The organism is Agromyces indicus (assembly GCF_031432295.1).
GTDB classification, from domain to species: domain Bacteria; phylum Actinomycetota; class Actinomycetes; order Actinomycetales; family Microbacteriaceae; genus Agromyces; species Agromyces indicus.
This window is the reverse complement of sequence record NZ_JAVKGS010000001.1, coordinates 1,183,180-1,240,850: the sequence shown is the minus strand read 5'-3', so window position 1 is coordinate 1,240,850 and position 57,671 is coordinate 1,183,180. Positions and strand designations below refer to the sequence as shown.

General features: G+C 70.7%; 52 protein-coding genes, 1 tRNA gene and 1 other RNA gene (1 of these 54 running past the window's edge). 9 read left to right on the top strand and 45 right to left on the bottom strand.

Annotated features, from left to right (window positions below; translation table 11 throughout):
* The 8 genes from prpB to RH861_RS05895 all read right to left on the bottom strand — a co-directional run.
* Nucleotides 1–305 carry the start of a methylisocitrate lyase gene (prpB, locus tag RH861_RS05930; RefSeq protein ID WP_067948782.1) on the bottom strand. It extends 595 nt beyond the left edge of the window, so 305 of the gene's 900 nt are visible here — the first part of the coding sequence; the start codon lies at nt 303–305; its stop codon lies beyond the left edge, outside the window.
* Nucleotides 306–313: 8 nt separating this feature from the next.
* Nucleotides 314–1,852 (bottom strand): MmgE/PrpD family protein, encoded by a 1,539-nt coding sequence (locus RH861_RS05925; protein WP_310520206.1) that lies wholly within the window; start codon nt 1,850–1,852, stop codon nt 314–316.
* Between the two features lie 41 nt (nt 1,853–1,893).
* Nucleotides 1,894–2,556 carry a GntR family transcriptional regulator gene (locus RH861_RS05920; protein ID WP_310520205.1) on the bottom strand — a complete coding sequence of 221 codons (663 nt, stop codon included), beginning with the start codon at nt 2,554–2,556 and terminating at the stop codon, nt 1,894–1,896.
* A 122-nt stretch (nt 2,557–2,678) separates the two neighbouring features.
* On the bottom strand, nt 2,679–3,032 hold the full coding sequence (locus RH861_RS05915) for an Rv3654c family TadE-like protein (protein WP_310520204.1): 354 nt from the start codon (nt 3,030–3,032) through the stop codon (nt 2,679–2,681).
* A gap of 47 nt (nt 3,033–3,079) precedes the next feature.
* Nucleotides 3,080–3,388 carry a TadE family type IV pilus minor pilin gene (locus RH861_RS05910; protein ID WP_310520203.1) on the bottom strand — a complete coding sequence of 103 codons (309 nt, stop codon included), beginning with the start codon at nt 3,386–3,388 and terminating at the stop codon, nt 3,080–3,082.
* A gap of 16 nt (nt 3,389–3,404) precedes the next feature.
* Nucleotides 3,405–3,659 carry a DUF4244 domain-containing protein gene (locus RH861_RS05905; protein WP_310520202.1) on the bottom strand — a complete coding sequence of 85 codons (255 nt, stop codon included), beginning with the start codon at nt 3,657–3,659 and terminating at the stop codon, nt 3,405–3,407.
* Nucleotides 3,660–3,714: 55 nt separating this feature from the next.
* The gene (locus RH861_RS05900) at nt 3,715–4,728 is read right to left on the bottom strand and encodes a type II secretion system F family protein (protein WP_310520201.1); all 1,014 of its coding nucleotides are present in this window, start codon (nt 4,726–4,728) and stop codon (nt 3,715–3,717) included.
* A complete protein-coding gene (locus RH861_RS05895; RefSeq protein WP_310520200.1) occupies nt 4,722–5,852 on the bottom strand; it encodes a TadA family conjugal transfer-associated ATPase in 1,131 nt (376 codons plus the stop codon). The genes RH861_RS05900 and RH861_RS05895 overlap by 7 nt, the downstream gene beginning before the upstream one ends.
* 541 nt (nt 5,853–6,393) lie before the next feature.
* Between RH861_RS05895 and acs the strand changes: the two genes are divergently transcribed.
* Entirely contained in the window at nt 6,394–8,349 is a 1,956-nt protein-coding gene (acs, locus tag RH861_RS05890) for an acetate--CoA ligase (protein ID WP_310520199.1), read from the top strand.
* Between the two features lie 216 nt (nt 8,350–8,565).
* On the opposite strand, the gene RH861_RS05885 is transcribed toward acs, so the two are convergent.
* Nucleotides 8,566–9,042: a RidA family protein gene (locus tag RH861_RS05885; RefSeq protein ID WP_310520198.1), complete on the bottom strand. Its 477-nt coding sequence runs from the start codon at nt 9,040–9,042 to the stop codon at nt 8,566–8,568.
* Nucleotides 9,042–9,269, bottom strand: a complete 228-nt coding sequence (sp36, locus tag RH861_RS05880) for a Sp36 family protein (protein WP_248598033.1) — start codon at nt 9,267–9,269, stop codon at nt 9,042–9,044. Before sp36 ends, RH861_RS05885 begins: the two co-directional genes overlap by 1 nt.
* 131 nt (nt 9,270–9,400) lie before the next feature.
* On the opposite strand from sp36, the gene RH861_RS05875 reads away from it, so the two are divergent.
* From RH861_RS05875 to RH861_RS05865, 3 genes are all read left to right on the top strand, one after another.
* Nucleotides 9,401–11,977: a transglycosylase domain-containing protein gene (locus RH861_RS05875; protein ID WP_310520197.1), complete on the top strand. Its 2,577-nt coding sequence runs from the start codon at nt 9,401–9,403 to the stop codon at nt 11,975–11,977.
* The gene (locus tag RH861_RS05870; protein WP_310520196.1) at nt 11,977–12,951 is read left to right on the top strand and encodes a metallophosphoesterase; all 975 of its coding nucleotides are present in this window, start codon (nt 11,977–11,979) and stop codon (nt 12,949–12,951) included. The genes RH861_RS05875 and RH861_RS05870 overlap by 1 nt, the downstream gene beginning before the upstream one ends.
* A gap of 97 nt (nt 12,952–13,048) precedes the next feature.
* A tRNA-Pro gene (locus RH861_RS05865) sits at nt 13,049–13,122 on the top strand.
* Nucleotides 13,123–13,186: 64 nt separating this feature from the next.
* Here the strand turns inward: RH861_RS05865 and RH861_RS05860 are convergent.
* Genes RH861_RS05860 through RH861_RS05850 form a run of 3 tightly spaced genes read right to left on the bottom strand, consistent with a single transcriptional unit; the run spans nt 13,187 to nt 16,724 of the window.
* Entirely contained in the window at nt 13,187–14,392 is a 1,206-nt protein-coding gene (locus RH861_RS05860) for a DUF418 domain-containing protein (protein ID WP_310520195.1), read from the bottom strand.
* Nucleotides 14,389–15,963: a hypothetical protein gene (locus RH861_RS05855; protein ID WP_310520194.1), complete on the bottom strand. Its 1,575-nt coding sequence runs from the start codon at nt 15,961–15,963 to the stop codon at nt 14,389–14,391. Before RH861_RS05855 ends, RH861_RS05860 begins: the two co-directional genes overlap by 4 nt.
* A complete protein-coding gene (locus tag RH861_RS05850; protein WP_310520193.1) occupies nt 15,960–16,724 on the bottom strand; it encodes a glycosyltransferase family 2 protein in 765 nt (254 codons plus the stop codon). The genes RH861_RS05855 and RH861_RS05850 overlap by 4 nt, the downstream gene beginning before the upstream one ends.
* Before the next feature lie 63 nt (nt 16,725–16,787).
* Between RH861_RS05850 and RH861_RS05845 the strand changes: the two genes are divergently transcribed.
* Nucleotides 16,788–17,264, top strand: coding sequence for a GtrA family protein (locus RH861_RS05845; protein WP_310520192.1), 477 nt, complete (start codon nt 16,788–16,790; stop codon nt 17,262–17,264).
* An 8-nt stretch (nt 17,265–17,272) separates the two neighbouring features.
* Here the strand turns inward: RH861_RS05845 and RH861_RS05840 are convergent, their stop codons facing one another.
* From RH861_RS05840 to RH861_RS05780, 14 genes are all read right to left on the bottom strand, one after another.
* Complete coding sequence (locus RH861_RS05840) at nt 17,273–18,574, bottom strand: UDP-glucose dehydrogenase family protein (protein ID WP_310520191.1); 1,302 nt, start codon at nt 18,572–18,574, stop codon at nt 17,273–17,275.
* 52 nt (nt 18,575–18,626) lie between these two features.
* Nucleotides 18,627–19,508, bottom strand: coding sequence for a UTP--glucose-1-phosphate uridylyltransferase GalU (gene galU, locus RH861_RS05835; protein WP_310520190.1), 882 nt, complete (start codon nt 19,506–19,508; stop codon nt 18,627–18,629).
* 173 nt (nt 19,509–19,681) lie between these two features.
* Nucleotides 19,682–20,188 (bottom strand): hypothetical protein, encoded by a 507-nt coding sequence (locus RH861_RS05830; protein ID WP_310520189.1) that lies wholly within the window; start codon nt 20,186–20,188, stop codon nt 19,682–19,684.
* 94 nt (nt 20,189–20,282) lie between these two features.
* On the bottom strand, nt 20,283–22,121 hold the full coding sequence (locus RH861_RS05825) for a DUF4012 domain-containing protein (protein WP_310520188.1): 1,839 nt from the start codon (nt 22,119–22,121) through the stop codon (nt 20,283–20,285).
* A complete protein-coding gene (locus RH861_RS05820; RefSeq protein ID WP_310520187.1) occupies nt 22,118–23,488 on the bottom strand; it encodes an O-antigen ligase family protein in 1,371 nt (456 codons plus the stop codon). The genes RH861_RS05825 and RH861_RS05820 overlap by 4 nt, the downstream gene beginning before the upstream one ends.
* The gene (locus RH861_RS05815; RefSeq protein WP_310520186.1) at nt 23,485–24,477 is read right to left on the bottom strand and encodes a glycosyltransferase family protein; all 993 of its coding nucleotides are present in this window, start codon (nt 24,475–24,477) and stop codon (nt 23,485–23,487) included. The genes RH861_RS05820 and RH861_RS05815 overlap by 4 nt, the downstream gene beginning before the upstream one ends.
* Before the next feature lie 89 nt (nt 24,478–24,566).
* A complete protein-coding gene (locus RH861_RS05810; protein ID WP_310520185.1) occupies nt 24,567–25,400 on the bottom strand; it encodes a polysaccharide pyruvyl transferase family protein in 834 nt (277 codons plus the stop codon).
* Nucleotides 25,397–26,857, bottom strand: a complete 1,461-nt coding sequence (locus RH861_RS05805) for a lipopolysaccharide biosynthesis protein (protein ID WP_310520184.1) — start codon at nt 26,855–26,857, stop codon at nt 25,397–25,399. The genes RH861_RS05810 and RH861_RS05805 overlap by 4 nt, the downstream gene beginning before the upstream one ends.
* Nucleotides 26,854–27,579, bottom strand: a complete 726-nt coding sequence (locus RH861_RS16345; protein ID WP_425549097.1) for a WecB/TagA/CpsF family glycosyltransferase — start codon at nt 27,577–27,579, stop codon at nt 26,854–26,856. Before RH861_RS16345 ends, RH861_RS05805 begins: the two co-directional genes overlap by 4 nt.
* The gene (locus RH861_RS05800; protein ID WP_310520183.1) at nt 27,572–28,822 is read right to left on the bottom strand and encodes a glycosyltransferase; all 1,251 of its coding nucleotides are present in this window, start codon (nt 28,820–28,822) and stop codon (nt 27,572–27,574) included. Before RH861_RS05800 ends, RH861_RS16345 begins: the two co-directional genes overlap by 8 nt.
* On the bottom strand, nt 28,822–30,303 hold the full coding sequence (locus RH861_RS05795; RefSeq protein ID WP_310520182.1) for a sugar transferase: 1,482 nt from the start codon (nt 30,301–30,303) through the stop codon (nt 28,822–28,824). Before RH861_RS05795 ends, RH861_RS05800 begins: the two co-directional genes overlap by 1 nt.
* Nucleotides 30,297–31,196: a hypothetical protein gene (locus tag RH861_RS05790; RefSeq protein ID WP_310520181.1), complete on the bottom strand. Its 900-nt coding sequence runs from the start codon at nt 31,194–31,196 to the stop codon at nt 30,297–30,299. The genes RH861_RS05795 and RH861_RS05790 overlap by 7 nt, the downstream gene beginning before the upstream one ends.
* A 55-nt stretch (nt 31,197–31,251) precedes the next feature.
* Nucleotides 31,252–31,854, bottom strand: coding sequence for an arsenate reductase/protein-tyrosine-phosphatase family protein (locus tag RH861_RS05785; protein ID WP_310520180.1), 603 nt, complete (start codon nt 31,852–31,854; stop codon nt 31,252–31,254).
* Complete coding sequence (locus tag RH861_RS05780; protein ID WP_310520179.1) at nt 31,851–33,254, bottom strand: tyrosine-protein kinase domain-containing protein; 1,404 nt, start codon at nt 33,252–33,254, stop codon at nt 31,851–31,853. The genes RH861_RS05785 and RH861_RS05780 overlap by 4 nt, the downstream gene beginning before the upstream one ends.
* A 336-nt stretch (nt 33,255–33,590) precedes the next feature.
* On the opposite strand from RH861_RS05780, the gene RH861_RS05775 reads away from it, so the two are divergent.
* Entirely contained in the window at nt 33,591–34,295 is a 705-nt protein-coding gene (locus RH861_RS05775) for a CPBP family glutamic-type intramembrane protease (protein ID WP_310520178.1), read from the top strand.
* A 35-nt stretch (nt 34,296–34,330) separates the two neighbouring features.
* Here the strand turns inward: RH861_RS05775 and RH861_RS05770 are convergent, their stop codons facing one another.
* The 11 genes from RH861_RS05770 to RH861_RS05720 form a co-directional block, all read right to left on the bottom strand.
* Nucleotides 34,331–34,945, bottom strand: coding sequence for a thymidine kinase (locus RH861_RS05770; protein WP_310520177.1), 615 nt, complete (start codon nt 34,943–34,945; stop codon nt 34,331–34,333).
* Complete coding sequence (locus tag RH861_RS05765; protein WP_310520176.1) at nt 34,946–35,656, bottom strand: response regulator transcription factor; 711 nt, start codon at nt 35,654–35,656, stop codon at nt 34,946–34,948.
* Nucleotides 35,646–36,788: a hypothetical protein gene (locus RH861_RS05760; protein ID WP_310520175.1), complete on the bottom strand. Its 1,143-nt coding sequence runs from the start codon at nt 36,786–36,788 to the stop codon at nt 35,646–35,648. The genes RH861_RS05765 and RH861_RS05760 overlap by 11 nt, the downstream gene beginning before the upstream one ends.
* Nucleotides 36,785–38,155, bottom strand: coding sequence for a sensor histidine kinase (locus RH861_RS05755; RefSeq protein WP_310520173.1), 1,371 nt, complete (start codon nt 38,153–38,155; stop codon nt 36,785–36,787). The genes RH861_RS05760 and RH861_RS05755 overlap by 4 nt, the downstream gene beginning before the upstream one ends.
* 57 nt (nt 38,156–38,212) lie before the next feature.
* The gene (locus tag RH861_RS05750) at nt 38,213–39,268 is read right to left on the bottom strand and encodes an Rv2578c family radical SAM protein (RefSeq protein ID WP_310520172.1); all 1,056 of its coding nucleotides are present in this window, start codon (nt 39,266–39,268) and stop codon (nt 38,213–38,215) included.
* A gap of 163 nt (nt 39,269–39,431) precedes the next feature.
* A complete protein-coding gene (locus RH861_RS05745; protein WP_310520171.1) occupies nt 39,432–41,189 on the bottom strand; it encodes an ATP-binding cassette domain-containing protein in 1,758 nt (585 codons plus the stop codon).
* Nucleotides 41,190–41,548: 359 nt separating this feature from the next.
* Nucleotides 41,549–43,048, bottom strand: coding sequence for a malate:quinone oxidoreductase (locus RH861_RS05740; protein WP_310520170.1), 1,500 nt, complete (start codon nt 43,046–43,048; stop codon nt 41,549–41,551).
* A 133-nt stretch (nt 43,049–43,181) separates the two neighbouring features.
* A complete protein-coding gene (locus tag RH861_RS05735; protein ID WP_310520169.1) occupies nt 43,182–43,724 on the bottom strand; it encodes an LPXTG cell wall anchor domain-containing protein in 543 nt (180 codons plus the stop codon).
* Between the two features lie 224 nt (nt 43,725–43,948).
* Entirely contained in the window at nt 43,949–44,608 is a 660-nt protein-coding gene (locus RH861_RS05730) for a hypothetical protein (RefSeq protein WP_310520168.1), read from the bottom strand.
* A gap of 251 nt (nt 44,609–44,859) precedes the next feature.
* The gene (locus tag RH861_RS05725) at nt 44,860–45,915 is read right to left on the bottom strand and encodes an aspartate-semialdehyde dehydrogenase (protein ID WP_310520167.1); all 1,056 of its coding nucleotides are present in this window, start codon (nt 45,913–45,915) and stop codon (nt 44,860–44,862) included.
* A 154-nt stretch (nt 45,916–46,069) separates the two neighbouring features.
* On the bottom strand, nt 46,070–47,344 hold the full coding sequence (locus RH861_RS05720) for an aspartate kinase (RefSeq protein WP_310520166.1): 1,275 nt from the start codon (nt 47,342–47,344) through the stop codon (nt 46,070–46,072).
* 140 nt (nt 47,345–47,484) lie between these two features.
* On the opposite strand from RH861_RS05720, the gene RH861_RS05715 reads away from it, so the two are divergent.
* A complete protein-coding gene (locus RH861_RS05715) occupies nt 47,485–47,979 on the top strand; it encodes a hypothetical protein (protein ID WP_310520165.1) in 495 nt (164 codons plus the stop codon).
* Between the two features lie 36 nt (nt 47,980–48,015).
* Here RH861_RS05715 and RH861_RS05710 read toward each other — a convergent pair whose 3' ends face one another.
* Genes RH861_RS05710 through RH861_RS05700 form a run of 3 tightly spaced genes read right to left on the bottom strand, consistent with a single transcriptional unit; the run spans nt 48,016 to nt 51,384 of the window.
* On the bottom strand, nt 48,016–48,369 hold the full coding sequence (locus tag RH861_RS05710) for a nuclear transport factor 2 family protein (protein ID WP_067948854.1): 354 nt from the start codon (nt 48,367–48,369) through the stop codon (nt 48,016–48,018).
* A 51-nt stretch (nt 48,370–48,420) separates the two neighbouring features.
* On the bottom strand, nt 48,421–49,017 hold the full coding sequence (recR, locus tag RH861_RS05705) for a recombination mediator RecR (RefSeq protein ID WP_067948856.1): 597 nt from the start codon (nt 49,015–49,017) through the stop codon (nt 48,421–48,423).
* A 3-nt stretch (nt 49,018–49,020) separates the two neighbouring features.
* Nucleotides 49,021–51,384 carry a DNA polymerase III subunit gamma and tau gene (locus RH861_RS05700; RefSeq protein WP_310520164.1) on the bottom strand — a complete coding sequence of 788 codons (2,364 nt, stop codon included), beginning with the start codon at nt 51,382–51,384 and terminating at the stop codon, nt 49,021–49,023.
* 118 nt (nt 51,385–51,502) lie between these two features.
* On the opposite strand from RH861_RS05700, the gene RH861_RS05695 reads away from it, so the two are divergent.
* A complete protein-coding gene (locus tag RH861_RS05695; RefSeq protein WP_310520163.1) occupies nt 51,503–51,898 on the top strand; it encodes a TraR/DksA family transcriptional regulator in 396 nt (131 codons plus the stop codon).
* A gap of 28 nt (nt 51,899–51,926) precedes the next feature.
* Here RH861_RS05695 and RH861_RS05690 read toward each other — a convergent pair whose 3' ends face one another.
* The 4 genes from RH861_RS05690 to pta form a co-directional block, all read right to left on the bottom strand.
* A complete protein-coding gene (locus RH861_RS05690) occupies nt 51,927–53,291 on the bottom strand; it encodes an MFS transporter (RefSeq protein WP_310520162.1) in 1,365 nt (454 codons plus the stop codon).
* Nucleotides 53,288–53,875 carry a helix-turn-helix domain-containing protein gene (locus tag RH861_RS05685; protein WP_310520161.1) on the bottom strand — a complete coding sequence of 196 codons (588 nt, stop codon included), beginning with the start codon at nt 53,873–53,875 and terminating at the stop codon, nt 53,288–53,290. Before RH861_RS05685 ends, RH861_RS05690 begins: the two co-directional genes overlap by 4 nt.
* A gap of 72 nt (nt 53,876–53,947) precedes the next feature.
* Complete coding sequence (locus tag RH861_RS05680) at nt 53,948–55,138, bottom strand: acetate/propionate family kinase (RefSeq protein WP_310520160.1); 1,191 nt, start codon at nt 55,136–55,138, stop codon at nt 53,948–53,950.
* Between the two features lie 58 nt (nt 55,139–55,196).
* Nucleotides 55,197–57,362 carry a phosphate acetyltransferase gene (gene pta, locus RH861_RS05675; protein WP_310520159.1) on the bottom strand — a complete coding sequence of 722 codons (2,166 nt, stop codon included), beginning with the start codon at nt 57,360–57,362 and terminating at the stop codon, nt 55,197–55,199.
* 140 nt (nt 57,363–57,502) lie between these two features.
* Here pta and ffs point away from each other — a divergent pair.
* Nucleotides 57,503–57,599, top strand: an RNA gene (gene ffs, locus RH861_RS05670) — signal recognition particle sRNA small type.
* The last annotated feature ends 72 nt before the right edge of the window (nt 57,600–57,671 follow it).

Here is a 57,671-nt window from a genome sequence, read left to right as displayed (position 1 = left end):
CGGGCGACGTTCATGGGCTCGCCGAAGCCCGTGTCGGCGTCGACGATGGCGGGCAGTTCCGTCATCCGCGCGATCTGCTTCGCGCGGCCGGCGACCTCGGTCAGCGTCGTCAGCCCGATGTCGGGCAGCCCGAGGTCGGCCGACAGGACCGCTCCCGAGATGTAGACCCCCTCGAAGCCCTTGCGCTCGATGAGCCGGGCGGAGAGCGGGTTGAACGCGCCGGGGAAGCGGAGCAGTTCGCCGCCGGCGAGGCGCTCGCGGAAGGCGGCGCGCTTGTCGGCGGGCGTGGTCTGGGCGTACAGCATGGGTCCTCCTAGAAGAGGCCGCGCGGGCTCTCGACGTGCGCGAGCACGCCGGGCGCGGCGACGATGGTCAGTCGGCCGAGCTCGTCCGGGCCGAGATCGGGCAGTCGCTGGGCGAGGTCGAGGAAGCGGTCGATCTCGGTCGGCTCGAGCACGTCGGCGGCGAGGGTGCGGAACTTCTGCACGTACTGCTCGCGCTCGAACGGTCGGGCGCCGAGCGGGTGGGCGTCGGCCACCGCGATCTCGTCGGTGATCGTGTCGCCGTCGTCGAGCGTGATGACGACGCGACCGCCGAACGCCTTCTCGGCGGTGTCGAGCGAGTGGTAGCGCCGGGTCCACTCCGGGTCCTCGACCGTCGTGACCTTGCGCCAGAGCTCGACGGTGTCGGGGCGACCGGCGCGGTCGGGGGCGTAGGAGTCGGCGTGGTGCCAGGCGCCGTCCTGCAGCGCGACCGTGAAGATGTACGGGATCGAGTGGTCGAGCGTCTCGCGGGAGGCGGTGGGGTCGTACTTCTGCGGGTCGTTCGCACCCGAGCCGATGACGTAGTGCGTGTGGTGCGAGGTGTGGATGACGACGCTCGTGATGCGCGACGGGTCGGCGACCAGGTCGGGGTGCGCATGGTGCAGCTTCCGTGCGAGGTCGATCCACGCCTGCGCCTGATACTCCGCCGAGTGCTCCTTGGTGTAGGTGTCGAGGATGGCGCGCTTCGCCTCGCCGCGCTCCGGGAGGGGCACCTCGTAGGCGGCGTCGGGCCCGTCGAGCAGCCACGCGATGACGCCGTCCTCGCCCTCGTAGATCGGGGTGGGGCTGGTCTCGCCGCGCAGGGCCCGGTCCACCGCTTCGACCGCCATCTTGCCGGCGAAGGCCGGCGCGTGCGCCTTCCAGCTCGAGATCTCGCCCTTGCGCGACTGGCGGGTGGCGGTCGTCGTGTGGAGCGCCTGGCCGATCGCCTGGAAGATCGTCGGGACGTCCAGCCCGAGCAGCGTGCCGATGCCGGCCGCGGCCGCCGGACCGAGGTGGGCGACGTGGTCGATCTTGTGCTTGTGCAGCGAGATGGCCTTCACCAGGTCCACCTGGATCTCGTAGCCCGTTGCCAGGCCGCGGACGAGGTCGCGTCCGGTGAGCCCTCGGGACGCCGCGAGGTGCTGGGCGACGGCGACGATCGGCGGGATGTTGTCGCCCGGGTGGGAGTAGTCGGCGGCGAGGAAGGTGTCGTGGAAGTCGAGTTCGCGCACGGCGACGCCGTTGGCCCAGGCGGCCCACTCCGGGCTGGTGCGACGCGCGGGGTCCATTCCGAACACGGTGGCGCCGTCGCCGCCGATCGACACGGGGTGCGCGAGCGCCTGGCTGCGCGCCGCCACGACCGGGCGACGCGTGAGGGATGCCGCGGCGACGGCCGCGTTGTCGATCACCCGGTTCACGACCATCTCGGCCACGTCCTCGGTCACCTCGACGGGGTCGGCCGCCACCTCGGCGATCTTCCAGGCGAGCTGGTCCGCTCGGGCGAGGTTCTCGTCGCTGCGGTGGACACGCACGTGATGGAGCTGCACGGTGGGCCTTTCTGGTCGGGGATGGGGAGGGGACGGTCAGGTCAGGCGACGTCACTCGCGTCCGGCTCGGCCTCCGGCGCCGTGGCGAGCGCGTTCCCGAGGCTGCGGTGGAGGTGGACGTGGGTGGCGTGGGCCGCCAGCTCGGCGTCGCGCGCGAGGATCGCGTCGACGATGAGCAGGTGCTCGCGGGCCGCCTCGAGGAGGCGGTCGGGGTTGTGCCGCGAGAGCCTTCGGATGCGCGCCGAGTGCAGCTGCACGCTGCGCAGGGCCGCCCCGAGGAAGCGGTTGGCGGCCGCCTGCTCGATCGCCGCATCGAGGTCGTCGACGATCGCGAAGTACTCCGCCAGTCCCGACTCCCCCTCGGACAGGAGTCGCGGCGCGTCGAGCAGCCGGTCACGGATGGCCCGGAACGGAGTCTCCTCGGCGCGCTTGGCCGCGAGGCCGGCCGCGCGCGATTCGAGCGCCTCGCGGAGTTCGTAGAGGGCGGCGATGTCCTGCCGCGAGACGGCAGTGACCACGGTCCCGCGACCGGATGCCACCACGAGGCCGTCGGCGGCGAGCTGCCGCAGCGCCTCGCGCACCGGCGTCCGGCTGACGCCGAGGCGCGTGGACTGCTCGACCTCCTGCAGCAGGCTTCCGGGCGGGACGGTGCCGTCGAGGATCTCCGACCGCAGGGTCCGGTACGCCCGATCACTGGCTCGCATCCGACCCCCTCTCGCCCGTTCGCCGCCTTATGTATACACGAGGGCCGCCTCGGCGGCAACGCATCCGCAAGCCGCCGCACCAAGACCACCTGGCGTGTATACAACCGGTCAGCCGTGCTCGCTCATCCCTCCCACCCGGGAGGACCGGCGCGAGACTCCGCCGTGACCTCGGCGAACGGGGCCGCGACCGCGACGGCGACGGATGCCGCGGGACCCGCCAGTTCGCAGCGGACGAGCCGCGCGCCGTTCCGCTCCGCGGCGGTCCTCGCGATGCCGCACGGGTCAGCCGGCACGACGCCGGACAGCGCATCCGCTGCGGCGAGCGCTGCCGCATCGGCCGCGTTCGCCGCGACCTGCGAGGCGACGAGCCCGCCGAGGACGGCGATGGACGCGGCGGCGAGCGCCACGACCGCGCCGATGATGGCGAGCGCGAGCACCGACGCCGCGCCGCCTTCGGAACCGAGCGGCCCGGGCACCCGGACCCTCGCCCGGCCGGGCGCGACGCCCGGTTGCCGCGCCGCGCTCACAGGCCACCCCGGAGCGCGCACGACGATGCGCGGAGCTCGAGGGCGCCGAGCAGGCCGCCGGCGCTGCCCGTCAGCGTTGCGCAGACGAACCGGTCGTCCGCACTCGTGGACAACCGGGCGCCGCCGGCGTTCCGCGCGGCGATCGCGGCGGCGTCGCCCGCGGACTCGCCACGGCCGAGTGCGCGAGCGGCATCGGCCGCGGCATCCGTCAACCGCACCTGCACCGCGGCGACGTGCACCGATGCCATGGCGAGCGCGAGCACCAGCGCGATCGCGGGCAGCGCGACGGCGAATTCCGCCGTCACGCTGCCGCGCTCCGCGTCAGCCCACCGAGAGCGCATTCCGCACGAGATCGGTGAGGATGCCGCGCACCTCGTCGCCCCGCAGGATGACGACGAGGAGGCCGGCGAATCCGACGGCGGCCATCGTCGCGACGGCGTACTCGGCGGTCGCGGCGCCGCGTTCGCCCGTGAGTCGACGTGCGAGCCGGCGCAGCCCCGTGGGCATCGTCGGACGCGGCGAGGGCTCGCCGCCGGATCGGTTCGCGCGGCCGGCGTGGGTCGGGTCGGGGTGCATGTGGTTCCTCTCTTCTGGCCGCGGTCGCGGCGGGATGGCACGAGTCGACGCGCCGTCACGCGGCACCGCCGAGGGTGCCCGTGACGACGGAGATCAGGAGCGGCGCGACGCCGAGGAGCACGAACGCCGGCAGGACGCAGCAGCCGAGCGGGATCATGAGGCGCACGCCGAGCGCTGCAGCGCGCATCGCGCCCTCGGCCCGCGCCGTGCCGCGCAGCCGGGCCGCCTCGGCGCGAAGCAGGTCGGCCACGGGCGCTCCGGCGCGTTCGGCGAGCGCGAGCACGGGCGCGGCAGCCCGGGTGCCGTCGATCTCGGAGAGGTGCCGGCGCAGGGCGGCGCCGACGATCTGCTGCGCCCGGTCGAGGGAGGCGCCGCTCGACATCGCGACGGCGAGGAGTTCGAGCTCGAGTCCCGGTGCCGGACGGGCGACCGCGGCACGCGCGATGAGCGCGGCGTTCCATCGCGCGCCGGCCCAGAGCAGCGCCGAACCCGCAAGGAGGCACGCGATGCCGACCGGGTTGCCGAACAGGACTCCCGCCGTGTCGAAGCCGAGCACCGCGCCGAAGCCGAGCGCGATGAGCGGGAGCGCGGCGACGAGCCGGCTGCTCGCGGCCGGGCCCGCGAGGGCGGCCCGGGCCTCGCGTCGCAGCTGCGCCTCGTCGCGGAGCGCCCCGGCGAGCACCGTGAGGCACAGCGCGAGCGGAGATCCGGCCGCCTCGGCGACCGCCCAGGCCGCGGCCAGGACCGACCACGCCGGGCTGGCACTCGGCTGGTCGCGCATCGCCTCCTCGACGCCCGCGGCAACGTCCGCTCCATCGGCCGCCGCCGCGGCCGCGGCCGTGAGCACCGCACGATCGCCGGCCGACACGGTCCGGTCGGCCCATCGGAGACGCCGTCCCGTCGTCTCCGGATCATCGAGGCGCACGTTGCCCCACGCCGCCGCCGGCGCGAGGCCGGCGGCGAGCAGGGAGGCGAGACGTTCGGCGACCGCGGCGATGCGATCGATGGCCGCGGCCGGATCGCTGCGCCGGGCGAGCGACTCCGCCAGACGCGCGGCAGCCCTCAGCACGGCTCGACCGCCAGTCGGCCGCCGTCGAGCGCGAACCGACCCACCTGCGCCACGCGACGGCGCCCGTCGACCCGCTCGAGGTGCACCACCAGGTCGAACGCGCTCACCGCCTGGCGGGCGACTGCCTCGGGCGTCATGCCCGCCGTCGTCCCGAGCGCCTCGAGTCGCGAGGGCACGTCGTCGAGGGAGTTGGCGTGGAGCGTGCCGGCCCCGCCGTCGTGCCCCGTGTTCAGCGCCGCCAGCAGCTCGCGCAGTTCGGGGCCGCGGCACTCCCCCACGACGAGTCGGTCGGGGCGCATGCGCAGCGCCTCGCGCAGGAGCACGTCGAGCGCGATGCGCCCGCTCCCCTCGAGGTTCGCCTGCCGGGCCTCGAGCGCGACGACGTGCGGATGATCGAGTCGAAGCTCGGCCACGTCCTCGAGCAGCACGATCCGCTCACGATGCGGGGCCTCCGCGAGGAGGGCGCCGAGGAGCGTCGTCTTGCCCGTGCCACCCGCTCCCGAGACGAGCAGGTTCTTCCGCTCGAGCACGGCGCGACGCAGCGCCTGCTCGCGTTCGGCGTCGAGCATGCCCGCCCTCGCCAGTGCGGCGAGCGAGAAGCCGGCCACCCGCGGGATCCGGATCGACAGGAGCGTGCCGCTCGAGGACAGGGGCGGCAGCACGGCGTGCACGCGGATGCCGCGGGCCAGGCGCACGTCGACCGCCGGCGTCGCCTCGTCGACGTGACGACCACCCCGCGCGATGAGCCGCACCGCGAGCGCGCGGACCTCGGCCTCGGTGGCCGTCCAGCGCGGATCGCGTTCCGCCCCGCCGCCCCGGTCGACCCAGAGGCCCGCCTCGCCGTTCACGAAGAGGTCGGTGACGGGCCCGTCGGTCGCGAACTCGGCGAGCGGGCCGAGGGCGTCGAGTTCGTGCGCGGCGACCCCCGCGTCGACCCCCACGGAGGGGCGTCCGCCAGCCGCCGAGCCCGACGACGCCCGAGAGGCGTCGGATGCCGCGTCGGGTTCCGGTTCGACGGCGTGATTCGCCCGGCGCGGGGACACGGGATCGGGCTGCTCCACGATCCGGGAGGCCTCGCCGGCCTCGAGCTCCCACGACGGGACGGCGACGAACGGTGTTGGCATGCCGCCGACGCTAGGCGTCGAGGTGGGCTCGCCGACCGTCGAGACCCCCGAAGACGGATCGAGCCCTCCGCCACGTCGTTGTGGAGGAGGGCTCGACCAGGGGCATCTGGCGATGCCCGTTAAACGAAGGGGGCGGCACCCATTGGGGGGAACAGGTGCCGCCTCGGCAGCACAACGATTGGGGGGAATCGCATGTGCCGCAGGCCACGAAACGACGTTCGGGCGGTACCCAGTGTATGGGTTGGCGGTTCATGCGCAAGTACTTTTTGTCCTCATTTGTGCGGACACACAGAAATCTCTGCGTGTTCCTCCACCTACGTCGTTGGAAACCCATGAAATCGAACGTGGAGCACCGAGAACTGCACTGATTCCGCAGCCGTCGCGGACCCGAGCATGGCCGTGCGCGCCGCACGACCCGTCATAGGGTACGCCGTCAGACGGCGTCACGGCGACACGACACCCGTCGTGCGGGCGGTATGGTGCTGTGTGGGGCAGGCGACCCACCTTGAAGATCCATTCGCGAAGGAGCGATCGCACCACTATGAACGCGCAGATCGATCACGCGCTCGAGGAGATCCGGCGCTTCCGCCCGAGCCCCGAGTTCGCCGCCCAGGCCGTCGCCGACGAGAGCCTCTACGAATCCGCCCGCGCCGACCGGCTCGGATTCTGGGCCGACCAGGCCCGCACGCTTCTCCAGTGGGAGAAGCCCTTCACCCGCACGCTCGACTGGTCGAACCCGCCCTTCGCGAAGTGGTTCGACGACGGCGAGCTGAACGTCGCCGTCAACTGCCTCGACCGTCACGTCGAGGCCGGCCTCGGCGACCGGGTCGCCTTCTACTGGGAGGGCGAACCCGGCGATTCCCGGATCATCACCTACGCCCAGCTCACCGACGAGGTGAAGCGCGCCGCCAACGCCCTGGCCGACCTCGGCGTGCGCGAGGGCGACCGTGTCGCCATCTACCTGCCGATGATCCCCGAGGCGGTCGTGTCGATGCTGGCCGTGGCCCGGCTCGGTGCCATCCACTCGGTCGTCTTCGGCGGGTTCAGCGCCGACAGCCTCGCCTCGCGCATCGACGACGCCGAGGCATCCGTCGTCATCACCGCCGACGGCGGCTACCGCAAGGGGCGGGTGTTCCCCCTCAAGCCGGTGGTCGACGAGGCGCTCGGCAAGGCCGAGGGCGGCACGGTGCGCAAGGTGCTCGTCGTCAAGCGCGGCGAGAACGAGGTCGACTGGAACGCCGACCGCGACCTGTGGTGGCACGAGACGGTCGCGACCGCCTCGAACGAGCACGAGGCGCAGGCGTTCGGCGCCGAGCACCCGCTGTTCATCCTCTACACGTCGGGCACGACCGGGAAGCCCAAGGGCATCCTCCACACCTCGGGCGGCTACCTCACCCAGGCCGCGTTCACGCACAGGAACGTGTTCGACCTGCACCCCGAGCGCGACGTCTACTGGTGCACGGCCGACGTCGGCTGGATCACCGGCCACTCCTACGTCGTCTACGGTCCGCTCGCCAACGGCGCGACGCAGGTCATCTACGAGGGCACGCCCGACACGCCGCACCCCGGCCGCTGGTGGGAGATCGTCGAGAAGTACGGCGTCACCATCCTCTACACGGCACCGACCGCCATCCGCTCGTTCATGAAGCTCGGCCGGCAGATCCCGCACGAGTTCAACCTCCGCACGCTGCGCCTGCTCGGCTCGGTGGGCGAGCCGATCAACCCCGAGGCGTGGATCTGGTACCGCCACGTCATCGGCGGCGGCTCGATCCCCGTGGTCGACACGTGGTGGCAGACCGAGACCGGCGCGATCATGATCTCGGCGCTGCCGGGCATCACGGACCTGAAGCCCGGCGCGGCGCAGGTGCCGGTCCCGGGCATCGAGGTCGCGATCCTCGACGACGACGGCACGCCCGTGCACGGCGAGGGCGGCGGCCTGCTGGTCATCACCGAACCGTGGCCGTCGATGCTGCGCGGCATCTGGGGCGACCCGGAGCGGTTCAAGGAGACGTACTGGGAGAAGTTCGGCGACAAGTACTTCGCCGGCGACGGCGCCCGCCGCGACGAGGACGGCGACTTCTGGCTGCTCGGCCGGGTCGACGACGTCATGAACGTCTCGGGACACCGCCTCTCCACCGCCGAGATCGAGTCGTCGCTCGTCGCCCACCCGTGGACGGCCGAGGCCGCCGTGGTCGGCGCGGCCGACGAGACGACGGGTCAGGCGGTCGTCGCGTTCGTCATCCTCAAGCAGAGCCAGGCCGAGGCGGCCTCGACCCTTGAGGACGTCAGCGAGGTGCTCCGCAAGCACGTCGCCTCGCAGATCGGCGCGATCGCGCGTCCGCGGCAGGTGTTCATCGTGAACGAGCTGCCGAAGACGCGCTCGGGCAAGATCATGCGCCGCCTCCTCCGCGACCTGGCCGAGGGGCGCGAGGTCGGCGACACCACCACGCTCGCCGACACCTCGATCATGCAGGTCATCAGCGCCCAGGTGCGCTAGCCCACGAGCAGAGCGGATCCGCGGCCGGGACGCCCCGCCGCGGCATCCGCTCTGCTGCGACTGTGCCCGGCCTCGCACGAATGAGGACACGTGCCGCGCGCGCAGAGACCGGACGAAGCCCGCAGTGTCGGACGATCGCCGTGCGGCGTCGTCCTGCATCGCGGGCTTCGTCCTTCTTCCCCTCGTCAGGAGACGAGGAGGCCGGGGGCGGGGCGACTAGGCGAACTCGACGACGAGCTCCACCTCGACCGGCGCGTCGAGCGGGAGCACCGCGACGCCGACGGCCGAGCGGGCGTGGCGCCCGGCCTCGCCGAACACCTCGCCCAGCAGCTCGGACGCACCGTTCACGACGCCCGGCTGCCCGGTGAAGTCGGGGGCGGATGCCACGAAGCCGACGAGCTTGACGACCCGGGTGATGCGGTCGAGCGAGCCGAGCTCGGCGCGCACGGCCGCGAGCGCGTTGAGCGCGCAGTGGCGTGCGTACTCCTTCGCGTCGGCCGCGGCGACGAGCCCCTCGCCCTCGCCGACCTTGCCCGACGCGGGCAGCGCGCCGTCGACGAACGGCAGCTGGCCGGAGGTGTACACGTACGACCCCGTGACGACGGCCGGCACGTACGCGGCGACGGGCGCGGCCACGCCGGGCAGCTCGATGCCGAGCTCGGCGAGGCGTGCCTCAGCGGATGCCGCGGCCATCAGGCGTCGCCCTCGAACTGCTTGGCGGCCTGGGCGGCGGCGGCCTGGCCGGCCGATGCCGCGGCGGAGGACTCGCCGCCGACGGGACGCTTGAGGTAGGCCACGAGGCCGCCCTCGGGCCCCTGCACGACCTGCACGAGCTCCCAGCCCTCGGCGCCCCAGTTGTTGAGGATCGCAGCGGTGTTGTGGATCAGCAACGGGGTGGTGATGTACTCCCATGCGGGCATGGCGTCTCCTCGGTGTCGGAACGAGCGGCTATTCTGAGGTTCGAGCCGACGGCGCAGCGGCCGTTCGGCATGCCGGATTTTGCCAGCCTTCCTCAGTTAGGCTCCACTCTATGTCTGCCCAAAAACGAACGATGAGCGATGCCGCCGGGGGAATCCTCGGCTTCGTCGGCATGAGCGCGCTGGCGGGCGTGCTGGTCACGGCCGCCGTCACCCCGGCGCTCGCCGTCACGGGCATGGCCGCCAACAACAGCATCACGATGTTCGAGAACCTCCCGGGGTACCTCGAGATCGACGAGCTCGCCGAGAAGTCCACGGTCTACGCGATGGTCGACGGCCGTCCCTCGGCCATGGCGAGCTTCTTCGACGAGAACCGCGAGGAGGTGGCGTGGGACTACATCTCGCAGTACCTCAAGGACGCGGCGATCGCGGGTGAGGACCCGCGCTTCTACGACCACGGCGGCGTCGACATCCAGGGCACCGTGCGTGGTGCGCTGAAGACCGTGATCGGCGGCGACACCCAGGGCGGATCGTCGATCACGCAGCAGTACGTCAAGAACGTGCTCATCAACAACGGCGTCTCCGAGGCGACGACCGAGGAGGAGAAGCAGGCCGCGTACGAGGCCGCGACCGAGGTCAGCGCCGAGCGCAAGCTCAAGGAGATCCGCTACGCGATCACCCTCGAGAAGAAGTACTCGAAGGACGAGATCCTCCTCGGCTACCTCAACATCGCGCACTTCGGTGGCCGCGTGTACGGCGTGCAGGCCGCCGCACAGTACTACTTCGGCACGAACGCGCGCGACCTGACGCTCGCGCAGGCCGCGAGCCTCATTGCGATCGTGAACCACCCCGAGAAGTTCCGCCTCGACTATCCGAACAGCGAGGCCAACGGGGCCGCGTCGGTCGACGCCGCGGGCAACCCGGTGCCGTACGCCGCGAACAAGGACCGGCGCGACTACATCCTCGGCGAGATGCTGAAGGAGAAGAAGATCACGCAGGAGGAGCACGACGCGGCGATCGCCGAGCCGGTCACGCCGGCGATCACCGAGCCGAGCACCGGCTGCGTGTCGGCCAAGGGCCACGCCTTCTTCTGCGACTACGTCGCGTGGGAGATCAAGAACAAGTTCGACGACGAGTCCACGCCGGATGTCAATGAGGGCCGCGAGATGCTGCAGAAGGGCGGCCTCGACATCTACACGACGCTCGACCTCGGTCTGCAGAACGAGGCGATCAACGCGCTGAACGACAACGTGCCGAAGGTGGCCGAGGGTGTCGACATCGGCGGCACCGTCGTGAGCGTCGAGGTCGGTACGGGCCGCATCCTCGCAATGGCGCAGAACAAGGACTACTCGAACGACCCGGCGGTCCTCGAGTCCGGCCGCAACTACACGGCCGTGAACTACAACTCCGACATCGACTACGGCGGTTCGAGCGGGTTCCAGCCGGGATCGACGTACAAGGTGTTCACGCTCGCCGAGTGGCTGAAGGAGGGTCACGCCCTCAACGAGGCCGTGGACTCGCGCCGTCGCGACAACTGGGGCCAGTTCACCAACTCGTGCGAGGGCAACATGTCCGGCGACGGCTGGAACCCCCGTAACGACGGCGGCGAGGGCGGCGGCTACTGGTCGGCCGTGCAGAACACCGTGAACTCGTACAACACCGGCTTCGTGGCCATGGCCAAGGAGCTCGACCTGTGCGGCATCGCGAAGACCGCGGAGTCGCTCGGCGTGCACCGTGCCGACTACCAGCCGCTGTCGCAGTTCCCGTCGGCCGTGCTCGGCACGAACGAGGTCGCACCGCTCTCGATGGCCACGGCCTTCGCGGGCATCGCCGGCAACGGCGTCGCCTGCACGCCCATCGCGATCGACAAGATCACCAACGCGAAGGGCGAGGAGGTCGCGCCGCCGAAGTCGGAGTGCACCCAGGCGCTCACTCCCGATGTGGCCGCCGGCACCGCATACGCCATGCAGCGGGTGATGAGCGAGGGCACCGGTCAGAGTTCGGCCTACCGCACCGAGCCGTGGGTCCCCATGATCGGCAAGACCGGTACCACCGACAACGCCGAGGCGACGTGGATGAGCGGCGCATCGACGAAGGTCTCCACCGTCGTCGGCGTGTTCAACGTCACGGGTCACGTGAACCTGCGCGACACCTACTTCGACGCCGGCCAGGCGGCGCAGTTGCGCCACCAGATCTGGCCTCGGGTGATGTCGTACGCGAACGCCAGGTACGGCGGCGACCCCTTCCCCGAGCCGAAGGGCTCGCTGCTGAACGCCCCGCAGGTGTCGGTTCCCGACGTGATCGGCCTCTCCCCCGAGGCGGCGCAGCAGGCACTCGAGTCCGCTGGATTCGGCTGGCGGATGGACGGCGAGGTCGACTCCAGCCAGCCGGCCGGCACCATCGGCGCCCAGTCGCCGTCGGGCACGGCGGGTCGCGGCGCGATCATCTCGCTGCAGGTCAGCCGCGGCAACGTGGCGGGTGTCCCGAACGTGGTGGGCATGTCCGCCGACGAGGCCGAGGCCACGCTGTCCGGTGCGGGCTTCCGCGTCGAACGCAAGCAGCAGGATGTCACCGACCAGGCACAGGACGGCATCGTCCTCTCGCAGGACCCGAGCGGGAACGCGAAGCCGGGTGACAAGGTGCAGATCGTGATCGGTCGACTGCAGGGCGGCGGGAACGTCGAGCTTCCCGGCAACGGCAACGACGACTGATGAGTGGTTCCCTGGCGCCCGCCGCCCGCATCGCCCTGGCGATCGGCGCGGCGGGCGCCGCCGCGTTCGCGTGGGGATCGCTCGTCGAGCGTCGGCGGTTCACCCTGCGCCAGGTGCAGGTTCCGGTGCTCCCGGAGGGCGCCGAGCCCATCCGGGTGCTCCACATCTCCGACCTGCACATGGCGCCGTGGCAGCGCGACAAGCAGGAGTGGGTGCGCTCGCTCGCGAACCTGCGTCCCGATCTCGTCGTCGACACGGGCGACAACCTGGGTCACCGGCGCGGCATCGATGGCGTCAGGCACGCCCTCGCGCCGTTCCGGGGTGTGCCGGGCGTCTTCGTGAACGGGTCGAACGACTACTTCGGTCCGGTGATCAAGAATCCGTTCACGTACTTCGGCGGTCCGTCTGGGCCGGCGTCGAAGGCCGAGCGGCTCGACATCGGCGAACTCCACGACTTCTTCGCCGACCTCGGTTGGACCGACCTCGACAACACGGCGGCCGCCCTCGAGGTGCGTGGCACGCACCTGGAGTTCTTCGGCGTGGACGACCCGCACCGCGGGTACGACCGGCTCGACCGGGTCGCGGCGGCGATCGACGACCTCCGCGCCGGCGACCCGTTCGCCGATGACGAGTGGCCCGACCGCGAGGGCGGCGTCGAGCGCCGTCCGGCGGTCACGATCGGCGTGGCGCACGCCCCGTACCGGCGCGTGCTCAACTCGTTCGTGAACCACGGCGCCCAGCTGCTGCTCGCCGGTCACACGCACGGCGGCCAGGTGTGCGTGCCCGGCGTCGGCGCGCTCGTCACGAACTGCGACATCCCCCGCGAGCAGGTGAGCGGTCTCAGCGTGTGGCGCCACGGGCTCCGCTCGGCGTACCTGAACGTGTCGGCGGGCCTGGGCACGTCGATCTATGCGCCGGTGCGGTTCGCGTGCCCGCCCGAGGCCACGCTGCTCACGCTCGTCCCGGCGGCCTGAGGCGGCCGAGCCGCCTGCCCTGCCCGAGTTCTCCGCATCGGCGGGTGGTCAGGAGCATCCGTTTTCTCGGCTATGCTTGTTGAGGCCTTCGGGCCCCCGGGGTGTGGCGCAGCTTGGTAGCGCGCTTCGTTCGGGACGAAGAGGTCGCAGGTTCAAATCCTGTCACCCCGACCGGGTGGTCGATGCGAGAGCATCGACCGAGAGGCCCCCTCCATGCGAGGGGGCCTTCGTCGTGTCAGGTCGTGCCGTCGATGCGCGGGGCGGCATCCGTCGGCGTTCCGGCGGGCGTGCCGCGGCGACGGCCTCCGCGACCGCTCGCCCAGCGCAGCACCTGTTCGAGCGGGCCACGGCCGACGTAGCGACGCCACAGCCACGCGAACACCATCGATCCGATCGTCAGCCCGATGAGCAGCGGCCACGAGTCGTCGCTGATGAGCCCGTCGGGTCGGCGGTACTTGCCGAACGAGATGATGACGAGGTGCGCCGTGTAGACGGTGAGCGGCATGGCGCCCATGGCGACGATCGGCGAGAGCAGCGCGCCGGCGACGCGTCGCACCCGCGGCTGGGCGAGCGTCGTCAGGGTGACGGCGGCGGCGACGATCACGAGGCCGACGGCGGTGTTGCCGAGGGTCTCGAGCGAGGCCCGCACGGGAGCGGCCCATGCGGCCGTCGAGGGGTCGAGCGCGGGGTTCCGCGGGTCGGGCAGCGCGTGCGAGAGCGGCAGGGCGACGGATGCCACGAGCGTGCCGGCGAGCGCGGTCGCGGCGACGACGCGGGGCGCGGCGACGTCCAGCCGGGCGAGGCCGAGCCCGAGGAGCATGACGGGCACCCAGATGATGACCGGGTACGCGCCGACGAGGAACCACTCGACGAGCAGGCCGAGCGGCTGGTCGGCGAGCGCGACGGTCTCGGGGTCGCGTTCGGCGATCGTCGCGATGGCGGGCGTCATCGTGAGCAGCACGGCGCCGAGCGCGACGGCGATGCGCCCGGGGAGGAAGAGCAGGGGCAGCATGAGGAGGAACGCGACGCCGTACACGTCGAGGATGACGAACACGAGCGGGGCGAACACCGCGACGACGATGAGTCCCAGCGCGATGAGCAGCAGCGCGCGGATGGCGATCTGCCGGCGCAGCGCCCACCGGGCGGCGCGTTCCACGACCGGCCGGGTGGCGCCGGTGAGCAGGCCGAGGCCGATGCCGGCGGTGAGCGCGAACAGCAGTCGGGGGCGCTCGTCGGCGAGCGCGATGAGCGCCGCGGCGTCGACGGGGACGTCGGCGGGGGCGAGGTGCGCGACGAACATGCCGATGAGGGCGATGCCGCGGGCGGCGTCGACGCCGTCGACCCGGTCGGGCAGGCCGGCGCGTCCCTCCGTGCGGGTGCCTCCGCGGGCGGGCGGCGCGGGCGGCGACGGCGGGGTCGTGGGCGGCGTGGACGGGCTCATTCGGGGAGGCAGACGGTGTAGAGGCCGCTCTGCAGCCGGATGTCGCACCGGGGCGGCGGCTCGCCGAACCAGATGCGGGGCAGGTCGGCGGTGACGCCGACGGCGTCGGTGAGCCCCACTCGGGCGCCGGCGAGCACGCCGACGCTCACGGCCGGACCCCACACCGTCGCGACGCGGTCGTAGCCGAGTTCGGCGATGTCACTCGCGGCGGCGCGCTGGTCGGCGAGCGTCTCCCCCGTCGGTCGCGACTGCGTGCCGACGCCGGCGACGCGGCCGCCGATCGACCAGGCGAGCACGACGACGGCGATGACGGATGCCGCGGCGGCGGCGATCCGCGCGGGGTGGACCCGCCGCGGGGCGGGCTCATCGGGGGCCGACCGATCGCGCGCGCCGAGCAGCACCCGGACGGCGGGCACGACGGCGGCCGCGAGCACCGGGAGGAACGCCAGCACCGCGGGAGCCGGATGCCGCACCCAAGCCGGGGTGTGCCGGGAGACGAGCCACCAGGCGAGGAAGGTCGCGAGCGCGAGCCCCGCGGCGAGCACGATCGTGGTGTACTCGGCGGCGGGCTGCGGCATCCGCCTGCGGGCGCGCACGATGACCACGGCGCCGGCGACGACCGCGACGACGGCGAGGAGGGCGACGAGCAGGGCGGGCAGGTTCCACGAGCCGGCGAGACTCGCGACCTTGTCGAGCGGCGACGTGGCGTACCCCTGCTGGCCGCCGGAACGGAGGAACCAGCTGAACTCGCGCAGCAGTTGCCAGTACGCGGCCGGGCCGAGCGCGACGAGCTTCGCGAGCTCGAACAGCACGGTGGGGACGGCGGCCGCGCCGGCGGCGGCGAGCACCCTCGGGATGGTGCGGCGCAGGCGCGCGCCCCACGGTCCGGGCGCGTCGAGCAGGACGGCGAGCGCGAACGCGGGCGCGGCGAGCAGGGCGATGAACTTCACCTGGATCGCGAGTCCCAGGAGGAGCCCGGCAAGCCAGGGGCGGCGGTGCACGAACAGCAGGGCGGCGGCGAGGAACGCGGCCGCGGTGACCTCGCCGAGGATGTCGGCGAGTGTCTGGATGGGCGAGGGCATCGCGCCGGTCTCGAACGCGAGCGGCACGGCGACCGCGACGAGCGCCGCCCAGCGTCCGCCGAGGCGGTGCCCGACGAGGGCGAGCGCGGCGAGGAGCCCGGCGTAGCCGAGGGTGGCGACGGCGCGGCCCGCGAGGACCGGGTCGACGCCGAGCGCGATGAGCCCGGCGATGGGCAGGAGCATGACGGGCCCGGTGGAGATGCGCACGTCGAACGGCGCCAGTTCGCTGCCCGACAGGGTGCCGTCGCTCGTGTACCCGAGCCCCTGCACGAGGTTGATGGGCACGGTGAGGTTGAAGGCCTCGTCCTCCCAGAGCCGTACGGTTCCGATGCCGTTCGCGAGCACGACCACGTTCGCCGCGGCGAGGAGGCCCACGGCGACCCAGAAGGCGATGTCGACGGCGAGGCGGCGTCCGCCGGCAGGGCGCCCGCCGCCGCGTCCGCCGCGGTCACCGCGTCCGACGTCGGTCCCGGCGGGCGCCGCCGTCATCCGGCCGCCCGGGGACGCAGGGAGACCCGCCACAGCTCGGCGGCGGCCTCGAGTGCGAAGCGGCGCAGCCGCTGCGGCGGCAGCAGCGGCGGCCGGTCGACGCCCCACATCGTGCCCGTCGGGTTGGATCCGCGGCGGGGCAGGCTCGCGACCTCGAGGTAGCGCACGCGGAACCCGCGGCGGGCCTCGGCGAGCGAGAAGTGCACGTGGGGCACCAGCGCGTTCTCCGGCACGAGCTCGAGCAGCTCGGCGAGGGGCCCCGGCCGGTAGACGCGCAGCGGGGTGTTCACGTCGGGCACGCGGCGGCCGGCGGCGAAGCCGACGACCACGCCGACGATGCCGGTGAGCACGCGGCGGAACCACGGGTCCTCGCGGCCGCGGCGGACGCCGTGGACGACGTCGGCGCGCGTCGCGACCGCGGCGCGCACGGCGCGGGCCAGGTCGATTCCGTGGAACTGCCCGTCGCCGTCGACGTGCACGATCAGGTCGGGGCGGAGCGCGAGTCCGGCGCGGTAGGCGGCGAGGGCGGTGGGACCGTGTCCGCGGTTCGCCTCGGCCTCGATCACGGTGAGGCCCGGGAGGTCATCGGCGAGTTCGCGCAGCACCGGCACCGTGGCATCCGTCGACCGGTCGTCGACCACGACGAGGTCGAGACGGCCCGCCGACGGCGACAGGGCCGCATGGAGCTCGCGCAGGAACTCCGGCAGACCCTCCGCCTCGTTGTAGGCGGGCATCACGACGGCGAGATGGTCCAGGTCCACGCGGCCTCCCCTGCGGCTGGGCTGCGCGGAAGGGGCGCAGGCTCGTGGAGTAGCGTAGTCGAGGTGTCCCAGCATGCTCGATGGCGTCGTCTCGCCGGTCTCGGCGCACGCTTCCTGACGGTCGGCGCGGTGAGCACCCTCATCGAGATCCTCGTGTTCAACCTGCTGTACCTGGTGGCGGGGGTCGACGTGGTGACGTCGAAGATCGTCGCGTCGCTGGTCGCGCTCGTGAACGCGTACCTCGGCAACCGCGAGTGGACCTTCCGCGACCGCGGCGGCCACACCCGCACGGTCGAGATCGTCCTGTTCGTGGTGGTGAACGCGGTGTGCACGGCGCTCGGCGCGCTCATCGTGTGGGGCGGCGTGATCGTCGCCTCCGAGCTGCTCGGCCGTGAGGCGGGCCCGTTCGCCGTCAACCTCGTGAACCTCGGCAGCATCGTCGTGGTCGTCGTGGTGCGGTTCCTGCTGTACCACTACGTCGTCTTCCGCGGGGTGCGGCGCCCGCGGGCCGAGCGCGTCGAGCGGCTCGACGCCCGCTGACGGCCCGGTCAGGGCCGCCCGAGCCCGTGGTAGCGCCATCCGGCCGCTCGCCAGGCTGCCGCGTCGAGCACGTTGCGCCCGTCGATGAGCACGGGCGCGTCGACGAGCGCCGCGGTGGCGGCCGGGTCCAGGTTGCGGTACTCGCGCCATTCGGTGACGAGCACGACGAGCTCGGCGCCGCGCAGCGCCTCGGTGGTGTCGTCGACGTAGTCGAGCTGCGGATGCCGCAGCCGGGCGTTCTCGATGCCCTCGGGGTCGGTCGCCACGACGTGCGCGCCGAGGCCCTTGAGCTGCACGGCCACGTCGAGCGCCGGTGAGTCGCGCACGTCGTCGGACTCGGGCTTGAACGTGACGCCGAGCACGGCGATGCGCCGCCGGTTGACGGTGCCGCCGAGCAGCTCGTGGGCGAGATCGACGACCCGCTGACGACGTCGCAGGTTGATCGCGTCGACCTCGCGGAGGAACGCGACGGATTCGGCGAGGCCGAGCTCCTCGGCGCGTGCGGTGAACGCGCGGATGTCCTTGGGGAGGCATCCGCCGCCGAAGCCGACGCCGGCGTTGAGGAACCGGCGGCCGATGCGGGCGTCGTGGCCGAGCGCGTCGGCCAGCTGCGTGACATCCGCCCCGGTGACCTCGGCGATCTCGGCCATGGCGTTGATGAAGCTGATCTTCGTGGCGAGGAACGCGTTCGCTGCGACCTTCACGAGCTCGGACGTGGCGTAGTCGGTGACCACGCGGGGCGTGCCGGCGGTGATGGCCGTGCGGTAGACGTCGTCGAGCACGAATGCCGCGCGCTCGTCGGCCACGCCGTACACGAGGCGGTCGGGCTCGATGGTGTCCTTCACGGCGTAGCCCTCGCGGAGGAACTCGGGGTTCCAGGCGAGGCTCGCGTGCGGGGCCGCCTCGGCGAGGCGGTCGGCGAGACGGGCCGCGGTGCCGACGGGGACGGTGGACTTGCCGACGACGAGCGAGCCCTCCCGGAGGTGCGGGATGAGCGCCTCGAACGCCGCGTCGACGAACGTGAGGTCGGCGGCGTCGCGACCGTGCGCCTGCGGCGTGCCGACGGCGATGAAGTGCACGTCGGCGTCCGCGGCATCCGCGATGTCGGTGCTGAACCGCAGACGGCCGCTGTCGGTCGCGGACCGGAGGATCTCGGGCAGGCCCGGTTCGAAGAACGGCGGCCGCGCCGCGGACAGGTCGGCGATCTTGCGCTCGTCGACGTCGATGCCGACGACGTCGTGGCCGAGTTCGGCCATCGCGGAGGCGTGCACGGCCCCCAGGTAGCCGCATCCGATGACGGAGATCCTCATGCGACGCGTCCTTCCGGGTCGGGGTCGAGCGGGTTCCGGATCACGTCGACGGTCACGCGTCGATCCCGGCGGCGAGCTGCTTGATCCACGGCCGCAGCTCGGCGCCGAGGTCGTCGCGGTCAAGCGCCAGCTGGACTGTGGACTTGATGTAGTCGAGCCGGTCGCCGGTGTCGTAGCGGCGGCCGCGGAAGACGACGCCGAGCACCTTGCCCTCCTGGGCGAGCACCTGCAGCGCGTCGGTGAGCTGGATCTCGCCGCCCTTGCCGGGCGGGGTCTCCTCGAGGATGTCGAAGATCTCGGGCTGCAGCACGTAGCGACCGATGATGGCGAGGTTCGACGGGGCGTCGGCCGCCGCGGGCTTCTCGACGAGCTGGGTCACCTTCACCACGTCGGGGGTGCCGGTCGGCTCGACGGCGGCGCAGCCGTAGAGGTGGATCTGCGAGGAGTCGACCTCCATGAGGGCGATGACGGTGAGGCCGTGGCCGACGCACTCGTCGAGCATCGGGGTCAGCAGGTCGTCGCGCGCGTCGATGAGGTCGTCGCCGAGGAGCACGGCGAACGGTTCGTCGCCGATGTGCTTGCGGGCGCGGAGCACGGCGTGGCCGAGTCCCTTGGGGTCGCCCTGCCGCACGAAGTGGATGTCGGCGAGGCTGGACGAGTGCATGACGCGCTCGAGCTTGGCGGCGTCGCCCTTCTGCTCGAGGGTGTGCTCGAGTTCGGTGACGCGGTCGAAGTGGTTGGCGAGCGCGTTCTTGTTGCGGCCGATGATGACGAGGACGTCGTCGAGTCCGGCCTCGACGGCTTCCTCGACGACGTACTGGATGGCCGGCTTGTCGACGACGGGCAGCATCTCCTTGGGCATCGCCTTGGTGGCGGGCAGGAAGCGGGTGCCGAGGCCGGCGGCCGGGATGACGGCCTTGGTGATGACGCTCATGTGTGGTGTGGTGCTCCCCCGGGTGGCGGCCCCTGAATGCGGCCGCGCGTTCTGCTTCTGATGCGCGCTGGAGTGTGTTGGGCGGGTGCGCGGCCCGCAGACGTGCGAAGGGCCCGCATCCCTGCGGATGTCGGGCCCTTCGTCGGGTCAGCGCCTGGGGCGCGTTCCCGTGATCAGGCGTTGCCGCGGTTGCGACGAACCGTGGTCATCACCGCGATGAGCGCGGCGCCGAGCGCGAGCGCTCCGCCGCCGACCCAGAGGGCGAGCACGGGAAGGTCGAAACCGGTGCTGGCGAGGTCGTCGCCGCTACCGCTCCCAGCGGTGTCGGACGGCGCCACGGTGAGGGTCGCGGTCGCAACCACACCACCGGCGGTGACCGTGATCGTGTAGGTGCCGGGCTGGGTGGCGGAAGCCTGGTAGGTGACCGAGCCGGAGGCGTCGGTCGGCTTCGAGGCCGTGGTGGCCTTCAGCGCAGCGAGCGTCACGGCGTCGGGCGCGGTGGCCGTCGACGGCGTGTTGGCCGGCAGGCCCGTGAAGGTGAGGCTGACGGCCTCACCGGGCGCTGCGGTGACAGCCGGCCCCTGGGTGGTGTAGCCCGCCTCTTCGGCGTGGGCGGCGGCGGGTACTGCGAAAAGCGCCACAGCGGCGAGCGCAGCGGTCGCGAGTGCCTTGCGAATCATGTGTAGGGTCCCCCTGGTTCGGTCGACTCGGTCACGCGCATGTGCGCGCTGGCATAAATAGGTGCCGTATCTTCCCCCCTGAAACGGCACTGTTTCACCATAGGGCGTTCTCACAGGTAAGCGCTAGTTGTGACGTTGCGTTCGTGTGAATCGTAGGTGTCGATTCGATAACGGTGTCCCCCATTCCGAGGACATCGGCGAGGAACCCGAACGTGTACGTCGCGCTCTGGCCCGGGGCAAGTTCCACATCCACACCACTCAGCGTGTACCCCGAATCAGACGTCGGGTGATACGGAACGAGCTCTCCGCCTGACTCGACGCCCAAGTTGTAGGCGCCCGGCGGGCCGTAGACATGAATCGACGTGCGTATGTTGCCTGGACTCACCCCGAACGTGCCTCCACCAGTGACATACGCCGGCAGTGATGATGCAGCGTCTGGAGGGGCGGCGTTGGTGAGCGTCACCGAGACCGCCGCGTTACGTCGCCCATCGTTTCGGCACATGACGCTCCCCGCGCCGAGCTCGACGTCGAGATACGCGCTCATCTTGGAACCGGTCATGTCGTTGAGGTAGACCCCCAGCCGCATCTCATCCTCGGTGGAGACTGGGCGCAGGCCAGCGAGCGTCGTCGCCTGGAGGATCTCCTGCTCTTCCGGGACCGCCGACCAGATCAGCACACGCCGTTCGGATCCCGCTTGGGCGAGCGCCGAGATGAGTGCCCCAGGATCCGCCCCCTGCTTCACAGCGTCCATCACGGCGACCGTCGCCCCCGCGAAGAACGCGTCCTGATCCTTCGGGTCTGGGTACCGCGCGTACACGTCGGAGAGCAGCAGACGAACAGCATTCTCCGCGTCGAGGACATCGCCGGTCGGCAAGGTGATCGGTCCCGTGGCGCGCAAGAGATAGCTGAGTGTGACTGGGTCGAGCGCGACAACAGCGGAAGTGGTCTGCCCCGTTTCCCGGCGCCACATCTCGGAGGCGATGGACGCGGCGGTCGGGAAGTCGGGCGTGAACGTCACATCCTGGACATATCGAGCGGTGTTGTCGCCCCAGAGCGCGCGCGTCTCGACGGGCAGCTCGACAACCGGGGGGTCATATCGCGGGAAGTCTCGCGACGATCGCTGGGCAAGCAAGGCGAACGCCCCGCCGTCGGTTCGTACCACGGCAAGGGCACCAGGAATTCCTCCCAGCGAACGAAGCTCGGCGTTGTTCTGGAACAGCAGCAACACGTCTCGCTGTCCTTCGGCACCGAGAAGTGCGGGGCCGATGGTCAGCGAGCGCGAAAGAGCGTCGAGCGACTGGTCGGTCTCCCGCAAGAGCTCGGTCAACTCGGTTCGAGCCGCCGCCAGCGGACCGATCACGTCAGCATCGGCAACCCTCGGGTCCGTCATGGTCTCGTGCGCAGAAGCGACCTGCTCCGCGGCGCCCGCGACGACCGGCTGCGCATCGATCAGCGGCTGCAGCTCAACGCGTCCACCGGCCGGCGAGAACATCGACGGGTCGAGCCCGGCCGCCTGCTTCGCGAGGGGCACAACCGCGCCAGAGGCAACACTGTCGACGGATGCCGCAGCCTCCCGCAACACCAGGAGGTTGGAGCCGACGCCAGGCAACAACTCGACAGCGCGCCACACGGGATCACTCGTGAGCCCTGCAGCGGAGGCCGCATGTTCAGCCAGCGCTTCGGCATCCCGCTGCGCTGTCTCGAAGTCCTGAGCGGTCATCGCAGCCTTGGCGGACTCGGCAAGCGGGACTGCTCGAAGCAACTCACCCGAGGCCTGCAGGCCGCGTACGCCGATCCACACACTGGCCGCAACCGCCGCGAGCAGTAGGGCGAAAATGACCGAGGCGATGTAGGGTCCCGGCCGGCGTCGGTGGCGCCTGATGTGGAGGCGCTCTTCGGGCACAGCCCGCATCAGGTTCTCTAGATCACTCACGGCTTCCCATCCTCATCGACCTGCTCACTGCTGCTGTGCGACGGCACTCGAACCGCTACGGTTGCGCTACCTGCCGACCCCGTGCCGCATTGATCCCCGGTCCAGGACACCAACGCACCAAGAGCCGCCCAGAATGCCACTGGGAAACCGTGATTAGTCAGCGCAGGCGACAACATCGAAGCGACGATTGTGGCAATCACGAGAGCCCGAAACACCGCTCGCGCCTGTTGAGGCATGTTCGTCTTGTGCGGAGACAGCCGGACTAGAACCGCGACATACAGCGCGAGAACGAGCACAGCTGCCGGTATGCCAGACTGGACGCTGCTTGCCAGCCACTGGGATTCCGCGGATCCCCAAACCAGATTCCGTGGATAAAGTCGTCCGGGATCAGAGAAAGAATACAGCCCGCTTCCCCAGCCCGTCACGGGTCGCTCGCTGATGGCAGGAAGCGTCTGTTCGGCCCAGATCTTGATGCGGTAAGCGATTGTGTTCGGAGTCCAGCTCGGAATCCCCTCGATCCTGACTTGGCCGACGCCCTGCTCAGCCCAGCGCCCAAAGAAGATGTCACCGAAGACCCAGATCACAACCGCGGCCGCGATACCTGCGGCCAGAACCACGTCGAGCCGAACGCCGTTCAGGACCACCGTGAGGGCCACGAGAACAAGTGAGACCCCGATTGTAGTGAATGTCGTTGTGGCGAACGCCCCGGCAAGTAGCACGCCCAGCCCGATGAACGTTCGGAAACTGGCGCGCGCGTTCGCGCCCCTGGTCAAGAGAAGTATGCAAGCGACGGCAATGCAAACCGTGATGTAGTGCCCGAATCCGGTCCAGTGCCCCGTCAGTCCGGTAGCGCGGATCAGGATCGTAGTATCGAAACGCGCCTCAAGCGCCTCCGAAGGCGCAAGCACCGTTACGAATCGGAACTGGTCGGGCAGCAGTGCCTGCCCAATCGCCAAAAGCGCGACGAAGTACCCCGGGGCTACAAATGACCGCAAGAAGGGCGCTACGTCACTTGTTCCCGCTAAAGCAATCCGAGACGCCCAGTACGCGAGTAGCAGGAACACCGGTAGCGTCGCGCTGACGGGCTCTGCACCGAAGCGTAACTCATGAGAGTTTGCGAGCTCGGCGAAGAACAGCCATCCGGATAGTAGGACGGCAAGGATCTCTATACCGCCGAGTCGCAGGCGGGCGAGTCCCGTCGGGTTATTGCAGGAGGCCAACGTCAAGGCAAGGATCACGAGCAGATGCCACGGTCGCACGCCGCCGACGACGGCTGGCACCGCAGTCGCGGCCGCCGCGCACCCTAGTAGCAGTGCCACGACGACAGGAGCGCGTTGGCTGGCGATGCCCCCGACGTAGCCGCTCACTCGGCAGGTCCCCGCGATCGAGCTTTGCTCTGATCCAACGCGCATCTGAAGACGTCGGAGTACTGATCTCCGATTCGCGTCCATTGGAACTGGCTGAGGTCTGGCGCACTCGGCCTTTCGCTCCGCGCCCATGCCAATGCACTGTCGAGAATGGCGTGGTTGAGCACGCCGTCATACAAGTAGATGAACTCGGTTCCAACACATGCCTGTAGCCACTCAGTAGTGGGCGACCGCGGGGCGAGCACCGGCCGGTTCAGCCCCAGCGCGAAGAACAAGACACCCGAGTTGCCCATTCGCCTGTAGGGAAGCACAACAATCTCGCTCTCGAGCACCTCAACCACGAGCTGCGCGTCTGGCAAGAATCGCAGGCTGCACGATGCTCTAGCGTCTTGGTTGCATAGACTCGCAATGGCGCGACCATACTCGGGAGTATGCGGTTTACCTACCAAGCGCAGCGACACGTCTACAGTGGTTAGCCCACCGAAGGCCGCTATCAACTCCTCGACGCCCTTGTAGGGCCTGATGAGTCCGGCAAAGAGAATCCGACCAGTGACAATGGTCGGCGGTTCGGACGGGATCGACTGTTCGTACACGCCATGAGGAATGACGGAATGCTCGGATGAACGTGCGGCATCGGGAGCCATATAAACGCGCTTATCGACGAAGCCCGCCAGAAGCGCTAAGAATCGTCGCTCGAGGAGCCCACCGGACTCGTGGGGCTCGTTGTTGTGTACCGTCCATACGATTGCTGGCCTCGTCCACCAGATTCGCAGAAGGAATAGCCATGCAAATGCGTACTTCACAGGCACCGACAGCCCGCGCCGTGAGGGTCGAAAAATCTGCTCGGGCCAGTGCAAGTGGAGCAGGTTCCAGTTGCCCAGTAACGCCGTCTTCCAGTCGAACCACTTCACGTCGAACTGGCCCGAGAGCGATCGGTAAAGTAGCCGCAAAAACGGATTCTCGAAGGATGCGCGCTCTCGGGAAGACACCAGAACGACTGCAGGGGCTGCAGGGACCGTTATCCCTCGCAGCTCTTGGGGACGGCGAGATCTCTCTCGGCTCGGGAATCGCGAGTTTCTCATGCCGCGGCGCCACGCTTAGAATTCGATTTTGAGGACGCTGTTCGCGACCAGAGGTGACGCGGAAATGCAGCCAGGAGCGGTTCTGGGTCGAACGTGACCGGATCCTGGGGACCCAGGTCAAGGGCATGCATGGGATTGTGGGCGGATGGCGGCATTCGCCGACCTGTGCCCTCGAAGTAGTCCTCGTATTTGAAGCGCGGTTCATGGTCGGATCGCATATGCCGCACTGGCACACCGAACGACTCGGCGATTATCAGACCGTGTAGTGACGACGTTACCAAATACTCGCAGTCAAGGATCGCCCTAACCACTTGATCAACAGGGGCGGTGGGCTCGATGACGGAGAAAGTATCGCCAGGTTCGCGCTTGTCGTTGAGGTTCGCAAGCACGCCGATCTTCCGGGATGGCGATTCAGGCCGGGTGAACTCGGGGAACAAGTAGGGAACCAAGAGCCCGGGGTCTCCATACGTATCCGGAAGAGTTGTGTATCTCGAAGAGAGGTAGCGGGCCGTGAGAGGGCCCCTTAGTGCGTGGATGTACATGCCCGGCACGGGCTCGGACTCTACCTTGCCGTTGCGACCCGTGCCCCAGACGTGAGCTTCAGGGCGGCCGAAATGAAGGACGGAGCCAACCGTCAGCAGCATGGCGGGCGAACCGCCGGCACCAAGGCCCTCCTTCTTGACCAGCCTTCGCACGATCATCGGGCCGAGCAGATCGCCGAAGTTCGACTTTCGCGGTCCGACCTCGACATGACGCCCGAAAAGACTGCCCAAACGAACCGTTCTTGGGTTCCAGAAAAAGAGTTCTACGCTGCCGTTACGCTCAATCACTGCGAAGTCCTCCGCACCGCCATAGTCATCGTGGCAACGATCGCACGAGCATCTCTGCGCACTTGAGGGATTAGGACCACACACACTCCTACGTAAATAAGCAAGGTTGCACTCGCCACTAGGACCGGCAAGCCAGCGCTCATCGAGATCTGCAAGTATTCAGATATCCAGGAGAGCAGGATCGCGGCCGGAATTGAGATTATCATCGGCCACAGGGCGTTTCGCAGGACCACCGATGGGCGCAATCCCACCATTCGCATACCCAACGTCGAGTACACGATCCAATTCAGCACCAGACCAGCAGCAACCGCTCCCGCGACCCACAGTATGCTGATCGTGCTCGCAAGAATCACCGCCACCACTGTGATCGAACGGGTGGCGATTCCTAGCCACAACTGAATGTCCATCCGACCCCTTGAGAGAAAGACCCAGTAGTTGACGTAACCGATGCCCTGGAAGAATCCCCCGATGCAAAGCACTTGCAGCACCGAAATCCCATCCTGCCAACCTGGCCCCAGCACCAACGGGACCAATTCGTTTGCCGTGCCGAAAATGAAGGCAAACCCCAATCCGAACGAATACGCCAGACAAAGTTGGGCCCTAACGAGAAAAGCTTCGTATCGGCGTGGCTCCTGGAGAAGCTTCGACAGGGTCGGAAGCGCAACGCGGGTGAGTGGGGCGGCAAGCTGCTGCAATGGAAGACTGAACAATTGGTACATTCGGCCATAAATACCCAAGTCCGCAGCTGAGGCGGACGCTCCGATGGCAATCTTGTCAACGTTCGTACTTGCGTAGTTGACCAACGCACCGCCCATCGTGTGCGAGCCGTACCTGACATAGGATCTTATGGACGTGGAAAAGCTGGGTAGCCCCGGCAGCCAGCGCGCCCCTAACAGCGCAGTTACCAACAGGACGCCGTAAGCCGTCAGTTGTTGGGCGACCAATGCCATCACCCCCGCGCCGCTCAGCGCTATCGGAACGGCGACGGCAAGTCCCACGGCCTGCGCAGCGATCTCTGCGCCTGCGAGGAGGCCGAAGCGCATCTCTCGAGTGAGTTGTGCCCGATGTTGCACCGCTAGCGACAAGAGAATGAAGCTGAGGGACATCCACTGCGCAACAGGGGTGAGCCTCGGTTCGCCATAGAAGTCGGCGATAAGAGGCGCGCAGGCGAACATGGTCCCACTTCCCAGGGCGCCAATGCAGAGGTTCAACCAGAACAGGTTGGTCCTCTCCTTGGCGGTGATGATGGGCGCCTGTATTGCGGCGAAAGATAGGCCGAAATCTCCGACCACCGCAGCAAGCGCGGCGATCGCGGCCACCATTGTAAACACGCCGAATTCTGCTGGCGGAATGATTCTCGCGAGAATGAGTATGGACGACGCCTGGATAGCGAACTTGAGCACTTGCCCGAACACCGTGACCGAGGTTCCGCGTGCGGCCCGCGGCGCCAGGCTCATTGGCGGGTCACCACTCGATCCAGCCCCATGATTGCTTCGAATCCGGGGAGACGGACGACTTCGCGTCGAAGTCGCGGCGCCAGCCGAAGGGCGATGGCCGCATCGATGCTGTATCTTCGCCACAACCTTCGAGGTTCCCGAATCAGACGCACAAGCCAGTTCAATTTGAGGCGATACGCCCAGGGCGGGTAGTACGTCGGTACGCTCACTTGATCAAGCCAACCGCCGCACGTAACGACCAACCGAGGCGAGTTCGGGAGCCGGATCAGCTCGGACGCGAACTGATCCTGAAGGGGAGCCCCCAACCCCACTATGAGAATGTCCAGGCCAGCGGGCACCTCGCTAGCAGTGAGGCCCGAATAGCCATCGATTGAGTAACACACTTCGCTACCGTCTGAGACCATGCCTGCGATCGCGACACGAGCCCTCGCGTTCGCTTCCGGCGTGCCACCTACCAAGCCGACTCGCAACCATGGAGTTCGAGCAAGAAGTATTGGCAGGACCAGGTCGGCGCTTGTTCGCGGAGGAAAGGGCCGGCCCACGATTAACCGGAGCAGCGTTCCATCAATTCCGACCGACGCGAATTGGTTCATCGGAACACACGCCGTGAGTGTTTGAACAACCGTATGGTGATTAAGCCATGTAGCCGCCGCGCTTTGATCCGAGCGAAGTAGTTCAGTGAGGGCTGCCGAATGGCGTTCGGCCCACCGGTTTTCATGCATGGCGGTACACCCCCTCAGGCTGTGGCGAGCGGAGATCGAGAGCGGCGATCACGCTAGACGCGCGCGCTGTCCACGAGTTGTCTGCTCGTAGTTGCCTTAGATCCTCGATCCCAGGCTGCGAGCGAGACCCGAGCGCCTCAGTGAGTGCTGCGCGGAGCTCGTCAGCGTCGCTGAACACCCAAATCGGCATGCCCTGCGCCGCCAACGCGACAGCATCGTCACTCGGCGTGCATATGGCGCCGATGCCTGAGCCCGCGTATTCGTATAGTTTGAGGGGCGAGTGGTACATGGTTGAGCCCACCGTGGCCTTATGTCCGGCGTACCCTACATCCCACCCACGCATTATCGCGAAAGCTTGCTCCTGGTCGAGAGCACCATAGATGTTCACGGCTAGATGCGCCTCGACGTCGCCTGCGATCGATCTAATCGCCTGGAGATTCGGACCTTCGCCAACGACCTCTACCTTTACTGCGCGGCGCCCGACGGAACGGTTGACGTCACTCGCGACCTCGACCAACAATTCGAGTTGTTGCCAAGGAACCACCGAACCGACGAAGCCTACGAGGAGTTCTCCGGGATTCGATGGGGTCATTCGGGGAAGGATCTCTCTGTCGAGCAGAACATACGGGATCGCGTTAGGTACAGTGAGAATCTTCTCTCGTGGCACGTCAGCGAAAGTAGCAATTTCATCCGCCAAGTCTCTGCTCACCGCGACGATGAGGTCTGCCGAACGATACAGTCGACGCTCAATTCGTGTAGCGATGCCGGCGAATGCAAGGGCCTTTCGATCATGCGCCGTCTCACGAGCCATCAATCCATTGCTTTCCACAACGACCGGAACGTGTCGACGCCAGCGGTGAAAGGAACTGAGTGACTGCATCACCGCAGCACGCTCATAAATCAGTGCGGGCTTGGCCGATCGGCGGCTGTCAACTGAGACCTGAAGACCAGCCCATATCATCGCAGCCAGACGCGCGAGGTCGGAGAGTACGAGGCGTGCGAAAGAACTGCGAATGCCGGTGCCTTCTCGAAGAGTTGAGAAGCGACGCAATCCCGGCATACCAGATGTCATCTGGAGCCTTACTTCGTACCCCAGTCTCTGAAGTCCCTCCGTAAATCCGAGGATATGCGTCCGGGGCCCCGGTGTCGTCGAGTCGGCACCAAGACTGATGCGCAGTCCACCGATCAGGTAATCGACATGGGCAGCGAGTGGAGACGTCTTGGTATGGCGCTCTCCGTTCATCAATACGCCCCTTCGGTTCGCGCAACCGCTCGAGCAGTGCGCCAGAGGATCACGAGATCGCCGGTCATCGACCAGTTCTCGACGTAGTAGAGGTCGAGGCGCACGGTGTCCTCCCACGACAGGTTCGAGCGGCCGCTGACCTGCCAGAGGCCGGTGATGCCGGGCTTCACGAGGAAGCGGCGGTGCACGTGGGAGTCGTACACGTCGGTCTCACGAGGCAGCGGCGGCCGCGGGCCCACGAGCGACATCGAGCCGCCGAGCACGTTGAACAGCTGGGGCAGCTCGTCCAGGCTGAACCGGCGGATGAATCGGCCGATCGGGGTGACCCGCGGGTCGTCCTTCATCTTGAACATCACCGCGTTGCCGGCGTCGCGCTGCGCCGCCTGCAGCTCGGCGAGGCGAGCCTCGGCGTCGATCACCATCGAACGGAACTTCAGCATCTCGAACGGGCGGCCGTTGATGCCGACCCGACGCTGCCGGAAGAGCACCGGACCCGGCGACGAGAACTTGACGATCGTCGCGATGGCGACGAGCAGCGGCGAGAGCAGCAGCACCAGTCCCCCGGCGACCACCAGGTCGAAGGCGCGCTTCGCGACGAGCTTGCGACCCTCGAACTTCGGCGTCTCGACGTGGATCAGCGGCAGGCCGGCGACGGGGCGCGTGTGGATCCGCGGGCCGCCGATGTCGATGAGGCTCGGCGCGACGACGAGGTGCTCGGCGCCGGGGTTCAGCCCCCAGGACAGCTGCTTCACCTGGTCCGGGCCGAGCTCGTCGGCGCTGGTGATGACGACCGTGTCGGCGCCGAGGTCGCGCATCACCGCGAGCGCATTCGTCGTCCCCGACCACGCCGGCACCTCGAGGTCCGGAAGCCGGCCGCCGGTGACCCCGGTCGGCACGCACGCGCCCATGACGCGGTAGCCCGCTTCCGGGTTGCGCTTCAGTTCACGGGCGATCGTGATCGCCGACGACGTCGAGCCGACGAGCAGCACCCGCGACACGAACCGACCCGCGCGACGCTGCACGCCCAGCCACTGCCGCCACATCCAGCGCGAGAACACGAGCACCATGAGCCCCAGCGGGAACGCGATGAGGATGTACCCGCGAGCGAGGTCGACCTTGAACAGGAACGCGACGATCGCGACGATCCCGAACCAGCGGATCGTGGCATCCGCCACACCCCGGTACTCCTGCGTGCCCACCCCGAGGTTGCGGTGCTCACGGGTGTCGAAGAGCTCGAGGGCGACCATCCACCCGAGGATGATCACCACCGACACGAGCGTGTAGCTGACGGCGATGTCGCCGCGCGACCCGCTGAAGCCCATGGCCGAGCTGTCGAGACCGAGCCACGCGATCTGCACGCCGAAGACCACCCACGAGAGCACCAGCAGGTCCGTGATCGCGACGCGACGCGCGAGTCGGATCGACCACTGGCTCGTCGGCACCCTGGTCATCAGGTACGTCGACGCGATCGCGCTCACCATGTCGCTCCCCCGTCCGAGGAACGCAGCACCTGAGTACCGGTCCACAGCCACAGGCCGCCGCCCAGGTCGACCGCGATCGTCGACGCACCCGGCGCGGCATCCGTCGTCACGCACTCGCCGAGCGCGCCCGGGCTCGTGGTTCCCGACGCCAGCACACCCGCCTGCACGCCATCGACGCAGTCGCCCTGCCCCGCGACGAGCAGACGGATGCCGCTGCCCGCGTCGCCGGCGCTCATCGCGAGTGCGATCGCACCGGGCACCGGAGCGGTCGCCGCCCACGTCGCACCGCCGTCCGCGGTCGTAGCGACGGTCGAGTCCCCGCAGAGCACGGCCGCCGACGCGGCATCCGCTGCACTCACCTGAGCCGGCGCGGCGCACGGTGCCGAACGGGTGCCGGATGGCGCGACCACCTCGGCCCCGTCGAGTCGCCACGCGGAGTCGAAGCTCGGGCCCGGCGCCCAGTCGGCGCCCTGCACGAACGTGCGGAACGCCACCGCATCGCAGTCGTCGACCGTCGCGGCGAGCACCGACGCCTCGACCTCGGAGATCACCGTGATGGCCGCCGGCGCACTCGCCTCGGCGAGCTGGGCCGGTGCCCAGGTGGCCCCGCCGTCGGTCGTCACCTCGACGACGCCGCGCGCGGTCGGGCACGAGCCCATCGCCGCACGGTACGCGACCCGGTCGTCGAACGCCGCGAGGACCACCGAGACCGGCGCGGCGTTCGCCACGTCAGCGGGGGTGGGAACCGGCGTCGGTGCGACCTCCGTGGGCGTGCTCTCGGGCAGCACCGGCAACTGGGCCGGCGACCCGGCCGCGGATGCCGGGAGCACCGACGCGCGCGACGCATCCATCGCGTACCAGATGAGCGCGGCATCCGCCGCGAGGAGCAGCACCAGACCGATGATCGGCCACCGACCGGTGCCCTGGCGGATGGAAGGACGAGACGACCTACGCGGCACCGCGACCTCCCGAAGCAGTCGCGGCGAGCGCCCGTGCCACACCGTCGACGGCGACGGTGATCAGGCGCTCCGCCTCGGCATACACCTCGGGTGAGCGGCGATAGGGATCGACGACGTCGTCGTCCTGCGGAGTCGCGGGGGGTTCGGCGAGGCCGCGCGACACTGCGATCTCCTCGACGCGAGCCGCCGGGTCGTCGGAGGCGAACGTGAACGACGGATCGACGGTGCGCGCCCGCGCCACGAAGTCGGCGATGCGTGCGAACTCGCGGAGCGTGAAGGTGCGCCGCGACGCGCGCGGCACGAGCTGCAGCACCCGGGCACGGTGTTCGCGGGCGGCGACGAGGATCAGGTCGGACGCCTGCACGAGTTCGGCGGTGAGCTGGCGACCCGCGTGCGCGTCCGGATCGACCCCGGCACGCCGCGACATCGCGGCCGCTTCCGGGGTCATCGGGCTGTCCACCAGCGCGTGCGTCCCCGCGCTCGTCACCTCGACGTCGATGCCCGCCTCCGCGAGTCGCGCCGCGAGCAGCTGGGCCGCGAACGGAGACCGGCAGACGTTGCCCGTGCAGACGGAGAGGACATGGAACGTCATGGAGCCGTCACCGCCGGCGCCTCGGAGGCGTACCCGTAGCCGTAGCCGTACCCGTAGCGGCCGTACCCGTAGGCGTCCGGACCCTTGGTCGGCAGCATCGTGATCACCACGCCGGACACCGGCGCGTCGACGTTCGCGAGGGCCGCCATGGCGCCCTTCAGCTGACCCCGGTGCGTCCGCCCGGCGGCCACCACGACGATCGTGCCGCCGACGTTGCGCGCGAGGATCGCGGCATCCGTCACCGGGAGCAGCGGCGGGCAGTCGAAGAGCACGACATCGAACGACCGGTTCGCCTCCGCGATCAGCTCGACCATGGCGGTCGAGCCGAGCAGCTCGCTCGGGTTCGGCGGGATGGCGCCGGCGGGCAGCACGAACATGCTGTTGCGACCCCAGCGCTGCACGACGTCCTGCAGGTCGGCGCGGCCGATCAGCACGTCGGAGAGTCCCACCGCACCCTCGAGACCGAGGTAGTCGGCCTGCTTGGGACGGCGCAGGTCGGCGTCGACGAGCAGCACTCGCGCACCGGCATCGGCCAGGGCGATCGCGAGATTCGCGGTCGTCGTCGACTTGCCCTCGGACTCGACCGAGCTCGTCACCACGAACGCGCGGTTGGTGCGGTCGGCATCGAGGAAGTACAGGTTCGTGCGCAGGGTGCGGAACGACTCGGCGCGCGGCGACTGCGGGTCGGCGTGCACGATGAGCGGACGCTCGTTGGCCTTCGGGTCGAAGACGATCCCGCCGATGATGGGCGTCTCCGTGACGAGCTCCACGTCGCGCTCGTTGCGAATGCGGGTGTCGAGGGTCTCGCGGAGGACCGCGAGGCCGATGCCCAGAGCGAGGCCGACCAGCCCGCCGAGCGCGACGTTGAGCGGCACGTTGGGGCTCACCGGTGCCTGGGGCACGGCGGCGTGCTGCACGAGCGTCAAGCGCACGGGACTGGTCGGCTCGCCCTCGGGGGTCTGCGACGCCTCGATGGACTCGACCACCTCGGTGAGGCTCTCGCTCACGGCCGTCGCGATCTCGGCGGCGAGCGCGGGGTCGACATCCGTGACGGTGATCTCGATGAGGGTCGTGTCGAGCGGAGCGGTGGCCGTGACCTGCTCGGCGAGCTGCTCACCGGTGAGGTCGAGGCTCAGCTGGTCGATCACCGGCAGCAGCACGATCGGAGTGGTGACGAGGTCGGCGTACGTCTTCACGCGCTGCTGGGTGAAGGTGTTGCCCTGCTGCAGCTCGGTGACCGTGGTGCCGTTCGACGTCGACACGAAGACCTTGGCCGACGAGCTGAACTTCGGCGTGGTGACGATGGAGTAGGCCGCGCCGGCGCCGATGCCGAGGAGCGCGAGCACCGAGATGAGCACCCACGATCCGCGAAGGATGCGCAGATAGTCCCGCAGCTCCATGTGTGCCACCCCTCACGTCCGCAGACAACGAAAAACGTCGGTCGGCGCTCCCCCCTTGCGCCGCCGACGTCCCCCAATGGTGCCATACGGGCAAAACCTGAACTGACGCCGGGAGAACTCGTCGACCTGCCCGCGGCCCACGCTTGCACACTCCGAAAGGAGGCGCATGTCCGCATTTCGTGGGACCGATGTCCCCCCTTGCGAGGACACTTTCGCCCGATATCCCGGCGATTTGACCCCCGGACGAGGGGTGGATAACAGTTCGATAACGACGCCTCCACGCGCCGACACGGCGGCGTGTCCTCGCATGCCGAGGCACCTCGCTACAGTGGCGACATGTCCCCCATTTCGCCACCACGCGCGACACGATCGACCGAGCTGGCGATCGCGGCCATCGCCGTGGTGACGGCCCTGGTGCTGACCCTCGCCTTCGCGGACCTCACGCGCCGCGTGATCATGCCGACGTGGTTGCAGGTCTCGGGCGCCTACCTCGCGGTGTGGGTGCCGCTCGGCGCGGCCGTCGCCGTGTCGGCGCGGCGGAACCCGGTGCGGTGGCGCCGTCTGCTCCGGATCACGCCGCTCGACGTGCTCCTCGGCATCGGCGTCGGCCTGCTCGCCCGCGCCACCGCGACCCTGATCCAGGCCGGCCTCACGGGCGTCATGCCCGCAGGCGGCATCCGCCTCGAACTCGACCCGGTCACCTGGTGGGTGGGACTGCTCATCGCGCCGGTGCTGCTCGCGCCGCTCGTCGAGGAGCTCTTCTTCCGTGGCCTCACCCAACCCGCCGTGGCCGACACCGCCCGGGCGGCGGGCAGCCGCCCCCGCGCCGCCGCAGCCACGGGGGTCGTGGTCGCCGCCGCCGTGTTCGCGCTCCTGCACACGCTCGACGCCGCCACCCCGTCGGGCGCCTGGACCGTGGGCCTCAGCACCTTCGTCCTCGGCTGCGCGGTCGGCGCGCTGGTCGCGACCACGGGACGACTCGGCGGTGCGTTCGTCGCGCACGCCGTCTTCAACCTGACCCTCGTGCTGCTGCTGATGTGACGGGGTCGAGCGGATGCCGCGGCATCCGCTCACCGTCAGTGACGGCCGTTCAGCACCCCGCCGCTCTCCTGCAGGTAGCAGACGCCGCACAGCGACTCGTACGTCACCTCGACGCCGTCGATCGCGACCTGGTCGCCGTCGAAGATGTACCGCCCGTCGACCCGCCGGCCGTTGAAGATCGCCTTGCGGCCGCACCGGCAGATCGTCTTCAGTTCCTCGAGGCTGTGCGCGACCTCGAGCAGCCGTCGGCTCCCCCGGAAGGCGGCCGTCTGGAAGTCGGTGCGGATGCCGTACGCGAGGACGGGGATGTCGTCGAGCAGGGCGATGCGCAGCAGGTCGTCGACCTGGTCGCCGGTGAGGAACTGCGCCTCGTCGACGAGCAGGCAGCTCACGTCACGGCCGTGCGCCTCGATGACGGGCGTGCGATACCGCTGGAACACCTCGAGCACCTGGTCGTCGGGCCCGATCGTGAAGTCGACCTCGCGCACGACGCCGAGTCGCGACACGATGTCGCGGTCGCCCTTCGTGTCGACCGCCGGCTTCGCCAGCAGCACCTGGTGCCCGCGCTCCTCGTAGTTGAAGGCGGCCTGCAGCAGCGCCGTCGACTTGCCGGAGTTCATCGCCCCGTACCGGAAGTACAGCTTCGCCATCTATTCGAGGATCCCGTCCTCCGCCGCGCGACGGATGAGTTCGGAGCGTCGACCGGCCGGACGGCCGACCTTCGCGTACTTGTCGCGCGCGCGGCGCAGGTAGGTCTTCGCGGTCTCGTACCCGATCTCCATGCGACGGGCCACCTCGTTGGTCGACAGGCCCTGCACGTACAACGTCACCGCCCGCTGCTCGGCGGCGCTCAGCGCAGCATCGGCGACCTCGGCGCCGGTGGGGGGCGCGGATGCCGCAGCCGCCTGCTCGTCGCGAGCCCGCGGCCGCTTCGGCACGCGCTCACCGCGCGCCACCCGCCGCACCACCTCGATGACCTCGCGGACCGGAAGGGTCTTCGGCACGAACGCCACCGCACCGGCCGCGAGGGAGCGCTCGCGGGACTCGGCGTCGTCGAGCGCCGTCACGACGACGACCTCGCAGCCGGCGGCGCGGCATGCGCGGATGCGGGACTCGATCGACACGGACTCCGGGAGCTGGAGGTCCATCAGCACGATGTCGACGGGGAACGCCTCGTCGCGGATCAGGTCGATCCAGCGGGTCGCACGGATGGCGACCTGGACATCGGGAGCGTTCTCGGCGATCCAGAACGCGATGCCGTCGACGATGACGGCATGATCGTCGAGGATGCCCACCCGAACGAGCGGGCGAGTCTCGCGCTCGTCGCCCGGTTCGCGCCGGACATCATCATCAGGCGTCATGTCGGAACTCCACACGGATATTCTCCCCCGTGGCGGACACCTCGCCGCGCAGCCCGACGGCGCGTGCCACAGCCACGAACCGGTCGATGTCGCGACGCCCGAGCGCGCCTGCCCCGGGGCGTGCCGTCACCGTGATCCGCGACTCCCGCTCGGTCGGCGTGGCGAACGCGATCGTGATCGCCACCGCCCGGCGTTCGTCGGCCAACCACACGATGAGCGCGGTGATGGCCGCGCGCTGCTCGTCGCGCAGCAGGGCCGCCGCGGCAGCCTCGTCATGGACCGTGACGGGCACGCTGCGCATGGCCGTCGTCGACGAGGCGAGCTCGTCGAGCCAGGTGGACTCGATGCCCGCCCGGAGCGCGCGCCGGAGGGCGTCGGCGAGCTCGCGCGCGCGGTCGGCATCCGCCACGGAGATCCGGTCGGCGGTCATGACCTGCGCGAGGAACGGGAGCACCTCGCGGCTCAGCACCGAGACGCGGCCCTGCTGCACCGACCGGGCGATGCCCGTGCGGAGCGCGGCCTCGTTCTCGAGCGCCACCGCATTGGTGCGCCGCTGCCACGCGAGCGTCTCGGAGACCACCGACGCGGAGTAGGCCGCCGCAGCCGCAGCCGGTGCGAAGACGGCCACCGCGTTGAGCAGCGCGAACGACAGCGCGGGCGCGGCCGTGACCGCCGCACCGGCCGAGCCGAGGCCGAGGATCGCCACGACGACGGCGCCGAGCGTGCCGGCGACCAGCAGCGCCACCCACGAGCAGAACGGGGCCAGCGCGAGCAGCAGCAGACCCACCGAGAGCGGACCGAAGTCGTCGTACAGGTACCGGTCACGTCCGATCGTGCTCACGTACTCGGCGACCGCACCGCCCAACGCGAGCAAGACCACGAGCCCGAGTCGTTCCAGGGTGAAGGGCGCGCGACCGGGCAGTGCCGACACCCACGCGACCAGCCCCGCCACGGCCACCAGCGCGATGGCGAGGATGGCGGCGGCCGGCGAGTTGATCTCGTCCCGGTGCCACCACGTCAGGGCGATCGCCATCGTGGTCGTGCCGATGGCGCCCGCACCAACCAGCGGGACCGCGGCGATGCCGCCCAGGGGGTCGACCTCCTGCTGCGTCATCCGGATCGTGCCCCTCATCGGCCGACCCCCTCCACCGGAACGCTGAGCAGCACGGTCGTGCCCACGCCGGGACGCGACCACACCTGGACGGTGCCCCCCTCCTGCTCGATCCGCCCGCGGATGGAGGTCCGCAGGCCGATGCGGTCCGGCGGAACGCCCGCGACGTCGAATCCGGCACCGCCGTCGACGACGGCGACGGTCAGCTCGGACTCCCCCGGCCCCACCGCGACCTCGACCTCGTCGACACCCGCGTGCCGCACCACGTTGATCAGGCACTGCGCCACGGCCGCCTCGAGCGCCTCGCGGCGCCCCGGGTCGATCCGGCGCAGCGCCGATGGGTCCCCCGACAGGTGCACCTCGAGACCGGCGTGCCGCGCGACGTCGATGGCATCGGCCAGCGGTGCCGGCCCGGCGTCGGCTTCGACGCCGACCGTGCCGGCCGCGTCGGCGGCCGTCGCGGTCAGTGTCGACGCAGCGAGCGGAGAGCGACCGCGCGCGGCGTCGGGCCGGGCGCTCGATGCGGCACGCCGCGCGCCACGCTGCCACGCATCGTCATCGACCACGTGGTCGGCGTGGTCGATGGCCCAGTCGCGCCCGACGATGAGCGCGAGGTCGTGACGGATGTCCGAACGCAGCCGTTCCGCGATCGGCCCCGACCCGGCGGTCGCCACGGCGATGAGGTGGCTGAGCGCGGTGTCGTGCAGGCGAGCGATGGCGCGGAGCTCGTAGTCGTGGCGGATGGCGAGTTCGCGGGTCTGCTGCGTCGCCCGGTAGAGACCCGCCTCCTGCCTCGCGGCGCTCCGACGGGAGATGCCGTCGAAGGTGCGCACGATGGTCATGATCACGAATGCGGCGGCGGCGGTCACGTTCGGCACCCAGACACCGGCGCCGGACCAGTCGACGGCGGCCGCATCGTTCAGCGCGACCGCGAGGAGCGTCGCCGCCTCGCCGATGCCCCAGCCGAGCGCGGCCCACGTGACGGCGATGCGGGAGCCGAAGCCGGCGCCGCCGAGGAGCACGAGGGCGACCCGGGGCAGCGCCAGCATGGCGTTGTTCGTGCTCTCGAAGTCGCTGCCCGGCTGCATGATGAGCTCGGTCAGCACGAACGCCACGCCACCGCCCACCATGAGCGTGACGACCGTGAGCGTGACGTTGGGCCACCGCATCAGCGCCGCCTGCGCGGCCGCCTGCGCGGCCAGGAGCAGCAGCACGAGCATGGCCGAGGCGCGCGGCTCCGGCAGGCCCCAGGCCCGACCGTCGACGACGGACGCCGCGGCGATGGCCATCGCGGCGAGCAGGCACACCGCGGCGGCACTGTGGCCGGCGCGGGTGAGCGCTCGACCCAGGGACGCTCCCGCGAGGTGCTCGGGAAGGCCCAGGGTCATCGTGCTCCCATCCGCCGGCGGGTGTTCGCGTCCTGCCTTGAAGGATTATCCCAGTTGTCAGAACAGCATGGTGGGTGAGGCCGCCGCAAGGCCGGAGGCGGCGGCGGCGGTTCGCCTCGGGGCCGTGGATGCCACGCCGCCCGTCACGACGTCTTCACGGCCGCGCTCGAGCCGGTGCGCGCGGAGCAACGGCCGCATCCGCTCGGCCAGCCAGGCCCGGTACTCCTTCGGCGCATAGGCGCTCGCCCCCGGGTACATGGCGCGATAGCGGTCGACGAGTTCCGGGTGCTCGCGCGCGAGCCAGGAGAAGAACCAGGGCTTGACCGACCCCCGCAGGTGCAGCGCCGAGTAGACGAGCCTCGTGGCGCCGGCCGCCTTGGCCCGGCGGACCGCCTCGTCGAGATGGGCTCGCGTGTCGGTCAGGTACGGCAGGATCGGCATCAGGAACACCGAGCAGTCGAAGCCCGCCTCACGCGCCGCCGTGACCGTCGCGAGCCGTGCCGCGGTCGTCGGGGTACCCGGTTCGATCGACCGCTGCACCTCGTCGTCGTACACGGCGATCGACATCGCCAGGTCGACCGGTACGTGCTCGCGCGCCGCCTGCAGCAGCGGCAGGTCGCGCCGCAGCAGCGTGCCCTTGGTGAGGATGCTGAACGGCGTGCCGCTCGACGCGAGCCCGTCGATGATGCCCGGCATGAGCGAGTACCGCCCCTCGGCACGCTGGTAGGGGTCGGTGTTGGTGCCGAGCGCGACCGGTTCGTGCTGCCACGACGGCCTCACGAGCTCGCGCTGCAGCACCTCGGCGACGTTGACCTTGACGATGATCTCGCGATCGAAGTCGTCGCCCGCGTCGAGGTCGAGGTACTCGTGCGTCGGCCGGGCGAAGCAGTAGGCGCACGCGTGCTGGCAGCCCCGGTAGGGATTGATGGTCCACCCGAACGGCACGTAGGACTGGCCGGGCACCTTGTTCAGCGCCGACTTGGCCAGCACCTCGTGGAACGTGACCCCGGCGAACTCCGGCGTCTGCACCGACCTCACGAGGTTGTTCAGGCGAGCGAGGCCCGGCAGCGTGCCCTGCTGCTCGACGCCGAGTTCCTGCGTGTTCCACCTCACCCCGCTATTCGAACACACGTTCGAATTGAGGGCAAGCGGATGTCGAGGCGTGCCGAGCCGCCGCATCCGCTCACCACCTGCCGACCGGCGCCGGCTGGAACAGGACGAGGAGCGGAATGCAGGACGCGCAGGGCGGCGCGCGTCCTGCATTCCGCGGAGTGTCCTACGTCGCGGCGAGCGCGCCGGCCGGATGCGGCCGGAGCGCGAGCTCCTCCCCATCCCAGCGGCGACGAAGCCACCGGTCGTGGCTCGCGACGAGCACCGCGCCGGGGTACGCGCCGAGCGCCTCCTCCAACTCGCCGGCCAGGGCCAGCGACAGGTGGTTCGTCGGCTCGTCGAGCAGGAACACGTGCGGCGGCGCGGCGATCACCAGCGCGAGCGCGAGCCGCCGCTGCTGCCCGACCGAGAGCCGGCCCACGGGCCGATCGAGGTCGCGCGAGCCGATGAGGCCCAGGTCGGCGAGCGGCACGCGTTCGGCGCGCCGCTCCCCCAGCGCCCGCTCGTACAGCACCCTCGGCGTGGCATCCGGATCGGCGAACCGCACGTCCTGCTCGAGCAGGCCGACGCGGAGCCCTCGGCGCCGTCGCACCGTGCCGCGATCCGGCGCGAGACGCCCCGCGAGCAGCGCGAGCAGGGTGGACTTGCCGGCACCGTTCGCGCCCGTGATGAGCAGCCGCGTGAGCGGTCCGACATGCAGCGCATCGAGCTCGAGGCGCCCGTCGACCGCCACGTCCGCCACGTGCAGCAGTTGCCCGTCGTCGCCCTCGAGCGCGTGCGACCCCGACGGGATGCCCGCGAACGCCATCGGCGACGGCGGCCGGGCCACCTGCGTACGCTCCAGCTCCGCGAGGCGCAGCTCGGCGTTGCGCACCCGCCGCGAGACCGCCTGCTCGACGTTCTCGCGCTTGAAGTGCTTCAGGAACTTGTCGTTGTCGCGCGCCGCACGACCGTGCGCGACATCGCGGGCGCGCTCGGCGACCACGACCCGCAGCCGCCGCAACTCGGACTGCTCCTCGTCGTGCTGCCGCGCCCAGCGAGCGCGTTCCTCCGCGCGCACCGCCAGGTACTCGCTGAACGACCCGCCGAACACCGTGCCGACGGATGCCGCGAGCACCGCCTCACGCGACCCGGCGCCCGCCGGGGCCGACCCGGTTCGCGCGAGTGCCGCAGCACCCGCCCGCCCCGGATCCAGGTCGAGCAGGCCAGTCGCCACGCGGTCGAGGAACGCCCGGTCGTGGCTGGCGAACACGACCGGTCCGCGCCACGCACGGAGGCGCTCCTCGAGGAACCCGGCGGCATCGTCGTCGAGGTGGTTCGTGGGTTCGTCGAGCAGGAGCGCATCCGGCGACGACAGCAGCAGCGCCGCGAGCGCGAACCGGCTGCGCTGACCGCCGGACAGCTCGCCGATGCGCCGGTCGCGACCGAGCCCGGCGAGCCCCAGTCCGTCGAGCAACTCGTCGCGGCGCCGCTCGACCGACCACACGTCGGCGCGCTCGGCCGCCTCGAGGGCGACGGCGTACCGGTCGGCCGCACGGGCGGCTGCGGCATCCGTCGACTTGGACTCGGGCGCCGACAGCGCCGAGGCCGCGGCGTCGAGTTCGACCTCGATCGCCCGCACGTCGGCGACGGATGCCTCGAGCACCTCGTCGACGCGATCCGCCGGGTCGAACGGCAGCTCCTGGAAGAGCAGGCCCGTGCGCGACGGCCGGGCGATGCGCCCGTCGACGACGGCGCCCGGGAGGACGTCGCCCGCGATGACACGCAGCAGGGTGGACTTGCCCGCGCCGTTCTCGCCGATGAGCCCCAGGCGACGGTCCGGGGCGACGGTGAGATCGAGGTCGGACAGCACCCGGCGGTCGCCGAACGCGACCGACAGGCCGTCGACGCGGAGGTGGGATGAGTGGGAATGGGTGACTGACATGAGGCGGAGCCCCTTCGCGAGGAGGCTCCCGGGCCGTCGGCGTGCGAACGCGCGCTTCAGCGGGCGCGGACGACGCGTCGGACACGGCCCGACGTCACGCGTGGACGGCGACGACGGCCCGGGAGCGGGTGATGGATCCCGCCGGGCATCTGCCGTCGCCTGGGTGCGCGCGAACACTGTCGCGATCAGTGGAAGGAGCACACCCCGGTGTCAACGGCGCCTCGGGCGCGGGACGATGGGATGTGCTCACTTCATAGCGGGGTCGACTGTAGCAGACCCGCGCGGGTTGGTCGAGGTTTGGTTTGGGGGGTCTCGATACGGGCGCTTCGCGTCCCACTCGACCAGCGGGGCGCGGAGCGCTACTTGGCGACGAGCGCCGTGCTCGGGGTGAGCTGCAGCACGGCCGCGGTGCGCGCGAGCGACTCCGCTGCCGCCTCCGGGTCGTCGGAGAGGTTCGTGCCGAGCGACGGGATCATCTCGCGCAGCTTCGGCTCCCAGTCGCCCATGCGGTCGGGGAAGCACTTGCCCATGACCTCGAGCATGATCGGCACCGACACCGAGGCCCCCGGCGACGCACCCAGCAGACCGGCGATCGTGCCGTCGGCGCCCGAGATCACCTCGGTGCCGAACTGCAGGATGCCGCCCTTCTCCGGGTCCTTCTTCATGACCTGAACGCGCTGGCCGGCCGTGATGAGCTCCCAGTCCTCGGTCTTGGCCGTGGGCATGAACTCGCGCAGCGCCGCCATCTTCTTCTCGCGCGAGGCGAGCAGCTCGGAGATGAGGTACTTCACGAGGTCGAAGTTGCGCAGGCCCACCTGCAGCATCGGCCCGAGGTTGTGGGTGCGGATGGAGAACGGCAGGTCGAACCACGTGCTCGTCTTGAGGAACTTCGGCGTGAAGCCCGCGTACGGCCCGAACAGCAGCGACGTCTCACCGTCGACCACCCGGGTGTCGAGGTGCGGCACCGACATCGGCGGTGCGCCCACGGCGGCCTTGCCGTAGACCTTCGCCTGGTGCTGCGCCACGAGCTTCGGGTTGGTGGTGCGGAGGAACTGGCCCGAGATCGGGAAGCCGCCGTAGCCGCGGATCTCGGGGATGCCCGAGTGCTGCAGGAGGGCGAGCGCCCCGCCCCCCGCGCCGACGAACACGAAACGGGCGCGCACGGTGTGCACGTTGCCGCCCACGAGGTTGCGGACGCGGATCCGCCACGTGCCGTCCTCCTGGCGCTTCAGCCACGTCACCTGGTGGTCGGTGCGGATCGACGCGCCGCGCGACTCGAGGTCGCGCATGAGCTGCACGGTGAGGGCGCCGTAGTCGACGTCCGTTCCGGACTCGATGCGGGTCGCCGCGACCTTCGCCTTCGGGTTGCGCTTCTTGGCGAGCAGCGGCGCCCACTCGGCGATCGTGTCGAGGTCCTCGGTGTACTCCATACCGGCGAACAGCGGCTGGCCCTCGAGCGCCTCGACGCGCTTCTTGAGGTACTCGATGTTGGCCTTGCCGCGCACGAACGTCATGTGCGGGGTGGAGTTGATGAAGCTGCGAGGCTCGGGCAGCGAGCCGTCTTCGACGAGGTGGGCCCAGTACTGCCGGCTCACCTGGAACTGCTCGTTGATCTGCACGGCCTTCGCGGCGCTCACGCTGCCGTCGGGCGCCTCGGGCATGTAGTTCAGCTCGCACAGCGCCGCGTGGCCGGTGCCCGCGTTGTTCCAGGGGTTCGACGACTCCTGCGCCACGCGACCCAGCCGCTCGTAGACGCGGATGCTCCAATCGGGCTGCAGCCTCGAGAGCAGGGAGCCGAGCGTAGCGCTCATGATGCCCCCGCCGATCAGCACGACGTCGACGGTCTCCTCGGAAGTCACGGGTTCCAGTGTAAGTGGGCGCGGATGTGTGCTTCGACCAGGTGGTCGTCCGTGACGAGCGGATGCCGCAGAACGGCCGACCGGCCCGCCCCGCGCGATGCGGGACGGGCCGGTCGGCCGTGATGCGGACGGATCAGCGACGCTTCGCCGCCGCGATGCGCGGCGCGGCGATCGCGCCACCGAGCGCCATCGCGCCGAGGCCGGCGAAGAGCAGCCAGCCGTTGTCGAAGCCGGTCTCGGCGAGCTGCTCGCCGCCGCCCTTCGGCGCCTCGGAGTGCTTGCCGCCACCGTCACCGCCACCGGCCGGGTCGGTGTGGACCGGCGTCGACGGCGGGGTCGTGTGGGTGTCCTTGACGTAGCGGACGGAGTAGTGGCTGATCTCCTTGCCCGACGGGTGCGAGAACGTGTACGACTCGGCGGGCGGGTCCACCACGATGTAGTGCGGGCCGTCGCCCTGGTTGGCGGACCCGGCCTTCACGCAGATCTCCGCGATGAGGTAGCCCTCGGGCGCGTACGCCGTGAACTCCTCCTGGTCGTTGGCGGAGAGGTGGCCGGTGTCGAAGTTCTCGCAGACCTTCTCGTTCGTGGGCTCCTCGGCGTACGCCGGGGCAGTCGAGAATGCGACCGCCCCGCCGGCGAGCAGCAGGGCAGCAGCGAACAGACGGGTTGACTTCATGAGGGGCTCCTGGCGGGTGACGGGTACTCGGATTTGTCGGCCAGTGGGCAGGGTGAGACCGGCGGCTGGGGATTCCGCCGATCACCATTGGACGGTTGCGCTCAGCCTATGTGTCCTCACAAATGAGGACAGCCCCCCGAAAGGGAGGTATACCGCCGCTTTCCGGTCACGAATTGGCAACGGCCCGCCCCGCGGAGCGGGACGGGCCGTTGCGAGACGCCGGGTCAGCGACGCTTGGCCGCGACGATGCGCGTGGCCGCGAGACCGCCGCCCAGGGCGATCGCGCCGAAGCCGGCGAAGAGGAGCCAGCCGTTCTCGAAGCCGGTCGCCGCCAGCTCCGCCTTCGTCTCGGTGGCCTCGCCACCGCCGACCGGGTCGCCCTCGCCGTCACCGCCGCCGACCGGGTCGGTCTCGCCGTCGATCGGCTCGCCGACGACCGGCTCGCCGTCGCCGTCGCCGCCACCCACGGGGTCGCCATCACCGTCGCCGCCACCCACCGGGTCGCCGCCGCCCACCGGGTCGCCGTCGCCCGGCGTCGCCGGCGGCATGGTCTCGGTGGCCTCGACGTACGCGACCGAGTAGTGGCTGATGTCCTTGCCGGAGCTGTGGCGGAAGGTGACCGACTCGGCGTACGGGTCGAGCGTGATCAGCTCGGGACCGAGACCCTGCTTGGCCGAACCGGCCTTCACGCAGATCTGGGCGATCAGCTGCCCCTCGGGGGCGACCGCGGTCCACTCCGCCTCACCGTTCGCGGAGAGGTGGCCGGTGTCGAACTCGGGGCAGACGTTGGTGCCGTCCGGGGTGGCGTACGCCGGGGCGGCGGTGAATGCGACGGCGCCGGCAGCGAGCACGAGGGCAGCAGCGAACGCACGGGGTGACTTCATGGGAGGGGGCTCCTGGAGGGAAGTGGGTGTTCGGATACGGAGGCGACCGGGCGCGGGCAGGGTCGAACGGCGGGTGGGAAGGCCGCCGATCACCACGTCATGGTCTTGCTCAGCCTAGGGCTCGCGCGAAGCGGAGAGATATGCCCTGAACCGCGTCCGACGGGGCGTTTCGATCACGATTCGGTCACGGCACGCGAACGCCCCGGGCGCGGCATCCGTCGGCCTCGCCCGGGGCGTGAGTTCGCGGGTCGTCAGACCTTCGCCGGCAGCTCCGCGGCGACGAGTTCGGCGATCTGCACGGCGTTCAGCGCCGCACCCTTCCGCAGGTTGTCGTTCGACACGAAGAGCACGAGTCCGCGACCCTCGGGCGCCGACTGGTCGCGGCGGATCCGCCCGACGTAGCTCGGGTCGGTGCCGGCGGCCTGCAGGGGCGTCGGGATGTCGCTGAGCTGGACCCCGGGCGCCTCGGCGAGCAGCTCGGTCGCGCGCTCGGGCGTGATGTCGTTGGCGAACTCGGCGTGGATCGACAGCGAGTGCCCCGTGAAGACCGGCACGCGCACGCAGGTGCCCGCGACGCGGAGGCCCGGCAGCTCGAGGATCTTGCGGCTCTCGTTGCGGAGCTTCTTCTCCTCGTCGGTCTCGAGGTCGCCGTCATCGACGATCGAGCCGGCGAGCGGGATCACGTCGAACGCGATGGGGCGGGGGAACTTCTTCGGCTCGGGCATCGTCACGGCCGAGCCGTCGTGCACGAGCTCGATCGCATCCTGCTCGACGGCCGCCTTGGCCTGCTCGAGCAGCTCCTCGCCGCCCGCGAGCCCGGCGCCGGACACGGCCTGGTAGGTCGCGACCATCAGTCGCTCGAGGCCCGCCTCGTCGTGCAGCACCTTCAGCACCGGCATCGCGGCCATCGTCGTGCAGTTGGGGTTGGCGATGATGCCCTTGCGCGCCTCGGCGATCGCGTGCGGGTTCACCTCGCTGACCACGAGCGGCACGTCGGGGTCCATCCGCCATCCGCTCGAGTTGTCGATGACGGTGACGCCCGCTGCGGCGAACCGCGGCGCCTGCGCCTTCGACAGGGTCGCGCCCGCCGAGAAGATCGCGATGTCGAGGCCCGTGGGGTCGGCCGTCGAGGCATCCTCGACGACGATGTCCTCGCCGCGGAACGGCAGCGTCGTGCCCGCCGAGCGCGCCGAGGCGAAGTAGCGGATCGACGCGACGGGGAAGTCGCGGTCCTCGAGGAGCCGGCGCACGACCGCGCCGACCTGTCCGGTGGCGCCGACGACGCCGATGTTCACTCCGTGTGGCATGGTGCTCCCTCTCGTGGCATCCAGTATTCAGGAGTTCGACCGAGCGTCGGCCGAGAGCGGGGCGCTCGGTCCTGATCTGGCAGCCTTCTCCTCAAATCCGGCAGTCGTTCGATGGACGCCGCGCGGGACGCCGCGTCCCGGCATCCGTTCGCGACTAGCGGCCCGTGCCCGCGTAGACGACCGCGTCGGCGTCGCCGTCGAGCTCGAACGCGGTGTGCACCGCACGCGCGGCCGCGTTCACCGAGTCGGCGCGCGTGACCACCGAGATGCGGATCTCGGACGTCGAGATCATCTCGATGTTGATGCCCGCGTCGTACAGCGCCTCGAACAGCTTCGCCGAGATGCCCGCCGCCGAGCGCATCGCGGCGCCGACCAGCGACAGCTTGCCGATCTGGTCGTCGTACTGCAGCGACTCGAAGCCGAGCGACTCCTGCGCCTCGGACAGCGCCTTCAGCGATCGCTCGCCGTCGGACTTCGGCACGGTGAACGAGATGTCGGTGCGACCCGTCGCCGCGGCCGAGACGTTCTGCACGATCATGTCGACGTTCGCGTTCGTGTTCGCGACGATCTTGAAGATCTTCGCCGCGGCCCCCGGCACGTCGGGCACGCCGACGACCGTGATCTTGACCTGGCCCAGGTCGACCGCCACACCGGCGATGACGGACTCTTCCACAGTTTCTCCTTCGGGAAGGCGCTCGGGGTCGTAGACGACGGTCCCCTCGCTGTTGTTGAACGACGAGCGCACGTGCAGGGTCACCCCGTGACGGCGCGCGTACTCGACGGCCCTGATGTGCAGCACCTTGGCACCGGATGACGCGAGCTCGAGCATCTCCTCGCTCGTGATGCGGTCGAGCTTGCGCGCCTTCTTCACCACGCGCGGGTCGGACGTGAACACGCCGTCGACGTCGGTGTAGATCTCGCACACGTCGGCGTCGAGCGCCGCCGCCAGCGCCACCGCGGTCGTGTCGCTGCCGCCACGGCCGAGGGTGGTGATGTCGCGCGTGTCGCGGTTGAAGCCCTGGAACCCGGCGACGATGACGACCGCGCCCTCGTCGAGCGCCTCGCGGAGGCGGACCGGGGTGACGTCGACGATGCGGGCGGCGCCGTGCGTGGCATCCGTGATCATGCCCGCCTGGCTGCCCGTGAACGAGCGCGCCTCGTGGCCCATGCTCTTGATCGCCATCGCGAGCAGCGCCATCGAGATGCGCTCGCCCGCCGACAGCAGCATGTCGAGCTCGCGGGGTGCCGGGAGCGGCGTGACCTCGTTGGCCAGGTCGAGCAGCTCGTCGGTCGTGTCGCCCATCGCGGAGACCGCGACCACGACATCGTTGCCCGCCTTGCGGGTCTCGACGATGCGCTTCGCGACCCGCTTGATGCTCTCCGCATCGGCGACGGACGATCCGCCGTATTTCTGCACGATCAAGCTCACGTGGGCGCTCCCGGGGGTGTCTGGGCCGGGGAGATGATCACCCGGCGCCGGAACGTCCATCATACGGCGGGGCGCATTCTCGCCCCGCCATGTGACGACCGGCCCCGGACCGCGCGCGTCGGCGGGAGTAGAGTGCGGCCATGGCGGAGGCGCTCGAGGGCTGGACCGACTTCAACGTCGCGATGGTCGGTGCGGCCGCGGCGCTCGCGGGCCTGCTCATCGTCGCGATGTCCGTCAACATCAGCGCGATCATGTCGTCGCCCGAGCTCACCGCCCGCGCCGGGGCGTCGATCGCCGGGCTGGCCCTCGCGATCGTCGCGTCCGCCGTCGGTCTCATGCCCGGCGGCTCGACGGCGGTCTACGCGATCGCCGTCCTGGCGGCCGCCGCCGGGGCCGGAGCCTTCCAGGTGGCGGCGATCCGCGCCATCCGTCGCAGCGGTCGCGACAGCGTCGGCGAGCGGATCGTGCGGGGCGCGATCGGGATGGTGGCGGTGGCGGCGTTCGCCATCGGGGCGGTGCTGGTGCTCACGGGGCCGATCGGCGTGGGACTCGCCGTGATCGGCTTCGGCGCCGTGATCGCCGTGATCGCGTCGATCCTCATGGCGTGGGTGGTGCTCGTCGAGGTCCTCCGCTGACGTATGCGGTGAGGGGCGGCTCGCGCCGCCGCCGGTTCAGCGATCGCGCTCCATGTACCACTCGGTGAAACGCGTCGCCCGGCCGTCGGGCGCGAGCCGGATGACCCACAGGTTGTCGTACAGCTTCGAGTCCGGGTAGTCGGTGCGGCCCTGGACGATCACGAGGTCGTCGGTCTCGGTGAGGACCTCCCAGTCGAACTCCCAGTCGTCGGGCTCGTCCTTGGAGTCGAGCCACCCGGCGATGATCGCCTCGCGACCCCGCAGGGCATCGGGATCGTCGGGACTGAACTCGTACACCGCGTCATCCGTGAAGATCGCCGCGATGTCGTCGGGATCGTTGGTCTCCCACGCTCGGACGTAGCCTTCGACCCAGTCGCTGCCTGCGCTCATGTGGTCCGTTCTATCGGCGCGGCATCCGGTCGTCAATGGGTGGCGCCGGCGTCAGCCGACGACTCGGCGACCCTCGAACGCACGACCCAGGGTGACCTCGTCGGCGTACTCGAGGTCGCCGCCGACGGGCAGGCCCGAGGCGAGGCGGGTCACGCGGATCTCGAGGGTCGTGAGGAGACGGCTGAGATACGTCGCCGTGGCTTCGCCCTCGAGGTTCGGGTCGGTGGCGATGATGACCTCGGTGACGGTGCCGTCGGCGAGGCGCTGCATCAGCTGGCGGATGCGGAGCTCGTCGGGCCCGATGCCGTCGATCGGGCTGATCGCGCCGCCGAGCACGTGGTAGAGGCCGCGGAACTCGCGCGTGCGCTCGATCGCCACGACGTCCTTCGCCTCCTCGACCACGCAGATGAGCGACGCATCACGGCGCGGGTCGCGGCAGATGGAGCACGTGGACTGCTCGGCCACGTTGCCGCAGATCTCGCAGAACTTCACCTTGTCGCGCACCTCGAGCAGGATCTCGGCGAGCCTGGACACGTCGAACTGCTCGGTCTGCACGATGTGGAACGCGATGCGCTGCGCCGACTTCGGACCGATGCCCGGCAGCCGGCCGAGCTCGTCGATCAGCTCTTGGACGATGCCCTCGTACACGCGCTAGCTCCGCTCGCCGAATCGAGCGGGCGGCGCCTCGACCTCTTCGAGGAAGGTCGCGCCGAGCAGGTCGCGCACCACCGCCTCGCCGTAGCGCTGGATGGGAGCGCCGCCCGAGGACGCACGCGGCGGGGTCGCGGCGCGCGTCGGTCGAGCCGCCGGCGCGGACGGCTCGGGGGCCGGGGGCGGTGCTGCGTCGAACGGCGGCTCGTCGTCGGCCGGAGGCGCATCGGCGTCATCGGGCGGCGGGACGTCGTCGATCGGTGCGGCATCGACGCCGGGCCGTTCGGCGACCGCGGTCGCCGAACGACGATCGGGCGTTGCACCCTCGGCGGCGGGAGTCGTCCACTCGGGAGCCGACCGGCGTGCCGGCGCCGGGTCGGCCGCCGGGGCGGCGACGGTTGGATCGGAGGTCGGGATCGCCACGGTCGCCCAGGAGTCGACCGGTCCGGACGGCGCAGCCGCAGGAGCAGGAGCAGGAGCGGATGCGGCCGGGCCACCGGTCGGGTCGGAGGACGCGGAGCCGGCCGCAGCCACCCGGTCGCTGCCCGCCGGACGCGACTCGGTCGCCGGTGCCGACGACGGCGACGCGGACGCGGGTGCACCACCGCGAGGCGCCGCGCCGCCCTCGGGACGGTCGGGTGCCGACGGCGCCGGGGTGCGGTCGCCCATCACGCGCGGCACGAACTTGACCTGCACGCCGAGCACCTCGGCGATGGCGCCGCGGAGGAGCTCGGCCGGGCTCTGCAGGCCGGTGGCGCCGCGGAGCTCGTTCACGTCGTTCTGGCTCGGGAAGCCGAGCACGAGCACGGCGTCGTCGGAGCGGTAGTCGATGACCTTCGCCGTCAGCGCGGCCATCCAGGCCGTGCGCTTGGTGCGTTCGAGCACCCCGAGGATCTCGGGCCACGCGTCGCGCACCTGCTCGAGCGTCACCGGCCCGACCGGGACCGCACGCGCAGCAGGCTCGACGGGCGCCGCGGGTTCGGCCGGCGGCACCGGGGTCGGCGGCGCGCCCGGCGCCGACGCCTCCACCGGTGCGGATGCCGCGGGCGCGGACGTATCGGCTCGGGGCGAGCTCGCCTGCGGAGCACTCGCGCGCGCGGTCGGTGCGGTCGTCGGCTCGGCCGGCGCAGCGGTGGGCGCCGGAGCCGACGGCGCGACCGAGGCGCGCATCGGCGGCGCGGCGTCGCCCGCGGCATCCGTCACGCCGACCCGGCGCTCGAGCCGCTCGACCCGCGCGAGCGCCCCCCGCTCGGTCTCGTCGCTCGCGGGCACGAGCACGCGCGCGAGCATGAGCTCGAGGTGCAGGCGCGGCGAGGTGGCGCCCGTCATCTCGGTGAGGGTCTGGTTGACCAGGTCGGCGACCCGCGAGAGCTCGGCCGGACCGAACGCGGCCGCCTGCGCGGCCATGCGCGTGAGCTCGTCGGCCGGCACGCCGCGGAGCACCGCGGCCGCGGCCTCGGGGCTCGTCGCCGCGACCACGATGAGGTCGCGCAGGCGCTCGAGCAGGTCTTCGACGAATCGCCGCGGGTCCTGGCCCGTCTGCATGACCCGGTCGGCCGCCGCGAACGCGCCTGCCGCGTCGGCCGAGCCGATCGCGTCGACGACCTCGTCGAGCAGGGCGCCGTGCGTGTACCCGAGCAGCGCGACCGCGCGCTCGTACCCGACCGTCGACCCCTCGGACCCCGCGATGAGCTGGTCGAGCAGCGAGAGCGTGTCTCGCGGCGAGCCGCCGCCGGCCCGCACGACGAGCGAGAGCACGCCGGGCTCGACCGTGACGCCCTCGTCGTCGCAGAGCTGCTGCACGTAGTCGAGCATCGGCGCGGGCGGCACCAGTCGGAACGGGTAGTGGTGGGTGCGCGAGCGGATGGTGCCGAGCACCTTGTCGGGCTCGGTCGTCGCGAAGATGAACTTGACGTGCTCGGGCGGCTCTTCGACGAGCTTGAGCAGGGCGTTGAAGCCCTGCGGGGTCACCATGTGCGCCTCGTCGAGGATGAAGATCTTGTAGCGGTCGCGAGCGGGAGCGAACACGGCGCGCTCGCGCAGGTCGCGCGCGTCGTCGACGCCGTTGTGGCTCGCCGCGTCGATCTCGACGACGTCGAGCGAACCGCCGCCCGCACGTGAGAGCTCGACGCAGCTCGGGCACGTGCCGCAGGGCGTGTCGGTCGGCCCCTCGGCGCAGTTCAGGCAGCGCGCGAGGATGCGGGCCGAGGTCGTCTTGCCGCAGCCGCGCGGACCGCTGAACAGGTAGGCGTGGTTCACGCGGTCGGTGCGCAGTGCCGTCATGAGCGGCTCGGTGACCTGCGACTGGCCGATCATCTCGGCGAAGGTCTCGGGCCGGTATCGGCGGTAGAGGGCGGTGACCACGCGTCAATGCTAGTCGCGCCGTCCGACAGCGGGTCCGGCGTGGATCGGCGCCCGTGACGGCGGGCGGGCATAGGATCGGTGGACCGCATCGGCGCGGGCTCCGACATCCGCTCGGCCGATGCACGACGACGGAGGTGGTCACGTGACGGGGATCCGCAGCGCGGAGCAACTCGAGCGCTTCCGGGAGCTGCTGCTCGCCGAACGCCGGGAGGCCGAGGAGCGGCTCGCCGAGCAGAGCGAGGGCATCACGGCGGTGCGCGAGGCGAGATCCGACGGCTCCGTCGACGACGAGCACGACCCCGACGGCCCCACCATGAGCCAGGAGTGGTCGCAGCGCACCGCCGTGCTGCACGACGTCGAGCACGAGCTCGTCGACGTAAAGCGGGCGCTCGCGCGCATCGACGACGGCACCTACGGCGTCTGCGAGAAGTGCGGCCAGAAGATCTCGGTCGCCCGGCTCGAGGCGCGGCCCACGGCGACGCTCTGCATCGACTGCGCGCGCAAGGTCCGCTGAACCGCGCCGCAGCCGGCGAGGCGACCGGTCAGCGCACCGCCTCGGCTGCCGACCGCGGGGCACCCGCTGCCGCGACGGCCTCCGCCTCGTCGTCACGATCGACGACGGATGCCGCGCGCCCGGCACTCGACAGCCCGTCGAACGATCGCAGCAGCAGTGGGCTCGCCCCGAGCACCGCGTAGAGCACGGCCGCGCCCGCGAGCACGACCCCCGGTCCGAACGCCTCCACCGAGACGCCCGCGAGGAGCGCGCCCACCGGCATCGACGCCGCCACGCCCGCCGTGAGCGCGCCGAAGACCCGTGCGCGCATGCCGTCGGGCACGACCGAGTACAGCGCCGTCGCGATCATCGGGTTGATGGCGCCGGCCGCGAGCCCTGACGCCGCGAGCACCGGGAACAGCACCTCGACGGGTGCCCCGAGCGCCATCGCCGCGTAGGGCGGCGCGCCGGCGAGCACGAAGCAGATCGCGAACATCGTCCGTCCCGACGCGCGGTGGCCGATGATCCCGAACAGCGCCGAGCCGGTGAGGGCGCCCGCCGCGAAGCAGCCGACCATGAACCCGAGCACCGCCGGGTCGCCGAGCACCTGCGACGCGTAGACGGGCTTCAGCACGGTCATCCCGGCCGCGTCGATAGCGTTGGTCAGCGTGACGAGCAGCACGACCCCGCGCGCGAGCGGGGTGCGCCAGACGAAGCGGATGCCGGCGATGAACGCCTGCACGCTCGAGCCCGCGGTCTCGGCCGCCTCGTCCGACTCGAGGGCTCGGTCGCCGCGGAGCGCCGCCGGCCGCGGCACGAGGAGCGCGACCAGGAGGGCGGAGACGGCGAAGCCGGCGGCATCCGCCACCAGCGCGGTCATCGGTCCCGCGAGCGCGACGAGCGCCCCGGCCACGCCGGCCCCGACCATGGTCGCCGTGCGCTGCACCGCCGACTGGGCGCCGGCCGCACGGGCGAGCGGGATCCGGGCCAGGGCGGCGAGATCGGGCATGAGGACCGTCTTCGCGGTGTCGCCCGGGGCGTCGAGCAGCCCGCCGAGGAACACGAGCGCGAGCAGCGCGCCGAACGAGAGCAGCCCCGCGGCATCCAGCAACGGGATCGCGAGCACCGTCACCCCGCTCGCGAGGTCGGCGGCGATGCTGGAGGCGCGGTAGCCGAACCGGTCGACGAGCACGCCGCCGAGCGCGCCGCCGACCACGAGCGGCACGGTCGCGAAGATGCCCGCGACACCCGCCGCGAGCGGGGAGCCGGTCTGCTGCAGCACGATGATCGGGACGGCGACGAGGGCGATCGCGTTGCCGGCGAGCGAGCAGAGCTGCGCCGCGTAGAGCGCGAGCAGCGGGATGCGGCGACGAGGCGCCGCGGCCGGCCGCGCGGCATCCGCTCGGGAGGTCACGCGTCGGCCCTCGGGAAGACGTGGGTGATCCAGCGCACCGGACGCGCGCCCTCGCGCGGCTCGCGACCGCGCGCCCACCAGCGCTCGCGCACCGCGGCGAGCTCGGCCCCGAGCTCCTGGAACTCCTCGAGCGTGAGGTGCGCAGCGCCGTCGCTCGAGTCGGAGGCGGCGACCCACTCGGGTTCGAGCCCGGCCTCGGCGTCGAGCGCGCCGAGCAGTTCGCGATGGTAGGCCTCGAGCACGGTGCGGCGCAGGGCGTCGGATGCCGCGCGGCGGTCGGGATCGTCGACGAACTCCGCCGACTGCCAGCTCGTCACCTCGTGGGCCGACCGCCACCACCGCTCGCGCCGGTCGCGCGCGAGCTCGGGCGCCTGCTCGACGAACCCGTGCCTGGCGAGCGTGGACACGTGGTAGCTGATGGAGCCCGCGGCCTCGCCCGTGCGCTCCGCGAGCATGCCGACGGTGGCCGGGCCGTCGATGCGGAGCAGGCCGAGCAGGCGCAGGCGGACGGGGTGCGCGAGCGCGCGCATCGGCCCTGCGTCGTGCAGCTGGATGCGGTTCGAGTCCGGGCGGCGGGCGTCCATGCCGCGAGGCTACATCTACAAGAATTCTTGTACAAGTGTTGTTGTGAAATCGTCCGCCCGCTGCGCGGCGGGTCAGCGGCCGACGACCTCGACGGTCTGGCGAGCGATCTCGAGCTCCTCGTCGGTGGGCACCACGAGCACCTCGACCCGGGCGCCGTCCGGCGAGATGCGACGCGCTCCCCCGCGGCCCGTGTTCCGCTCCGGGTCGACCTCGATGCCGAACCACTCGAGCCCGGCGAGCGCCCGCGCCCGCACCGGCGCGGCGTTCTCGCCCACCCCGGCCGTGAAGACGACCGCGTCGAGCCGCCCGAGTTGCGCGGCGTACGCCCCCACGTACGAGCGGATGCGGTGGCAGTACACCTCGAGCGCGAGCTCGGCGCGCGCATCGCCCGACTCGGCCGCCGCGACGAGGTCGCGCATGTCGCCGTGGCCGCCCAGCCCCAGGATGCCGCTGCGCTTGTTGAGCAGGTCGTCGACGCCGGCGACGTCGAGGCCGGCACGTCGCTGCAGGTGGAGGAGCACCGCCGGGTCGAGGTCGCCCGAGCGGGTGCCCATCACGAGCCCCTCGAGCGGGGTCATGCCCATGCTCGTCTCGACCGAGCGACCGCCGTCGACCGCGCACGCCGACGCCCCGTTGCCGAGGTGCAGGACGATGAGCTTCAGCTCCTCGACCGGGCGCCCGAGGAAGGCCGCGGCCTCGCGCGAGACGTACCGGTGCGACGTGCCGTGGAACCCGTACCGGCGCACCCGGTGCCGCGCCGCGACCTCGGCGTCGATCGCGTACGTGTACGCCGCGGGCGGCATGGTCTGGTGGAAGGCCGTGTCGAACACCGCGACATGCGGCACCGACGGGAACGCACGCTCGGCCGCGACGATGCCCGCGAGATTCGCCGGGTTGTGCAGCGGCGCGAGCACCGATAGCTCGTCGATGTTGATCTTCACGAGCTCGGTGATCACCGTCGGCTCGAAGAACCGCGCGCCGCCCTGCACCACCCGGTGGCCGACGGCCAGGGGCGGACGTTCCTCCAGCGACGGGCCGTGCTCGGCGAACGCCCGCAGCATCCACGCGAAGGCGGCGTCGTGGTCGGGCACGTCGAGTTCCTCGCGGAACGTCGCGCCCGAGGCATCCGTGTGCCTGGCGCTGCCCGGCGGCCGCCCGATGCGCTCGACGAGGCCCGTCGCGAGCGCCTCGGCCGACTCGACGTCGACCAGCTGGTACTTCAGCGACGACGAACCGGAGTTGACGACGAGGACGATGCTCATGCAGGGCTCCCGGGCCTCGGTACGCGCGCTCCGCGGGCCACTCGACGACCGGGGGCGCTCATGTCGCGGCCGCCTGGATCGCCGTGATCGCCACCGTGTTCACGATGTCCTGCACGAGCGCGCCCCGCGACAGGTCGTTCACGGGCTTCCGCAGTCCCTGCAGCACCGGACCGATCGCCACCGCCCCGGCCGAGCGCTGCACCGCCTTGTACGTGTTGTTGCCCGTGTTGAGGTCGGGGAACACGAAGACCGTCGCCCGCCCCGCGACATCCGATTCGGGCATCTTCGTGCGCGCCACCGCCGCATCGGCCGCGGCGTCGTACTGGATCGGACCCGCGACCGGCAGCTCGGGAGCCCGCTCCCGGACGAGCTCGGTCGCGAGCCGCACCTTGTCGACATCCGCCCCCGACCCCGACTCGCCCGTCGAGTACGACAGCATCGCGACGCGCGGTTCGATGCCGAATTGCGCCGCCGTCTGCGCCGACGAGATCGCGATGTCGGCGAGCTGCTCGGCCGTCGGATCGGGCACGATCGCGCAGTCGCCGTACACCAGCACCCGGTCGGCGAGCGCCATGAGGAACACGCTCGAGACGACCTCGACGCCGGGCCGGGTCTTGATGAGCTCGAACGCCGGCCGGATCGTGTGCGCCGTCGTGTGCATCGCACCGGAGACCATGCCGTCGGCGAGCCCGAGCTCGACCATCATCGTGCCGAAGTAGGACACGTCCTGCACGGTGTCGCGCGCCTGCTCGAGCGTGACGCCCTTGTGCGCGCGCCGGCGCTGGTACTCGTCGGCGAACCGGTACACGAGCACGTGGTCGTGGTTCGACAGCACGGTCGCCTTCGAGATGTCGAGGCCCAGGCCGATCGCGCGCGAGCGGATCTCGATCTCCTCGCCGAGGATCGTGAGGTCGGCGACGTCGCGCGCGAGCAGCGTCGCCGCGGCGCGCAGCACGCGGTCGTCGTACCCCTCGGGAAGCACGATGTGCTTGCGGACGTCGCGCGCCCGCGCGAGGAGGCCGTACTCGAACATGAGCGGCGTGACGACGTCGGTGCGGGCCACGTCGAGCCGGTCGAGCAGCTCGTGCCCGTCGACGTGCTTCTCGAACAGGGCCAGCGCGGTGTCGCGCTTGCGCTGCGACTCGGCGGCGAGCCGGCCGCGCGTGTGGGTGATCGCGAGGGCGGTGTCGTACGTCGTGAGCTCGGTGCGGATGATCGGCAGGTCGGACTTCAGGCCCTCGATCAGCCGCTGCACCGTCTCGGAGATCGGGAACCCGCCGTTCAGCACGATGCCCGAGATCGACGGGAACGTCGCCGACGCGTGGGCCGTCAGCACCCCGAGCAGCACCTCGCTCCGATCGCCCGGCACCACCACGACCGAGCCCTCGATGAGCCGCGTCAGCACGTTCTCCATCGACATGGCCGCGATCACGGCGCCGAGCGCCTCGCGCTCGAGCAGCTCCGGGTCGCCCGCGTACAGCTCGCCGCGGAGCGCGTGCATGATGCTGCGCATCGACGGCGCGACGAGGAACGGGTCCTCGGGCACCGCCCACACGGCGACGGACGCCGCATCGACCGAGGCACGACCGGCGGATGCCGCGGCATCCGCTGCCCGCCCCACGGCCGCGCGCAGCGCAGCCACCACGTCGTCGAGCCGGTCGGGGTCGGCGCGGTTCGCGACGATGCCCAGGACGGTCGCGTGCTCCCGCTCGAGCTCCTCGAGGGCGAGCTCGGTGAGCTGCGCGAGCTCCTCGGGAGTGCGCGAATCGGTGTAGCCCAGCCGCTCGCTCGCCCCTCGGCCCTGCGGCACCCGGCCGCCGACCGCGAGGAGGACCGGGGCGCCGAGGTTCGCGGCGATGCGCGCGTTGTAGGCCAGCTCGGTGGGGCTGCCCACATCGGTGTAGTCGGAGCCGATCACGACCACGACGTCGCAGCGGGACTCGACGGCCTTGAAGCGGCGGACGATCGTCGCGAGCGCCGCCTCGGGGTCGGCGTGGACGTCCTCGTAGGTGACGCCGATGGCCTCGTCGTAGCCGAGCCCGATCACGCCGTCGTGCGCGAGGAGCAGCTCGAGCACGTAGTCGCGCTCCTGCGTGGACCGGGCGATCGGCCGGAACACGCCGACCCTCGTCGCCCGGCGGCTCAGCGTGTCGACCGCGCCGAGCGCGACCGTCGACTTGCCGGTGTTGCCCTCGGCGGAACAGATGTAGATGCTGTGCGCCACGCGAGCCAGCCTATTGGGCGGCCGAGACGTCGAACTGGGAATCACGGGCGAGTCAGGTCGGGCGAGCGGATGCCGCGGGCCGAGCCGGCACGGCCGCGCCCGACGCGGTTCGCGGTCGGCGCTCGCTCGGGTAGACTGTCTCAGGCTCCTCACGTGGCGCCATCCAGGCCAACTCCCCCAGGGCGGAAACGCAGCAAGGGCAACCGGGCTCTGGCGGGTGCGTGAGGAGTCCCAGGAGGATTCGCCTAGTGGCCTATGGCGCACGCTTGGAAAGCGTGTTGGGTGAAAGCCCTCGGGGGTTCGAATCCC

Bases quoted from the DNA above. Each gene is read 5' to 3' on its own strand.
- RH861_RS05920 (WP_310520205.1), bottom strand. From the start codon at position 2,556: ATGCGAGCCAGTGATCGGGCGTACCGGACCCTGCGGTCGGAGATCCTC.
- RH861_RS05905 (WP_310520202.1), bottom strand. From the start codon at position 3,659: ATGCACCCCGACCCGACCCACGCCGGCCGCGCGAACCGATCCGGCGGC.
- RH861_RS05895 (WP_310520200.1), bottom strand. From the start codon at position 5,852: ATGCCAACACCGTTCGTCGCCGTCCCGTCGTGGGAGCTCGAGGCCGGC.
- acs (WP_310520199.1), top strand. From the start codon at position 6,394: ATGAACGCGCAGATCGATCACGCGCTCGAGGAGATCCGGCGCTTCCGC.
- RH861_RS05885 (WP_310520198.1), bottom strand. From the start codon at position 9,042: ATGGCCGCGGCATCCGCTGAGGCACGCCTCGCCGAGCTCGGCATCGAG.
- sp36 (WP_248598033.1), bottom strand. From the start codon at position 9,269: ATGCCCGCATGGGAGTACATCACCACCCCGTTGCTGATCCACAACACC.
- RH861_RS05875 (WP_310520197.1), top strand. From the start codon at position 9,401: ATGAGCGATGCCGCCGGGGGAATCCTCGGCTTCGTCGGCATGAGCGCG.
- RH861_RS05870 (WP_310520196.1), top strand. From the start codon at position 11,977: ATGAGTGGTTCCCTGGCGCCCGCCGCCCGCATCGCCCTGGCGATCGGC.
- RH861_RS05860 (WP_310520195.1), bottom strand. From the start codon at position 14,392: ATGAGCCCGTCCACGCCGCCCACGACCCCGCCGTCGCCGCCCGCGCCG.
- RH861_RS05855 (WP_310520194.1), bottom strand. From the start codon at position 15,963: ATGACGGCGGCGCCCGCCGGGACCGACGTCGGACGCGGTGACCGCGGC.
- RH861_RS05840 (WP_310520191.1), bottom strand. From the start codon at position 18,574: ATGAGGATCTCCGTCATCGGATGCGGCTACCTGGGGGCCGTGCACGCC.
- galU (WP_310520190.1), bottom strand. From the start codon at position 19,508: ATGAGCGTCATCACCAAGGCCGTCATCCCGGCCGCCGGCCTCGGCACC.
- RH861_RS05830 (WP_310520189.1), bottom strand. From the start codon at position 20,188: ATGATTCGCAAGGCACTCGCGACCGCTGCGCTCGCCGCTGTGGCGCTT.
- RH861_RS05805 (WP_310520184.1), bottom strand. From the start codon at position 26,857: ATGAGCCTGGCGCCGCGGGCCGCACGCGGAACCTCGGTCACGGTGTTC.
- RH861_RS16345 (WP_425549097.1), bottom strand. From the start codon at position 27,579: ATGCATGAAAACCGGTGGGCCGAACGCCATTCGGCAGCCCTCACTGAA.
- RH861_RS05800 (WP_310520183.1), bottom strand. From the start codon at position 28,822: ATGAACGGAGAGCGCCATACCAAGACGTCTCCACTCGCTGCCCATGTC.
- RH861_RS05795 (WP_310520182.1), bottom strand. From the start codon at position 30,303: ATGGTGAGCGCGATCGCGTCGACGTACCTGATGACCAGGGTGCCGACG.
- RH861_RS05785 (WP_310520180.1), bottom strand. From the start codon at position 31,854: ATGACGTTCCATGTCCTCTCCGTCTGCACGGGCAACGTCTGCCGGTCT.
- RH861_RS05780 (WP_310520179.1), bottom strand. From the start codon at position 33,254: ATGGAGCTGCGGGACTATCTGCGCATCCTTCGCGGATCGTGGGTGCTC.
- RH861_RS05775 (WP_310520178.1), top strand. From the start codon at position 33,591: ATGTCCCCCATTTCGCCACCACGCGCGACACGATCGACCGAGCTGGCG.
- RH861_RS05770 (WP_310520177.1), bottom strand. From the start codon at position 34,945: ATGGCGAAGCTGTACTTCCGGTACGGGGCGATGAACTCCGGCAAGTCG.
- RH861_RS05765 (WP_310520176.1), bottom strand. From the start codon at position 35,656: ATGACGCCTGATGATGATGTCCGGCGCGAACCGGGCGACGAGCGCGAG.
- RH861_RS05760 (WP_310520175.1), bottom strand. From the start codon at position 36,788: ATGAGGGGCACGATCCGGATGACGCAGCAGGAGGTCGACCCCCTGGGC.
- RH861_RS05755 (WP_310520173.1), bottom strand. From the start codon at position 38,155: ATGACCCTGGGCCTTCCCGAGCACCTCGCGGGAGCGTCCCTGGGTCGA.
- RH861_RS05745 (WP_310520171.1), bottom strand. From the start codon at position 41,189: ATGTCAGTCACCCATTCCCACTCATCCCACCTCCGCGTCGACGGCCTG.
- RH861_RS05735 (WP_310520169.1), bottom strand. From the start codon at position 43,724: ATGAAGTCAACCCGTCTGTTCGCTGCTGCCCTGCTGCTCGCCGGCGGG.
- RH861_RS05730 (WP_310520168.1), bottom strand. From the start codon at position 44,608: ATGAAGTCACCCCGTGCGTTCGCTGCTGCCCTCGTGCTCGCTGCCGGC.
- RH861_RS05725 (WP_310520167.1), bottom strand. From the start codon at position 45,915: ATGCCACACGGAGTGAACATCGGCGTCGTCGGCGCCACCGGACAGGTC.
- RH861_RS05715 (WP_310520165.1), top strand. From the start codon at position 47,485: ATGGCGGAGGCGCTCGAGGGCTGGACCGACTTCAACGTCGCGATGGTC.
- RH861_RS05710 (WP_067948854.1), bottom strand. From the start codon at position 48,369: ATGAGCGCAGGCAGCGACTGGGTCGAAGGCTACGTCCGAGCGTGGGAG.
- RH861_RS05695 (WP_310520163.1), top strand. From the start codon at position 51,503: ATGCACGACGACGGAGGTGGTCACGTGACGGGGATCCGCAGCGCGGAG.
- RH861_RS05685 (WP_310520161.1), bottom strand. From the start codon at position 53,875: ATGGACGCCCGCCGCCCGGACTCGAACCGCATCCAGCTGCACGACGCA.
- RH861_RS05680 (WP_310520160.1), bottom strand. From the start codon at position 55,138: ATGAGCATCGTCCTCGTCGTCAACTCCGGTTCGTCGTCGCTGAAGTAC.